The following is a 54511-nucleotide window of genomic DNA, read 5'->3' on the forward strand; positions in this document are numbered from 1 at the left end:
CTTCTGGTCCGGCTGTTGCCGGGCGACCCAGCCATCGCAATTGCGGGCGACAAAGCCTCGGACGCCGATTTGGCAGCCATCCGGGAAAAGCTTGGTTTAAATGACCCGCTGCTGGTGCAGTTCTGGCTGTTTTTCACCAACACTTTGCAGGGCGACCTTGGGCGGTCGATCATGATGCGCACCTCTGTGTCCAGTGTGATCATTGAGCGGTTGCCAACCACAGGGTTCCTTGCGCTTTTTGCGGTGTCTTTGTCGCTATTCATTGCCGGGCCGCTGGCTTTTGTTGCTGCGCTCAACCGTGGCAAATGGCCGGACACGGTGATTCGCACCGTGTTTCAGGTCGGGCTGTCGATGCCGGTGTTTTATATCGGGTTGATTTTGCTAACTTTTCTGGCGGCTCAGTTGCGCTGGTTCCCGGTGGGCGGCAGCGGCGATGGCTTCTTTGGCCAGCTCTACTATCTGTTCCTGCCGTCGATGACCGTGGCGCTCTACACCTCTGCGATCATCATGCGCAATTTGCGGGCCTCGATCATTGAGGTGCTGGATGCGGAATATGTGCAGTTTGCCCGCGCTAAAGGGCTGCCCAATCGGTTGATCCTGGGGCGGCATGTGCTGCGCAACGCGTTGATTTCCACCATTACGCTGCTGGGCCTGTCGATTGGCAACCTGATGAGCGGCACGCTGGTGACCGAGACCGTGTTTGCTGTGCCCGGATTGGGGCGGCTGATGCTGGAGGCGATTTTTGCGCGTGACTATCCGCTTATTCAGGGGCTGACGCTGACCTTTGCCATTCTGGTGTCGATTGTCTTTTTGCTGACCGATCTGTTCCAAAGCCTGCTTGATCCAAGGATGCGTCTAACATGAGCGATGCTGTTGTGACTTCTGCAAAATCCTCCGATGCGCCGCTGTCGCGGGTGCAAGTGGCGCTGCGCAAGCCGGGGTTTCTAATCGGGGCTGTGATCCTCGGGATTTCCACCCTGTTGGCGCTGTTTCCAAGCTTCTTTGCGCCTTATGATCCAAACTTCATTGATTATCTGGCGGTGCGGCAACCGCCAAGCTGGGCGCATCCGTTTGGCACCGATATGTTGGGGCGGGACGCGCTGTCGCGGGTGATCCACGCCTATACGGTGAACATGCAGATGGCGATTTTGGCGACTGTCTTTGCATTGACCATTGGCGTCACTGTTGGGGCCTTGGTGGGCTATTATCGCGGTGTGGCCGACATGATTTTTGGCCGCGTGGTGGATGCGATCATCACCTTCCCGTTTCTGGTGCTGGTCATAGCGGTGGTGGCCGTGTTGGGGCCGGGGCTGATCAACATGTATATCGCGATTACGCTGGTGGGCTGGGTCTACTATGCGCGGCTGATGCGGGCCGAGGTGATTGCGCAGATGGGCAATGATTACGCCAGTGCCGGGATTGTCATGGGCTATACCGACCGGCGTATCATTTTCCGCCATCTGCTTCCCAATGCGATCACGCCGGTGATTGTCTATTGGATGACCGATATGGCGCTGGCGATCCTGCTCGGTTCGTCGCTCGGCTATCTTGGATTGGGGGCGCAGCCGCCGCAGGCAGAGTGGGGCGTGCTGATTGCCGAGGGGCGCAACTTTATCACCACGGCGTGGTGGCTGAGCCTGATGCCGGGGATTGCGATTGTGATCACCGGACTGGGGTTCTCGTTGATTGGCGACGGTCTGGCGGACCTATTGCGGCCACGCGGGTGAGGGGAAAGACAATGACAGATCACCCGATTTTGGAAGTAGAGAACCTCTGCACCACCTTTAGCCGGGGCGGCACCGCCCTCCCTGCGGTGCGCGACGTGAGCTTTGCGCTGGGTAAAGGGCAGGTGCAGGGGCTTGTGGGCGAAAGTGGTTCCGGCAAAAGCGTGACCTTGCGTTCGATCCTGGGATTGGCGCGGCACTATGGCGAGGTGCGCGGCTCTGTGCGCTGGCAGGGGCAAGAGCTGACCACGATGTCAGAACGGCAATTGCGCAAGATCCGCGGTCGCGAGATTGCGATGATTTTTCAGGAGCCGATGACCTCGCTCAATCCGCTGCTGACCGTTGGCACGCAGTTGACGGAGACCTTGAAGGCGCACACCGACTTGGGGCGTCGGGCGCGGCGGGATCGTGCAATTGAGATGCTTGATCATGTGGGCATTCCGGCGGCGGCCTCGCGGCTTGGCGAGTACCCACACCAATTTTCCGGCGGGATGCGACAACGGGTGATGATTGCGATTGCCTTGGCGGCCAGCCCGAAGCTGTTGCTGGCAGATGAGCCAACCACCGCACTGGATGTGACCATTCAGGCGCAGATCCTGGATTTGATCCTGAAACTGGCGGATGAAATGTCGATGGGCGTTGTGCTGGTGACGCATGACCTTGGCGTTGTGGCCCAGACCTGTGACATGGTGTCGGTGATGTATGCTGGACGGGTGGTGGAGCAGGGGGCCGTGCGCCAGGTGCTGCAAACCCCGCGCCATCCGTATACCGAAGGCTTGATGCGTTCGGTGCCGCAGGATGTGCCGCCGCGCACGCAGCTGTATTCGGTGCCAGGCACGCCGCCCAGCCTGTTTTCATTGCCTGAGGGCTGTGCCTTTGCGCCGCGCTGTCAGGCAGCAGGACCGGCCTGTCAGACCGCGCGGCCCACGTTGCAGGACATTGCGCCGGGGCGGCAGACCGCCTGTTTCAACCCACTGCCCGCGACACAGGACAATGCCGCATGACCCAGACTGTGATGAAAATTGACGACCTTCATTTGTCGTTTCCGGTGTCGCGCAGCCTGCTCGATGTGGTGCAGCGCAAGCCGGGGAAATCGGTCAATGCGCTGAATGGTGTGAGCCTTGAGTTGCAGCAGGGCGAGACGCTTGGTGTCGTTGGGGAGTCCGGCTGTGGCAAGTCGACTTTGGCGCGCTGCATCGTGCGGCTGTATGAGCCGACCAGCGGGCAGATTCACTTTGATGAGGAGAACATCTTTGGCGCGGCGGCGCGCAAGGATCGCAGCTATAACCGGCGGGTTCAGATGATGTTTCAGGACCCGTATTCGTCGCTGAACCCACGGATGACAACCGGTGATATTCTGGTCGAAGCGCTGCGGGTGCATCAGATGCGGCCGGAGGCGGAGATTGCGCCGCGTGTGGCGGAGTTGTTGGACTTGGTGCGGTTGCCGCAAGATGCGGCGGAGAAACTGCCGCATGAGTTCTCGGGCGGGCAGCGGCAGCGGATTGCCATTGCGCGGGCCTTGGCGGTGGAGCCGGAAGTACTGATCGCGGATGAGCTGGTCTCGGCACTGGATGTGTCGGTGCAGGCGCAGGTGGTGAACCTCTTGCTGGAACTGCAGGAGCGGTTGCAATTGACCATCCTGTTTGTCGCGCATGATTTGAGGTTGGTGCGGCATGTGTCCAACCGTGTGGCGGTGATCTATCTGGGGCGGATTGTGGAGATTGGCGACAGCGAGACGTTGTTTTCTTCGCCGTCTCATCCCTATTCGCAGGCCCTGCTGAGCGCGGCGCCGTCGCTGGACCCGGATGACAAAGGCGCGGCGATCCAGTTGGAGGGCGAGTTGCCGTCGCCCCTAAACGTGCCGTCGGGCTGTCCGTTCCATGTGCGCTGTCGCCATGTGACAGCCCAGTGCCGGACAGTGATCCCGGAATTGCGGGCCTTGGAAGGGCGGGGCGAAGTGGCCTGTCACCATGCGGAGGAGATCAATCAACATGCCTGATTGTGGGATTGAGAGCGTGCCGCCGCAGGTGTCAGCGTTGCGCGCGGAGATGCGTGTGCGCGGGTTGGATGCGTTTATCTTGCCGCGTTATGACGCCCACCAGGGTGAGTACGTCGCGCCGCATGATGAGCGGCTGCAATATGTGACCGGGTTTTCGGGCTCAGCTGGCATGGCGATTGTGACCATGGATGGGGTCGCGATGTTTGTGGACGGGCGCTACAGCGTGCAGGTGCGGGAAGAGTGCCTGGGCGCGGTGTTTTCCTTCCACCATCTGTTTGAGAAACCGCCGGAGGATTGGCTGTCGGAGCGGGCTGGAGATTGGTGGTGCGTTGGGTTTGATCCGATGCATTTGCCGCCCAGTTGGTACGATCGTTTTGCCGGGGCGATTGCGGAGACCGGCGTGCAGCTGGCGGCGCAGAATGACAATCCGGTGGATTTCATATGGGATGCGCAGCCGCCGTCGCCGATGGGGCAGGTGAGCGCGATGCCGTTGCAGTTTGCGGGCAAAACAGCCAGCGATAAGGTGTCGGAGCTGACAGCGTTTATGGCGCAGGAGCAGGCGCAGTTTCATGTGGAGACGCAGCCGGACAACATTGCCTGGTGCCTGAATGTGCGCGGGGATGATGTGCCGTTTTTGCCAATTCCACAGTCCTTTATGCTGGTGGCGGAGAGTGGCACGGTGACCTGGTTTGTTGAGCCAGAAAAGCTTCCTGATGATTTGGTGGCCAGCCTGCCGGAGAGCATTTGTGTGGTGCCGCCGCACGGATTTTTGCCATTCATTCGCGCTTCGGTGAGAACCGGTCAGAGGGTCTTGGTGGACCCGGAGTTCTCACCTGTCGCGGTGTGTCTGGCGCTGGAGAAAATGGGCGCCAAAATTGAGCGACGGACCAGTTATCTTACGCATCTCAAAGCGTTGAAGAATGCGGTGGAGCTGGAAGGTATGCGCGCCTGCCACATTCAAGACGGTGTAGCGGTGACGGAGTTTTCGGCCTGGTTGGCAGAAATGGTGCCTGCGCGTGCGGCCAGTGGTGAACCTGTGCGGGAAAGCGAGGCAGAGGCGCAAGTGAATGCGTTTCGCCAGGCAAGTGGCAGTTACTTGAGCGAGAGCTTCAACACGATTTCGGCGGCAGGCGGCAATGCCGCGATGTGCCACTACGCCACCACAGAGACGCGTGATGCAGCGATTTTGCCGGAGGCGCCGTACCTTCTGGACAGTGGCGGGCAGTATGAGACCGGGACCACTGACATCACCCGCAGTTTTGCCTTTGGGCAGCGGCCCGAAGGGTACGATCAAGCCTACACCGCTGTGTTCAAGGCATTTTATGCGCTGGCCACTTTGAAGTTTCCGCGCGGGACGCAGGGGCATCATATCGATGCGATTTGCCGTCGTCCGTTGTGGGATTTGGGGCTGGATTATGACCACGGTACGGGACATGGGATTGGCCATCGGTTGTCAGTACATGAGCATCCGCAGCGGATTGGCAAGCCGGTCAGTGCTGTGGATTTGATGCCGGGCATGGTGATGTCGATTGAGCCGGGGCACTATGTGGCGGGGCTGTATGGCATCCGGATCGAGAACCTGTTTGAGATTGTCGAAGAGGACAACGGCTTCTTTGGGTTCCGCAATCTGACCTGGACGCCGATCATGACGGAGATGTTGGAGTTTGATGCGCTAACGGTGGCGGAAATTGCTTGGTTGGACGGCTATCACCAAGAGGTGGAGGCGAAACTGGGGCCGTTTTTGAGTGACCGTGCTTTGGCCTGGTGTCGGGCCAATGCGGTGCGAGGAGAGAGCGCAGCTATAGGTTGAGCATCGCATGAGCGTGCTGGTTGGTTAGACCGGCACGTCTGGCGTGTTCTTGATCTCGTTCAGCGCGAGGCTGGTGCGGATGGATCCAATGTGCGGCAGCTTGAGCAGCCGCTGTTTGATGGTTTCCTCATAGTCCCGCACGCTGAGCGCCAGCACTTTGAGGATATAGTCCTGATCGCCGGTGGCGGAGTAACACTCTACCACTTCCGGGAGAAACTCGATGGCGGCTTCAAACTCTTCCAGCGACTCTTGTGTGTGCTTCTGTAGTTTCACCAAGCAGAAGGCGACAATGTCAAAGCCAAGCTTCTGCGCGTCCAAAACATACCGTTTATCAGTGATATAGCCTTCTTCGCGCAGCCGTTTTAGGCGGCGCCAGCAGGGCGTGTGGCTCAATCCTGTGACCTCGCCAAGCTCACGCATTGTAAGCTCTGGTTGTTCTTGAATGGCCCGCAAGATGCGTTTGTCGGCGTCGTCCAAAGTTGTTCCCCTCCGTCGTTGTAACTGTATACAACGAAAGCAAATTTCCTTGCAGTCTAAAATTTGACCGTTTGGTCCTACAATTTATGCGGAAAATGAAACGCTGTTGCGTGTTAGCGAAATCGGGGCCTGAAAATTGTGACCCGGTTTCCGTAAACCGCCCTACGGTTGAGCATTCATAAGTACGATTTTGGGAGGACGTCATGAAACATTGGATTGCAGCCGCCGCAACAGCCGCGCTTGTCACCGTTGCACCAGTTGCCAGCTTTGCAGAGACCATCCGGGTGACTTTGCAGCTGCCGGAAACACATTCCTTGGGCAAGAACTGGCAGGACTTTGCCAGCATCGTGGAAGAAAAATCCGGCGGTGCGCTGGAAATTCAACTGTTCCCGTCTGCGCAGCTTTTTAAAGACAAAGAAGTGCCAGGCGCGGTGGGCAGCGGTGCGGTTGAGGCGGGCTCCGCGTTTATCGGCCGTTTTGCGGGCTCCGTGCCTGCAGTGGACGTGGTGTCGATCCCGTTTATCTTCAGCGACGAAGCCCACATCCGCGCCGCCGTGGCCCCGGGCTCTGATATGCGCGCGACTTTGGACGCGGCGATCCTGAAAGAGACCAACAACCGCATTCTGTGGTGGCAGGCATTTGGTCGCAATGTTTACCTGACGAACGGCGACGCGATTGTGGAACCGGCTGATATTGCGGATAAAAAGGTTCGTACCTACGGCAAGGTCCACGGTTGGACCGTTCAGGAATTGGGCGGTGCACCAACGCTGATGTCCGGTTCCAAACAGTTCCTCGCCTATCAGCAGGGCGCTGTGGATGTGGGCATGACCGGCGCGTCGGCTGTAAAATCCCGCAAGCTGTTTGAAGTGATGGATCAGATGACTCTGACCTTTGACAGCGCGATTGAGTTTGTCGCGGTGATCAACAATGACGTCTACGAAGGTCTGTCGGATGAGCACAAAGCCATCATCGACGCGGCCGCAGCGGAAGTGGAGCAGAAACTGCGCGATCAAATCTACGCGGAAGAAGCCTCTACCGTGGACGAGATGAAAGCCAACATGACCGTGACTGAGCTGTCTGATGACCAGCGGGCGGCATGGGTTGCGGCGACGGCCAGCGTTGTTGACCGCTTTGTTGAAGAAACCGGCGAGACCGGTGCGGCGGCGGTTGCGGCTGTGAAAGGCGCAATGACCAACTAAGCCTTATTGGGGGACGCTGTCGCAACGGATGGCGTCCCCTTTTTTCTTTCCCCGCGAAAATTCACAGCAAGGAGTGGCCAATGATCATCCGGATCATTGATGGCATCACTGAATTCTCAGGCAAGCTTTGTGCCTGGACCCTGTTTGCCATCGGCTTTTTCATCACGTTTGAAGTGCTTATGCGTTACGTTTTTAACGCGCCCACCATTTGGGTGGATGAGATCAGCCGGGTGCTGCAGGTCTGGGTGGTGTACCTGGGCGCGGCTTATGTGCTGAAGCACCGTGAGATGGTCACGATTGATGTGCTGTTGAGCAACCCCAATACGCTCTGGCGCCGATTGGCGGAGACTTTGGCCATAGTCGTGTTGTTCATTTTTGCGGGTACGGCTTGCTATTTCGGGTTCCAGATTTGGCTGAAAGCCGCCATGGCGGGGCATACCACGGACACCTATCTGGCGCCGCCAAAGATGATCACCCATGCGCCGGTCTGGGTCGGCAGTACCCTGTTGATGATGCAGGGCGGGGTGCAGCTTTATCGCGTTTGGGCAGAACCCTTGCCCGGCGATGACGTGATGGGGGGCGCTCACTGATGGAAGCGGTTCTCATTCTTGTGGCGCTGATGGCGCTGTTGTTGTTGCGCACGCCGGTGGCCTTTGCGCTGGGCGGTCTGGGTGTGATCCTGTTGGGTCTCAAAGGCCTGCCACTGGTGGCGGTGCCGCAGCGTTTGCATGGCTCGATGGACAGTTTTGAGCTTCTGGCCGTGCCAATGTTTTTGTTGATGTCCAATGTTCTGCTGAAAGGCGGCGTGGGGCGCGATTTGTATGCGGCGGTGCAAAGCTGGGTTGGGCATTGGCCCGGCGGGCTGGGCGTGGCGACAATCCTGTCTTGCACGTTGTTCTCCGCAATCTCCGGCTCTTCGGTGGCGACGGCAGCGACCATTGGCACCGTGGCAATTCCGGAGATGTCCAAGCGCGGCTACGACAAACCGTTTGTCTACGGCATGTTGGCGGCAGGTGGCACCTTGGGGATTTTGATCCCGCCGTCGATCCCGTTGATCATTTATGGCGTGGTGACGGAAAGCTCGATCCCGACGTTGTTCCTCGCAGGCATTGGGCCGGGGTTGTTTTTGGCATCCGCCTTTATTGTCTACGGTATGTTGTTCTCGCGCTTCTCCGGCGCCTACCAACCGATGGACAAAGCAGATTGGGGCACACGAGCGCGGAGCTCGTTGATGGCGTTGCCAACGGTGGCGCTGGCGGTGGCCATCGTAGGCTCGATCTACACAGGTATTGCGACGCCATCGGAAAGCGCCGGCTTGGGCTTTGTGATTGCTTTGGTCATGACCTTCGCCATGGGGCGCATGGATTTTGCCAAACTGCGGGAGGCGGTGGAAGGCTCTCTGCGCACGTCCGTCATGGTCTTGATCATCGTGGCGGGGGCCAAGGTGTTTTCCTATGCGATCACGCTCTATCTGATCCCGCAGTCGATCAGCGCGTTCCTGACGCAGAACATTTCCAACCCAAGCCTGTTTATTCTCGCAGTGGGGTTGGTGCTGTTGTTTATGGGGTTCTTCCTGGAGAGCCTGTCGATGCTACTCATCATGGTGCCGGTGCTGCTTCCAGCGGTGCTCAACATCGGGATTGATCCGATCTGGTTTGGCATCTTCTTTGTGGTGCTGATTGAGACCGCGTTGATCACGCCGCCAGTGGGGATGAACCTGTTTGTCATTCAGGCGGTGGCCAATGCGCGGTTGCAAGAGGTGGCCAAAGGCGCGCTGCCGTTTGCGGGGATCATGCTGGCAGTGGCGGTGCTGTTGTGGTTCTGGCCCGATTTGGCTCTGTACATCCCTTATGAATTGGCGCGCTGAGCAGAAGGACAGTGACGATGACAAATACAGTTCGCATTGCGCCCAACGAGGGGCGCAACCTGCGCGCGGCACGGCTGCGCTCTCTGCTGGAGCAGAAAGAGCTGGTGGTGGCGCCGTGTTGTTATGATGCGCTCTCCGCCAAGCTGATCGAGCAGGCGGGGTTTGACATGACATTCATGTCGGGCTTTGCCGCCTCGGCCTCACGTATTGGCATGCCGGATTTGGGGCTGATGAGCTATGGCGAGGTGGTGGATCATGTGCGCAACATATCGGAGGCGACCAGCCTGCCGTTTGTGGCCGATGGTGACACGGGGTACGGCAATGCGATGAATGTGATCCGCACCGTGAAAGGCCTGGCGCGGGCCGGGGCGGCGGCGGTGATGATTGAGGATCAGGTGGCACCAAAACGCTGTGGCCACACACCGGGCAAAGCGGTGGTGGAACGCGAGGTGGCGTTTGACCGCATCAAGGCAGCGGTGGATGCGCGCGAAGAGGAGGACGTGCTGATCCTTGCGCGCACGGATGCACGTAAGGCACATGGCATGAGCGAGGCGATTGACCGGGCGCAGCGGTTCTTTGAGCTCGGCGCGGATATCATCTTCATCGAGGCACCGCAGAGCGTGGATGAGATGCGCCAGATTTGTGAGGAAACGCCGGGGCTGTTGATGGCCAATATGCTGGAGGGCGGCGACACACCGATCCTGCCACAGGCCGAGCTGCGCGAGATGGGGTTCAACATCGCGGCCTATCCGCTGACGTTGTTGTCCGCGGTGATGCAGCAGGTGGTGGAGACCTTGGCGCAGCTGAAGGCGGATAAGGTGCAGGACAGCGCGCTGATGTCGTTTACTGAGGTGCGGGAGCGAATTGGGTTTGAGGCGTATTATGAGGCCTCGGAGGGGTATAAGGCTTAGGGGGCAGGCGCAACGACCCGCCCCAAGCGGTTTATCTTTTGAAGGCCAGACGTAAATCATCAATTGCGTGGATTTGGCCCTGCGAGAGTTCGCCTTGGATAAGCGATTTCAAAATTTCCTGAAGCGTGTCCCACGCGCTGCCTTCATCCAGCTTATATAGCCGTTTTCCGAGGCGCGGGATGGCGTAGGTTGGTCCGTCACATTGGGTCATCAACCAGCGGCCCAGAACTTCCATCTCGTGCGCTTCTTCTTCGGAACAGCGTAGTTTTTTGCGTAGCAGGACATGCAGTTGGTCGCGGGTTTCCTGCGTCGGCAGGCCGTCGAGTTCCAGAAAGGACTGCGCGATGGCGCAGATGGCGATGCGGGGGTCATCGATGCCTTCGACGGGATGTTGACCGGTCTTGCGACGGAAGGCGAGACGACGCGGCGCATTGATTGCCGTTGTGGCGAGATCAGAAGCAGTGTCGATGGCTTCGCGCGGGTTCATGCGGGCCCACCACCAGATAGCGCCCCCGACAGCGGTTAAAATTGCAATGAGAATGGGCATTAGAACTGTTCACTAAGGAAAATCATCGTCTGCAATACTAAACAACTTTTTGTCGAGATAAAGGGAGATTCTGCGCCTTTAGGGGGAGCTTTGGGTCCGGAAAAAGGCGCTTTGCGCCGCTGGGCCAGCGCCGGACCGGCTCCGTTTTGCCGGAGGCAAACCTGCGGTTTGACGGCCCGGCGCTTTTGCGAGGGACGCGAGCGCTCAATAGGGCGGAAACACTTGGCGGACATAAAGTGCCAAACTTGTGGCGTTGGGGCGCCAGCCCCCGGTCAGGCGCTGGCCCTTTTGTTGGGGATGAGGCGGTGCGCAGTGAATGCGCACCCTACGGGGTTTGCCTTGCAAAGCCTCGGATCAGGTCGGGGGTAGGGGGCTACCGCCCCCGCCGTTTCACATTTCCACCCCGTTGACCAGCACGCCCAGCCATAGACCGGCCCCGGCTTTTGGTGGCTTTCTCCTCAGCAGCCTTGATCGCGTATTGCCTGGCCATCGGGTCATCAGCCACGGCCAAATCAACAGCCTCCAGACGTTTGACTTCATCGCGCAGGCGCGCGGCTTCTTCGAACTCGAGGTTCTCGGCGGCTTTGCGCATGTCATCCCGCAATCCGTCGAGCACGGCCTCGAGATTGGCGCCGTGCAGCGGGTTGTCGATGGTGGCGGTGACGCGGGATTGATCAGTGTCGCCTTTGTAGAGGCCAGACAACACATCCTCGACGTTCTTTTTGACCGTCTGGGGCGTGATGCCGTGCTCTTCGTTGTAAGCGATCTGTTTGGCGCGGCGACGTTCGGTCTCGCCCATGGCGCGTTCCATGGAGCCGGTGATGCGGTCGGCGTACATGATCACCCGGCCTTCGGCGTTCCGCGCGGCGCGGCCGATGGTTTGCACCAAGGAAGTTTCAGAGCGCAAAAAGCCTTCTTTGTCGGCGTCCAGAATGGCGACCAGACCACATTCAGGAATATCGAGACCCTCACGCAGCAGGTTGATGCCGATCAGCACGTCAAAGGCGCCAAGACGCAGGTCGCGCAGGATTTCGATACGTTCCAACGTGTCGATGTCGGAGTGCATGTAGCGGACTTTGATGCCCTGTTCGTGCAGGTATTCGGTTAGGTCTTCGGCCATGCGTTTGGTCAATGTCGTGACCAATGTGCGGAAGCCATCAGCGGTGACTTTGCGGACCTCATCAAGCAGATCGTCGACCTGCATCTCGACAGGCCGGATTTCGATCACGGGTTCCAGCAGGCCGGTGGGGCGGATCACCTGTTCGGCAAACACGCCGCCGGATTGCTCCAGCTCCCAGGCGGAAGGTGTGGCGGAGACAAAGATCGATTGGGGCCGCATAGCGTCCCATTCCTCAAATTTGAGCGGGCGGTTGTCCATACAGGACGGCAAACGGAAGCCGTGTTCCGCTAGGGTAAATTTGCGTCGGTAGTCGCCGCGATACATGCCGCCGATCTGTGGTACGGAGACGTGGGATTCATCGGCAAAGACAATGGCGTTGTCGGGGATGAATTCAAACAGGGTGGGGGGCGGCTCGCCCGGGGCGCGGCCGGTGAGGTAGCGCGAGTAGTTTTCGATGCCGTTGCAGAAGCCCTGCGCCTCCATCATCTCCAGATCAAAGGTGCAGCGCTGCTCCAGCCGTTGGGCTTCGAGCAGTTTGCCTTCGTCGACCAGCTGGTCAAGCCGCGTACGCAGCTCTTGTTTGATGTTGATGATGGCCTGGGTCAGGGTTGGTTTGGGGGTGACGTAGTGGCTGTTGGCGTAGACACGGACCTGTTCAAAAGTGTCGGTTTTTTCGCCGGTTAGGGGGTCAAACTCGGTGATGCTTTCCAACTCTTCGCCAAAGAATGAGAGCTTCCAGGCGCGATCTTCGAGGTGGGCGGGGAAGATTTCCAGACTGTCACCGCGCACCCGGAAGGAGCCGCGTTGGAAGGCGGCGTCGTTGCGGCGGTATTGCTGGGCAACAAGATCGGCGATCACCTGGCGCTGGTCGTATTCACCGCCGGCTTTGAGATCGAGCGTCATGGCGGAGTAGGTTTCGACCGAGCCGATACCGTAGATGCAGGACACAGACGCGACGATGATCACGTCGTCCCTTTCGAGCAGGGCGCGGGTGGCGGAGTGGCGCATGCGGTCGATCTGTTCGTTGATCTGGCTTTCCTTCTCGATGAAGGTGTCCGAGCGCGCCACATAGGCTTCGGGTTGGTAGTAGTCATAGAAGCTGACGAAGTACTCCACCGAGTTCTCCGGGAAGAAACCTTTCATCTCGCCATAAAGCTGGGCGGCGAGGGTTTTGTTGGGCGCGAGAATGATGGCGGGGCGTTGGGTCTGTTCAATCACCTTGGCCATGGTGAAGGTTTTGCCGGTGCCGGTGGCGCCCAGCAGAACTTGGTTGCGCTCACCTTCGTCAATGGCGGCCGCAAGTTCGGCAATGGCCGTGGGCTGATCCCCCGCGGGTTCGAACTCGGTGTGCATGACAATGCGCTTGCCACCCTCCAGCTTGGGACGGCGTTGGGCCGCGCGGTCGGCCATCTGGGGCAGGTTACTTGCATCGCTCATGGTGCCATCCCGAATTTGAAAGAGTCGCAAGCGCGATTTTGGTCTCTTTTTGTTCTTATGCAAGGGCGAAAGCGCAGATGTGATTGGGGTTTCCTTGGTGATGATGCTGCGCCGCACCAAAAGGATCTTCGCATGTGCAGAATTTGGTGGCCGTTTGATTGACGGAAATGCGCGTGTCTCGGGCAAGGTGACCTTTGGGAAGGCGCCTATGAGCCGCTTTTGGTAAGAAATTGTGGGTGTTCTGGTAATTTTAGAACAAAATTCTACCCAACTGTGAAATTAAATATATGTTGCGCTTGCCAAATGATTGGCTTCCTCGCTATGGTCAACTCAGCAAGCAGCCCGTTAAGGTCGCCAGTCCAAACTGCACCTACACCCCTCGCTCCCCGCGGCTTGGTCCGGACCCTGGGCTGCTTGCAAGCTTTCCCCTTAGAATTACATGGAATTGCAGAGGCTTTGCGGCGGTTTGTCCATGATTGGCCCCTTGCCCGAAAGCGAAGAATCCGTGATAAAGCGGTAAGCGAAGGAGTGCCCCATGATTGCGCGTATCTATCAGCCAGCCCGCACGGCAATGTCGTCCGGAACCGCCAAAACCCACCAGTGGGTGTTGGAATATGGTCCCTCAGAAGCCAAAGACATTGACCCGCTGATGGGGTGGACCGGCTCTGGAGACACGCAAAGCCAGGTGCGTTTGAAGTTTGACAGCAAAGAAGCGGCTGTCACCTACGCGCGGGAAAACGACATTGAAGTGCAGGTGATGGAGCCACACAAGCGGAAAGCCAACATCCGGCAGGGCGGCTATGGCGAGAACTTTGCCACCAACCGCCGGGGTGTTTGGACACACTGAGGGTGTAAATCCGGGTAAAGTTCTCGTGAAATCGGGGTAAGGATTTCACGAAGTCATGCGGTGATTGACATCTTGTGGTAAAAGCATGCAATGCGGCTACATATTGATTTGGTTTGGGCGCCCTCTCGGCGCCTTTGTTTTTGAGGATCGAGGAAGCTGAGATCGCTTTTCTGAGCGATGAGGGTGGCTGGTCTACATCGACGTTTCAGTTGTCGCACGGGGCTGGCGCCACCAAGGGGACGGATTATGCAAAACGGCATTGCCAAGTTGTTGAGACGTATTGTGGAGGCTAGATGTTGAGGGATGAATGTACCACCGTCGATGCCGCGCCTGAAAGGCTTTCGTTACCCTCGCGAGATCATCGCTTATGCGGTGTGGGCGTTTCACCGTTTTGCGCTGAGCACGGCCGATGTCGAAGATCTTCTGGCTGAGCGCAGCGTCCATATCTGCCGTGAGACCGTCAGGCTCCGGGCCAATCGTTTTGGCGGACATTTCGCCGCTTGCATCCGGCGTGACCAACCTCGTCCAAACGACAAATGGCATCGGGACGAGGTCGTGATCCCGATCAACGGGGTGAAACACTGGCTTTGGCGCGCTATGGACACCAAGGGAAACGCGCTCGACATCCTTGTTCAAACGCGCCGCAATGCCAAAGCCGCTCGGCGCTTTCTGGCGAGGTTGATGGCCCGATTTGCCGCCCCGCGTGTCGTGATTGCGGACTAGCTACGCAGCTATTGCAGGCCGGTTTCCGCGCTGGTGCCCCGCGCCGATCACTGCGCTCACAAGGTCCTGAACAAATGGATTGAAGGGTCCCACAGGCCGACTCGAAAACGCGAGAAACTGATGGGGCGGTTCAAATCGCCTAAGCAGGCTCAAAGGTTTCTGGCAGCCCACGACCAGATCAACACCGTATTTCGTCCCCGCCGCTATCAACTGTCCACCATCTCGAACCGTCATGCCAGAACCGGCGCATTCGACCTCTGAAACGGCTATGCCGCCGAAATGACCGCGTGACGTGCCGAAGCTTCACCCTTCTCATTCACCCACAAACAACTTGGCAATGCGGTATGAACGGAGAACTACGCGGCATATTGACTCTCAAAAACTGAAACCTCTCCAAAACCGCGGATTAGTGCAATTGTCTCCGAAATACCGCCAAGAAATGAAAACCTACAAAACCGCGACGTTCTAAATAAGTCCGAACGTCGCGTTAGATTTGTGGAAATCGCGACTTCCTACAGCTTGCCCCCATAAGTAAACTTGCCGTCTTTCATTGTGCCCAAAATTTTGACGTCCGCGATTTCGGAGGGCAAGACAGAATGCAAATCTTTCTCCAGAATGACCAGATCAGCATATTTACCAAACTCCAGGCTGCCGATTTTGTCTTCCATTCGTGCGTCGTATGCACCCCCCATCGTTGCAGCATACAGACATTGATCAAGCGTGAGCGCTTGATAGACAGGCGGAAAATACCGATCGTCATCGGGGTTGGACGGGTCTAGGCGCGTCACAGCAGCCTCGCACAGCGTCAGAGCACCCATCAAATTCGGGTCTGTACTGGGAACGTCGGCACCAATGCTGACGGGTGCGCCAGCGTCCATCAGAGTTCGGATGCGTTGGAATTCCGACACCGTCCGCGCCAACCCCATGATGTTCAACGCACCGTCCAGACCACCACTCCAAGAGGTGCCCCAAATCGGGGTGATGTTTGACAGAATGCCATGCTGGATGATGCGCTCGATGTCATCAGGGTGCGCAAACGCGAGGTGTTGCAACGAATTGCGTGCATCTGCAAAGCCACTGTTCTTGGCTTTCACAAACGAGTCGACTGTTTCACGAACCGTCTTATCGCCGTCGACATGGACAGCAACATCTAGGCCTGCAGCATTCGCCTTCAAAACGATCTCGTCAGTCAACTCCGCCGAGACACCGCGAACAGCCGTTTTTTCGGGCTGGTCAAGCCAGGGTTCGAGCATAATTGATGCGTGGCTCGTGTGAACGCCTTCGGGGTGGATTTTGATGCCTAGTACCCGCACATCGTCGTTGTTGAACGATTTCTTGAGCTCAAGGGTATTGGCAACCGCGTCGTCTGCTGAGAAATCGTCGCCTTTTACAAGCGTCATCAACAGGGTCCGAAGTTTCAATTCACCTGCGTCGGACTGCTTTTGAAGAATTTCCAGCGCGACCTGATTGTCATCATGGTGCTTTGATTGCGATTTGATGTTTGGTGTCACGAGACCTTGGTTAATGTAAGCTGTGTAGCCAAAGCTTGCCGCGAGGTCATACAGTTCAGTTTGGCTTTCAGGGATCATGACGTCTGGCTGCCATGCTCCTGATTCGACATAAGCCCCCATCCAGGCGAACTCTTTGGCGTATCCTGTCGGAGCGCCATCGCTGTCGCGCACCCAGTATATTAAACCCGGAACGGGATCAGGTGTATCCTTGGTGACGCCCCCCATTTCCATGGCTTTGGTATTCAACCATGCGTCATGAATGGTGTAGTCCTGAAGAAACACGGGTCTATCCGGAACAACAGCATCAAGATCGGCCGCCGTGAATTCGCCCCCCATCAACGTCGCGTTCCAGCCGATGCCGCGGATAAACGCTTCATCCGGATTTGCGTCGGCATAGTCTTTAATTAACTTCAAATAGTCTTCTTTGGACTGTCCGGAACCCAACTTGACCCCCAGTTGTGTCCAGCCCGAAGCGATGAGATGTTCGTGGCCGCTGATAAAGCCGGGAAGTACCATTTTACCTTTAAGGTCAATGACTTTTGTGTCTGGTCCCACCAAGGAATCTGTGCCGTTTCGATTGCCGACATACGAAATTTGCCGGCCCGAAATGGCAATCGCCTCTGCGGTTGAGCGACTGGCATCCATCGTGTGAATCACACCGTTGATAAAGACGGTATCCGCCACCTGTGCGGCGCCCGCACCTGCCGAGAAAACGATTGCTGAAGCGCACGCTAGACTTCCAAAAAACCATGTTTTCATAATATTTGAACTTTCTTGATTGCTCGCGATCACTCCTAGACTAAATCGAAATGTTGGAGTGTCAAAATTTGTTGTGTCACCTTACCTATAGCTTGTTTGGCATGGCCATGACCTGCTCCCCTGAAATGTCCGGCGTGTAGGGTTTACCGTGTACATCCGTTTTAGGGCGTGCTCTACGGTTTACGCAGCGCTTTTGCGCAAGGACTGGTGTTGCCGGTCTTTATTTTCGCATTTGGTAGTACCGTCGACCTCTACACAGTTGTTGGTGTCAGTGTGTTGGTGTTTGTTTTCCACGTCACCGGCTCTAACCTGCGCCATTCCCATATCATCATCAGATATTGGTCTTGGATGGAACGGGTTTTGATCTCTCCGGCGCAACACCAGCTGCATCACTCCACCGCGGAACGTCATTTCGACAAGAATTTTGGCGCGGCTCTGGCGATATGGGATTGGCTATTTGGCTCTCTGTATCTGTCAGAGCAGGAAGAGGAGCTGACCTTTGGCCTGCCACCAGAAGAGGCCAGTGCTACCAATCTTCTGGACATCTATTTCCGCCCGCTCTCAGACACCTGGCGCTATTTCAAACGAAGCAGCAAAAAAGTGGTCAAGCTGCTGCGAACGCCACAGAAAAAAACGAAATAGTCTTTCGATTTTGCACGCGACTTGATTTATCGCAAGGCTACGGTGCACTGCGAGGGCTATCTCACTGACAAAGAGTGCAGGTCCGGACATGTCGTTCGCCCACACGTCTTTAGCCAGTTGCCCTTGTGACCAGCCATTTCTTTCATTCTCTGAACCCGCCTTTGCCGGCGGGAGACAAAGGACATGAACAATGGCCAACCACCTTACTTTTTCACGTCGCCTGTTTTTGAAAGCCACAGCTGCCGGTCTCGCGACGCCGGCGATCGGCACGATGGCACAGGCCTTGGCCTTGCCGGAACTGTCGATCTACGGACCTCCTGCCGGGCCTTCGATCACCTTGGTTCATGCGGTCGCGTCTGGAAAACTTGCTGAAGTTTCGGCGGCGTCTAGTTTCACCGTGTGGCGCAACCCGGATGAGTTGCGGGCGGGGCTCACCTCCGGCTCTATCCAAATCTCAGTTGTGCCGGTTCAGGCAGCAGCCAACCTCTACAATCGAGGCTTCCCGATCCGTCTGACCAACGTCATGACCAATGGCCTGCTTTATGTGATCTCCGAGGATGTCGCGATCAAAGGCATCGCTGACCTCAAGGGTCGACACATCGCGGTGCCATTCCGGGGAGATACGCCAGAAATTCTGTTTGCACAGCTGCTTGTGCATCACAATCTAGCGGCAGATACGGACCTCAAGATCACCTATACGGGCACGCCCACTGAGGCGATGCAGATGATGATGGCGGGGCGTGTGGATACCGCGCTGACCTCTGAGCCTGCGGCCACTGCTTCCATTCTCAAAGGCAAGAAAATGGCCGGCAAAACCATCCATCGGGTGATCAACTTGCAAGAGGCCTGGGGGGAGATGACCGGCGCGGCGCCAGTGTTGCCACAGGCAGGCCTGGCGGTCACGCAAAGCTTCCTGGACAGCTCCGCTGAGGCGTTGCCTGCGATCCAGGCGGCCCTTGGCGTCGCAGTGGCAGAGGTGCAAAACGATCCGATGGCCGCCGCCAAAAACGCAACCGATGCCTTGGGACTGCCTGCGCCGGTGCTGGCAAAATCGGTGCCAAGTTCCAATCTGGTCGTGCGTCCCGCGCAAGAGGCGCGTGCCGATATAGAGCGTATGCTGGGCGCGATGTCCGGGGCAGAGATGAAGAAGATTGGCGGCAAGCTGCCAGACGACGCCTTCTACATCTAAGCAGCAACGGCAAGGGCGGAGTGACGACTCTGCCATCTCAAAGGACAGCATTTTGACAGCCTGGTCTTTCCTCCTTTCCCGCGCCGGACGTGTGTTGGAGTTTCTCTGGTCCGGATGGGCTGGCATAGCGGCTTTGTGCCTGCTTGCCGCCGCGTGGCAGGCGGGTCATGAGGCCTATGGGCCCTTCATCCTGACGGCGCCTTTGGACACGCTCAGCGCCATTGGTGTTTTGGCACGGGACGCAGAAGCCTGGGCGATTGGGGGGCTGACGCTACAGCGAGCGATCACGGGGTTTGCCCTTGTCGGCATCTCCGGAACCGCGCTTGGCGTCGCAGCAGGTTACTCCCCGGCCACACTTCGGTTGGTGACGCCCTTGATTACCGTGCTGTTGGGCGTGCCGCCTATTGCCTGGATTGTGTTGGCCATGATCTGGTTTGGCGGATCGGACGCGACCGTGCGCACGGTGATCCTGATTTCCGCGCTGCCTGTTGTATTCATGGGCGCGGCGCGTGGCATCACAACAAGGGATCGCGGATTGGATCGGATGGCGGAAGCCTTTGGGGCCGGGCCTATCCGGCGCTTTTTCACCGTAGGTTTGCGACAAACCACCACCACGCTGTTTCCTGCACTGGCCTTGGCCCTTGGAACGTCATTCAAAGTGGCGGTGATGGCAGAGCTTCTAGCCAACGCGGGCGGCATTGGCGGGGCCTTGGCGGAGGCGCGCATCAACCTCGATATTGCGCAGGCGCTGGCTTGGGTCCTGGTGTCGGTCGGGTTGTTGATCATCGTTGAATACACGCTGGTGCAGCCGGTGAAATCAGAAGTCGACAGCTGGCGCCGGGCCGCGCAGCCTTGGGGGGTAAAGCGGTGAGCGTGTTGCGTTTGCAAAATATCGGTCACGCCTACCTAGGGCGGACCATCCTGTCCGGGGTCACACTGGATGTTCAGGCGGGCGAAATTGTTGCGCTTGTCGGGCCGTCCGGCTGCGGCAAGTCCACTCTGGCCCTTATTGCCGCAGGACTTGTTGAGGCAAAGGAGGGCCGGATCACACGTGGTTATCTCCGTCATGGCATGATCTTTCAGGACCCGGCTTTGCTGCCTTGGGCGACGGCACAGGGCAATATTGACTACGTGTTGCGGTTGGCGGGTTTGCCGCGCAAAGAGCGCATGCGCCGGATAGCGCAAGCTGCGGTGCAAGTGGCGCTGGAGATGGAGGATCTGGACAAGTTTCCCGTCGAGCTTTCAGGTGGCATGCGTCAACGGGTGGCCATTGCGCGGGCATTGGCCATAGAGCCGGATTTTCTGTTCTTTGATGAGCCATTTACAGCGCTGGATGTCGCGCTGCGCCGTCGTATGCAGGACGTGTTGATCGAAACTTGCACAGGCGGCCAGAGGGCGGGTTTGTTTATCACGCATGATTTGCAAGAAGCCGCGCGGATTTCGCATCGCATTGCCGTTTTGGATGCGCGTGGCGCCGGCATTCTCGGGGAGCGTGTGTTGCCGGACACCCCGGGGCGTCGGGAGGACGCGGAGGTTTTTACCTGGGTGCAAGACGCGCTTAGGTCTGATCCCATTTTCCGGCATATCCATGATGTGGACGAAAGGCAGATTGGATGAGTTGTGGACCAACTGCGCAGCGCCGGACCTTGCCATCTGGTCTTTGGGCGACACTGTCTGATGAAGGCTTTCGGCTCTTCTTTCCAGTCGCGGCACTTTACGCCGCATTTTACCCGCTGCTTTGGGTCCTTGCGCTTAGCTTTGATGCGCCGTTTGCGAAGACCGTTCCACCGTCGCTCTGGCATGCGCATGAGATGATTGTCGGGGCTTTTGGGGCTGCGCTCATTGGGTTTATCACAACAGCCGCCCCGGAGTGGACGGACACGGAGCCGCCGCGTGGTGCGTCGTTGTGGCATTTGCTGGCACTTTGGGGCGTTGGACGGGTTGTGGGGTTTCTGGGTTGGGAAGATGTTGGCCTGATTGGTGCTTTGGCCGATGTGCTTTGGCTGGCTGGCTTGGTTAGTTGGCTTGTTCACCTGTCCTTGAGCAGGAAAACAGATCGTTTGCTCCCCTTTGTGTTTTGGCTGGCACTTTTGGCAATTTGTACGGCGGCCGGGCGTTTCGGTTTTCAAATCGACAGCTTTGAATTGGCCAGCAAGGGTATCTACCTCGCGGGATTTGCGTTTCTTGGTCTGCTTGGTCTCGCGCTGTCGCGTATCACCGTGCCAGTCACCAACCTTGTTCTGGATCCCACTGAGGAAACCTCTCCTTTCCGCCCGCATCCCGGCCGTCTTCACCTGGCACCAGGATTGGTTTTTGTGGCGATGCTGGGGGAAGCGGCCGGTCTCAGCGACGGTGTGTCGGGTTTTTTGTGGTGTGCTGCGGGGGCGGCGTTTATGGACCGCGTGGCCGAAGGCTTTGTTGGTCACGAGGCGCTGCGGGAGGAAATCCTGATGCTGGCCGGAAGCAGCGCATTGGCCGGGGTGGGGCTGATCTTGTTTGGCGCGGCGCGTCTTGGCGCCTTCTGGTCCGAGGTGTCTGGTATGCATGTGGCCTTTATGGGCGGTCTGGGCTTAGGAACCTACGCCGTGTTTGCCGTTGCAGGGCTGTTACACACGGATCAACCTTTGGGCCTGTCGATCAAAACCCGTGTCGGTGCTCTGAGCCTTGTTGTTGCGGTCGCCCTTCGGGTTGCGCCTGATCTTGGTGTGGATTTGCCTGGCCCTATGTATGCCGTCGCCTCACTTTTGTGGGCGGCAGGTTTTCTCTTGTGGTTGGCGGAGTATTGGCCGGCGATCTCTGGGCGTAGCGAAAGAGTCGAAGACGTGCCTGCCTGAGGGTTTGAGCCCGTTTAACGGCCATCCCTTTATGTCTGGCTCGTCGCAATGGTTTGCTCACAGGGAGCGATTTGCCGCTGTATAAAAATCGGGTTTGTGTCTGTCCATGTAACTACTGTGCAGGCCAGTTAGTACCGCTAGTTTTAGCGAGACAAAAGCGGGGGCTCTGGAGCGGAAACTGCCTAATGATCCGCGAGAAACTCGGACTCTCGGCGCGGTAGACGAGGAAATCATCACGTAACATTTGGCTTTGAGTGCACGGAACTGAAAGCGGAAGTGGACTTTTTAAGGTTTTTTGCAAACGGAGGGGAGTGCAAAACTTCGGGCGATGAAAGGATGCAAACAGTCGCTATGCTCAACGAAGACCGAGTGAGAGAGTTAGAAGGGCATGTCGCGGTAACACTTGTATCCGGAAAAACGTCAAGTGGATCCGGTGGCGTAGAGGTCACAGAACTAGCAAAGGTAACTTACACGAGGAGCCCGATCTGGTGTCTGCAGCAGAGCGTGAAGCCATAAGCCACTTGTCGGCTTAAAGCTCACCATTGAAATAGTTGGCACACGCATTTCTAGAAACGGACGTTTTGACAAGTAAACGCATTTCTTTGTTCTTTCTGCGTAGTGAAGGCATCACTTCTTGTTTTGGCTCTGAGGTCGTGGCCATTTGGCGGAAGCCCATTTTGTGTGAGGTACGCGCGCGGCGTAATCGAAGTGCAAAAACCGCTATCGTGCGTACTTTCTGCCAAGATTTTCTGGTCAGAAAACGGGTTTCCAGATTGCCATTGAAGCGGAGGGGGCAGCGGTTTCGGCTTGTGAGGTAATCAGTACTGCAGGTACGAATATGGCAAATCAGCAGCGCCGTGTGCGTGGGAAATATTCGTAAATGTTAGCTGTTTTTATGGGTGGCGGTTCCTCCAAACCGGCGCGAATTGCGAAAAGTGATGTGATTCCTGCCAGGGCCCTAGAGTGCCTCGGGCAAGTTTCGAATCCGCCGAATTTTCTCGGGCTGTGGGAAAGCATTACCCAAGCAAACTTTCGTTAGAGACGGGAATTTCAAGTTTTCCGACAGATAAAAACTGTATCAAGTCAACGTCTTGAAGCTGAGTTAGGGAGATATTCTAAGATCGCAGAACTTTTTGTATGGCACTTTCACAGACTGGGAAGAGACGTCTGTGCTGGTGGATGCATTCCAGTCTGCGATCCCTATGCAGGATGTCCCCGACCATTTCAGCGCGACGAAACATCAATTTGAAGCACTCTATCGCTCGAGCATTGTCCGTCCATTGGTTCCAAGCAGCGATCGAAGTTCGGTTCGAAATGTGGTGTTTGACCGATCGAAACTTGATGGCCTGCTGGAAAAGGTTGCGAAACTCCCCAATACCGCTACCGCCGGTCAGGGAACCTGGCACACAATTTCTTACGCCGCTCAGCGTGGAGCTGGCCACTTTGAGCGCATTTTCCGCGATGTCTTGGAGAAAAGCGTTCCTGCATATTTACACCCGGAAAAATGCGGGAATGGGGCGGTAATTGTTGATGTCGCTTCTCTTATTAACAGTGCAATCGCCCTCAAAAATCTCCCAAATTACTTGGTCCAAAAACGCGCTTCGGCGGGTTTTTTTATGTCGTTTCAGAAAATTAGCGGGATCTTTGCGCCGATTAACACTGCCAGTTTTGGAAATTAAGGGGATGACTTTGTCATGCACTTGCATGTCACGGGGTAGCAGGCTAAGAGGCGGCACACTCAGCCAGATCTTCATGCAGTGAAACAGCCAGAGCACGACACCCAATAAGGAGAAGGGGACGCGCATGACTGTTTTTTGTTCCAGCACGCGAGCTGGGTTGATGGGCACCTGTTTGGCGGCTGTTTTGCCTGCCACCGCTGCAATGGCTCAGGACCTGGAAGACGCGTATTACACGCTTGATACAATCACCATCGAGGCTCAGGACGAGCAGGAGGGCGCCGCAGACCGTGCCACCGCTGTGTATGTCTCTGGTGCTGAACTGGAGCGGGCACGTTCTGGTGACGTGAAGGATCTGTTTGCCGGTTTGGCCAATGTGTCGGTTGGCGGCGCCATTCCGATGGCTCAGAAGATCTTTGTGAACGGTGTCGACATGTTGAACTTGACGGTTCAGATGGATGGCGTTTTGCAAAACAACCGCGCGTTCCACCACGTGTCTGCAAACGTGTTTGATCCGGGCATGTTGAAATTTGTGCGGGCCGACCCGGGAATTGCCGCCGCAGACACAGGTCCAAACGCAGTGGCGGGTGCGGTGATCATGGAAACGGTTGATGCCGGTGACATTCTCGACGACGGTCAAACGGTGGGCGGGAACGCCCGGTTGAGCTATGACAGCAATGGCAAGACCTTTGGCGGCTCGACAACGGTTGCGGCCAAGTCCGGTAATTTTGAAGCGCTTGGCTACCTGCGGGCGGCTAAGGGCGATGATTACAAAAACGGCGACGGCGATGTTGTGCCCGGAACCGCAGCCAACTTTGAGTCTGGCTTGCTGAAGTTTGCCTTTGACGATCAATCCCAGCACCGCCTGGAGGTCTCTGCCCAGCGGATCAACGATTCCGATTTGCGCCCTTATCGCGCCAACATCGGCGAAGTTGTGGGACGGCCTGCGCCGCTGCGCCTTTACGACACACAGCGCAACAATTATTCGATCCGCTACGAGGATACACGCAACACCGGCTATTGGGATCCCGAGGTCGTGCTTGGCTTTTCCGAAAGCCTTGTAAATGTGCCTGATCCCTATGCGAGTGAGGGCGATAGCTCCACTTACTCCGGGAAAATCCAGAACACTTTTCATCTGTCAGCCACCAACACGGTTGTTGCCGGTGTCGACTTCTATGACCGCCAGTCCACGTATCGCGGGGCCGGCTCTGCAACATTGAGCGAGAAAGCGGACAATGTGGGCGTGTTTGCTCAAGCGCGGCTTGATTTGGGGTCCAATTGGGAAGTCTCGACGGGCTTCCGCTACGACTGGCAGGACTTTGAAGGTTTGGACGCGGCATCCAATGCGGCGTCTCGCAAATCCGTAGATGGGGCGAGTGGCAACTTGTCCGTGCGTTACCACTTCAATGAGGCTTTCTCGCTTCGTGCAGGGGCGTCCAATGTGTTTGGCGGCATTCAACTTGAGGACAACTATCTGTTCGAGATCCCTGGTTGGGACTATTCCAGCCTGGAGGCCTCACGGGCTGAAAACTACACGGTTGGGTTTGATTGGGGCGCAGCCAACACCAAAATTGGTGGTGAGTTCTTCCTGACCCAGATCGACAATGTGCGCAGTGGCGGAGACAACTTTGACTTTGAAAGCAAAGGCTGGAACCTCGGTTTGACGCATGGCTGGGATAACGGCTCCATGCGGTTTAGCGTGTCGCGCAGCGATGTTGAGCGGGATGGCATTGGCTACGGCTCATGGTATCTGCAGGACTACGGTGCGCCTTTGGGCACTGTAGCGGCACTGCAGGTGCAACAGTATCTGCCCAACCAAAACCTGTTGATTGGCGGCAGCGTTGATATGGCCATGGAGTATGGCGATGATCTGGTGGATTCCAACGCAACGTTGCCGGGCTATGCTGTGGTCAATGTATTTGCCGAGTACACGCCAAAGCAGATACAAAACCTGACGTTGCGCGCGTCGGTCAACAATCTGTTTGATAAGCAATATGCGGATCGGGCGACCTACGGTCAGGACTATACCTCGATTGTGCCGCTGGCTGAGCAAGGCCGCAGCGTGATGATCGAGGCGATTGCGCGCTTCTAAGAGGCTAGGCAATGGAAAATGGAGGGCAGTCTCTTATCAGAGGCTGCCCTTTCTTTTGGGGGCGACTACGGCAGCAAGCGCAATAAGAAGCGCGCGAGATCGTATGCGTCATCTGTGTCAAGGAGCGGACCCATCTCCGCCTTGAGCGTGCCGAGGTACAGAGGCCAGACGCTGTCCAATCGCTCAGAGCCTAGGTCAGTTAGAAACAACACCTGTTTCCGCCGCCCGTCCGCGATGTAGTCGCGGCGGATAAGGCCCGCGCTTTCTATACGACTGACATGGCGGGAGAGGCTGTATTGCGGCAGCAGCAGTTTGCTCTCCAAATCGCCCATGAGCTTGCCATCCGGCTCTGCCAAACGGATTTCATACAAGATTTCATACCAGACGGGATCTCCCAACCCTTGCTCTTTTAAGGCTTGGGAGAATTTCAGGAAAAACTTGCGTTGGCTTTTCAGGATGTAGAACCAAACACGGCTGTAGGCGATGTTTGGATCATCGTCGTTGAAGAAGGCGGCGTTGGACGGCGTATCCTCAGGTGAGGCACAATTTTCACTCATAACGGTACTTTGGTTGTGAAGAAATCACAGAGCAAGAGCGCTCAGGCGCTCCATTCCATGTTTTTGAAATCTTCGCGGAAGGCAAAGCGCTCAAGATGTACGTCGATCACGTGTTTGACCTGTTTGAGGCCTTCCGCATCGTCGACGTTGACGTCAACGCGCAGCAGCTCGGGATTGGCCGTCATGGCAGCGGTCCCCATGGGAAAGCTGCAGTTTCCTTCGGTATCATTGTAAGTCACATCGATTTTATGGGTGAAGTGTTTGCACATCTGCACAAGGTATTTCGAAGCGTTTTCAGTGGAAAAGGTGCCAGTGGCCGTCAACATCGGGCGGGTTCCTGAGTAAAATTATTTGTTACTCTGGACTCGCGCATTTTGAGCGGATAATCAAGCTGCAATCGCGTTCAGCCAGATAAATAGCCAGACGCCGTAAACTGGAGAATTCCATTGTTTAAGCGTATTTTTTGCGCGCTGGCTCTGAGCGCAACATCTCTGCATGCTGCAGAGGTCGACACCTATGCAGGCAAGGCAAATGTAGATGGCATCCCGGCAAAGGTGGCGGTGCTTGACATTGCGGCCATCGACACGCTGTCGGCTTTGCAAGTGCCTTTGGCCGGTGTCCCGGAAAACGTCTACGTAGACTATCTGGTGGATGCGACCAAAGGCGCGGCAACAGTAGGGAACCTCTTTGAGCCGGATTTTGAGGCGATCAATGCGCTGGCACCGGATCTGGTTGTGGTGGGCGGACGCTCCTCCAAGCAGGCTAAGGCTATGGCGGAAATGGCGCCAACCATCGACATGACCATCTGGGAAGACACCGTTGGTCAGGGGCTTGAGCGCCTTGACGCCTATGGTGCGATCTTTGGCAAAGAGGCGGAAGCGGCGACGCTAAAGGCAGCCTTCACGGACAAGCTGGCACACACTAAGGCCGCGCTGGACGGCAAAGGCACCGCACTGATCGTGATGACCAATGGGCCAAAAATCTCGGCCTATGGCGCCGGGGGCCGGTTTGACTGGCTGCATACCAAACTGGGTCTGGAAGAGGCCGTGGATGGCGTGGAGCAGTCGTCACATGGCGAGGCGATTTCTTTTGAATTCATCAAAGAGGCCAACCCGGACATTCTGATCGTGATCGACCGTCTGGCGGCCATTGGCCGTCCGGGTGAAAGCGCCGAAACCACGCTCGACAACCCGCTGGTGGCCGAGACCACGGCCTGGAAAAACGGTGATGTTGTCTATCTGAATGCGGCAGACATCTATATTGCCGGTGGCGGTATCCAGTCCATGTCCCGCACTCTGGACGCGTTCCTGAGCGCCTTTACCTCGGGCTAACGCTGAATGCGACGGCACTCCGCAGCACTCTTTCTGGCGGCTGGAACATTGGTTCTGGCCGCCATTTCCTTGTTTGTCGGGGTGATTTCCCTACACCCAAGTGAGGTTTTATTCGACAGCGAGGCCTTTGGCCTCATGTTGGACAGCCGATTGCCTAGAACTTTGGCCGCGTTGATTGCTGGCGCCGTTTTGGCCGTGTGCGGGATGATCATGCAGATGTTGGTGCGCAACCGATTTGTCGAACCGATGACGGCAGGCACAGGGCAGGGGGCAGCGCTTGGTATTTTGATAGTGGTTCTGCTGTTCCCGAGCGCGTCTATTCTTGTGAAGATGAGTTTTGCCACCGCAACTGCGCTGCTCTCAAGTATTGGGTTCCTACTGATTGTGCGGCGCTTGCCGCCTGCGCAGCCACTTTTGGTGCCTTTGGTGGCGATGATTTACGGCGGGATCATTGGCGCCGGGGTGACTTTTGTCGCCTACCAGTGGGACATGCTGCAGTATATTGACACCTGGCTGAATGGCGACTTCAGCGGCGTCATGCGCGGGCGCTACGAGCTTTTGTGGATTGCTGCGCTGATGGCGGGGTTGAGCTATGTGATTGCCGATCAGTTTGCGATTGCCGGGCTGGGGCGGGACGCGAGTATCAACCTCGGTCTCAACTACGATCAGGTTATGATCTTGGGCCTGTTGGCGATTTCGGTGGTGGCGGCGCTGACCGTGATCACGGTTGGCGCTATCCCGTTTGTTGGCCTGATTGTGCCCAATATCATCAGCCGGCGGTTTGGCGACAACTTGCGCGCCACGCTGCCGCTGACCGCGCTTTGTGGCGCTTCGTTGGTTTTGCTGTCTGACATCATCGGCCGGGTGATCCGCGCGCCTTATGAAATTCCGGTGGGCACAGTTCTCGGCGTGTTAGGCGCGGTTGTGTTCTTGTGGCTGCTTTATGCGAGGCCGAAACATGCGCGCTAGGTCAATGCTGATTTGCGGCGTGTTGCTGGCGTTGTGCTGCGCGCTTTTCATGACGTTGGAGACCCGTGGGAACTGGGATTTTGTGCTGTGGTTCCGCGGGCGGAAAGTGGCGGCGCTGCTGCTGGTTGGGGCGGCAGTGTCCACGGCGACCTTGTTGTTTCAAACGATCTCCCGAAACCACATTTTGACGCCGTCTATCATGGGGTTTGATGCGCTGTTCACGCTGGTCGTCACGCTGGCGGTGTTCACAATTGGGGCGGCGGGCTACAACCATTTGCCGCCTGAGCTGGTGTTCTTTGTGAACCTTATCCTGCTGATTGGCGCTGCGCTTCTGCTGTTTGGCACGTTGTTGGGGCAGCACCGGGTGGACCTGATGCGCATGGTGCTGACCGGGATCATTTTTGGCGTCCTGTTTCGCTCTTTGACGTCATTTGTGTTCCGGATGATCGACCCCAGCGAGTTTGCAACCATTCAGGTGAGTTCCTATGCGCGGTTCAATTACATTGAGCTCAACCTGCTTTGGCTGGCGGCGGGGCTGACCTTGGTGACGCTGCTGCTGTGCTGGCGTATGCGGCGGCAGCTGGATGTTTTGAGTCTTGGTTTTGAGATTGCCACGAACCTTGGCGAGCCGGTGGCGAAGCGGCAGAAACAGGCTTTGGTGCTTGTGGCGGTGCTGGTGGCTGTGAGTACTGCGTTGGTCGGGCCTGTGGCGTTCCTAGGCCTTTTGGTGGTGTCGATTGCCCGATTGTTTGCACCCAACGAAACCCATGCTGTGCTGATCCCGCTTTCCGCGCTGATTGCAGGCATTGTGCTGGTGGGCGGGCAGACCATTTTGGAGCGGGTATTGGGCATGTCGACGCCTTTGGCCGTGGTCATCGATTTTGTCGGTGGTTTTGTATTTTTGGCACTTTTGCTGCGGAGAGGATGGACATGATCGTTGTTGAGAACCTGAACTACTCGGTGGCGAGTGCCAAAATTTTGCAGGACGTGTCTGTGACCTTGCCAAAAGGCGGCATCACGGCCCTTATCGGCCCTAACGGGGCTGGCAAGTCGTCGCTGTTTTCCCACATTGCGCGATTGCTGCCGATGCAGTCTGGCCGCATCACCGTAGATGGAATGGATGTAGCGCCTGCCAATCGACAGGAGTTGGCCCGTAAGCTGGCGATTTTGCCCCAGCAGGTGCATTTTGCCACGCGGCTGACGGTGAAGGAGTTGGTTCAATTCGGGCGATACCCGCACTGCCAAGGGCGGCTGCAGGCAGAAGACCATGAGATGGTAGAGGTGTCGCTCAACGCCTTTGGATTGATGCCTCTGGCGGATCGGTTTCTGGACACATTGTCTGGTGGACAGCGTCATAAGGCGCATGTGGCGATGACCTATGCGCAGGACACGGACTACCTTTTACTTGATGAGCCGCTGAACAATCTTGATATTGCCGCTTCGCGCGCGCTGATGGCGCTTTTGCGTCGGTTGGCGGATGAGGAAGGCAAGACCGTTGTGATCGTATTGCATGATATCAATTTTGCCGCGCAATACGCGGATCATCTGGTAGTGCTCAAAGATGGGCGCATTGAGCGGGAAGGCACACCGGTGGACATGGTCACAGGGGCGCTGTTGGCCGATGTGTTTGGTACAAACGCGCAGGTGGCTGTGGTGGGTGGTACACCGTTTGTGATGCCTTAAGGCGCGTTACTTGACCCGCACAGGCAGGGTGAAGCCGTAACTGCTTTTGGTCAGCTGCTTAGGCGCCTTGGCAAATCTTCCGATGCGGCGCACAGAGGTCAGGACCGCCTGATCCACTTTTGCGGAGCCGGAGGATTTGGCGACGGATGCGCTTTGCAACCGTCCATTTGGAGCAACTTTCAGGCGGATGACCACGCGATTTGATGCGCCTTTGACTTTGCCGATGCGCACGCCCCGTTGCAGGCGGGATTGAATTTTCCCGGCCCAAGCAGACATCAGGCTGGCCTCTTTGCCTTTGCCTAGCGCGTTTGATTTTTTGGAGCTGCCCGCCTGATTGCTTTTGCCAGCGCCCGCTGCTTTTTGGGTCGCGGCGCCCGCTGAGGCCGCAGAAGCCTTGTCCGCAACTTTTTTGTTTGGATCCGGTTTCTTCTCAGGTGTCTTTTTCGGAGCGGGTTTTGGCTTTGGTTTTTTGACAGGCTCGGGCGGCAGCTCCGGCGCGGGTTCTGGCGTGTCGATGGCCTGATCCATGCTCGGCTCTGGTGGCTGCAAAGTGGGGCGTTTGGGCGGTGTGACGGGCGCTGGGGCTGTTTCGCGAAGCTTCGGCGCTGGAGCGGTTTTTGGAACCTGGAGAGCAGGCGTTGTGGGCGCGGTGAGTGTTGGTTGTGCTGGCAGCGGCGTACGTGCCAGGTCCACATCTGGTTGATTGGGCAGGTCTTTGGGTTGCAGTGCCGCAATCTTGATGGCCGCGTTGGGCGCATCGTGCAAAGCCATTGCCGGAGCGTTGATCGCATCGGTGATGTCGAGCTCAGGCTGTTCGATTTCCACGACCTGGGCTTGGTGCGTCGGGGCGGCTGTCCAATCCGCCAGGACCGTTTCGATGGACGCTGGCGCCCCCGTAATGGACACAAATGCGTCGCCGCCAGCCCCATCTGCATCACCGCCATCCTCAGCGCTGCGCATGGCCATCAGGACGTGGATGCCAAGCGCGAGGCTGAGGAAGACAAGGAGTTCAGTGATCTTTTTCATGGCGCTTGCACCACCACTTCAACACGGGAAAATCCGACAGCGGACAGGCGTTGCATAACCTGCGCGAGGCGGTCGCCATCCAATGAGGCATCAATGCGCAGTTGCAGGACTTTGCCGTCTCCGGCTGCTGCGGAAATGGCAGGATAGGCGGCATCTCCCTCCGTGTCCTGGAACTGCAAAGCGGCATCCTTGCCCACGTAGAGGACAAGCTCTCCATCCGGCTCGGCGGCGTTATCTGCGGTGGGTGGGGAGACCTCGAAAGGTTCCGGGGGGGCGATTTGGGCGGTCATCAGGAAGAAGATCAGCAGCAAGAACACCACGTTGATCATCGGTACGATGCTTTCAGCGCGCGGTTTGCGTGGGGCATTGTCAAAGTCCATGGCTATTCCACCAGCACAATTGAGGTGAAGCCCGCCGCGCGCAGGTGTTCGGAAATGGCGACCACCCGTTGCACGGTCGCACCGTCAGTACTGCGCAACACGATGGTGTCCGTGGGTTTTCCCATCACTTCTGTGAGGGCGGGGATCAGGCCAACGGCGGTGCGCGTGATGCCGTTGAGGCGTAGCTCTTCGGGCAAGATGTCCACGAGTTTTGGGTTGCCGGTGAAATCTCCGCCGGAGGAGGCCAGCGGGATCGGCAACACCTGATCCATGCCAAAGCGGGAGGCCAGCATGAAGAACACCAGCAGCAGGAACACCACATCAATCATGGGGGTCAGGCTGGGTTTGCGTCGAAACCGGCGTGTGTCGGTGAACTGCATGGGGTCACTCGGCCGCCAAGGCTTGCACCGGGATCGCGTCCACTTCTTTGCGGGTTACAAAAATCCGCATCGCGGCGTCTTCGATATCGCGGCGCATGCGGTCGATGACGGCTTCAAACCAGGTTAGAGCCGCGGAGGCGGGAATGGCCACGGCCATACCTGCGGCGGTGGTCAGCAGCGCTTCCCAGATGCCCCCGGCCAACAGGGAAGGATCGGCGCGGCTGCCACTTTCTTGCAGTGCTTGGAACGCTGCGATCATGCCTAAAACGGTGCCCAAAAGGCCCAGCAAAGGGGCGATGGTAGCGATCAATTCCAGTGCGCGGAGGCCGACGGCCGCTTCACCGAGTTCGCGCTTGGCCACACGGGCGGTTTCCTCGCGCGCGGCGTCTTCGGTCAGGGTTTCGCGGGCGGTGATGGCCGCGCCAACCACTTTGGAGCGCAGACCTCTACGGCGGGATATCAGGGTTTGTGCGGCGTCGGTGTTGCCATCCTCATAGAGGCTAACAGCTTTCTGCGCTTTGCTGCGTGCCCAGGCGCCAATGAGCGCAAGACGCCAGATTTTCCAGAGGATGAGCGCAACCGTGATGACGGAGAGTGCCGCAATGGCCCAGATCGAGGGGCCACCGTCCTGAAGGAAAGAGGTGGCGCGTTTTGCGGCGGCTCCGACCTGCTCTGTTGTGGTTTGAAACGGGGCAATGTCTTGCTCGGTCGCTGTTACTGTGCCCTCGGTGGCGGCCAATCCGGTTTCGCTTTCGGTGCTTAGATCCTCGGCCTCAGCGGCGGTTGCGCTCTCTGTTTCCACTGTTGGCTGAAGTGTCGACGTCGTGTCGCTGGACAATTGCGTTTCAGAGCTTGGGATGTTCAGGCTCTCCGGTTGGTTTACGACATCTAGTGAAAAGCCGCCCTCTTGCTGTGTTTGCAGGGACGGCGGAGACATTTCTGTGGTCGGAGACGAAGGCAGTTGCGGTGCGGCGGGCTCCGTCTGCGCCAGAGCCCAGGAAAAGCCCGCAAGCAAAACGACGCCTGATAGCGATGCTGCTTTCAGGAGGGAAGCGGACAAATGGCGGGACATGGCGACTCCAGTGAACTCATAGGCCAAAAGGTAGACGGAAGGCGCGCGCGTTTTGTCGTCCGACCACAGGCATTGCGGTGATGACTTCTTGGCGAGCCGCGTGGCGGAGCTGTGAGCATGGCTGGAAGCGTTGCCATGGGATAAAAATGTTGATTGTTTTTGTCAAGTAGGGCGGTTGGCCGCTTTCGCTGGTTCAGCGGCGTTTTGCGGTAGATGGGGAGATGCCAAAAGCACGCCGAAACGCGGTGGAAAAATTCTCTGGCGTGGAGAATCCTGCCACTTCGGCAGCTTGCGAAACGGAGAGTGTGTTTGCCTCCAGGTGGTCTTTGGCCATGGCGAGACGGATCGCGCGGGCGTGTGCTAATGGCGCGCATCCGTGGGCCTTTTGTATCAGTCGACGCAGGGAGGACAGGCTCAGACCTCCGACTTTTGCCAAAGCTGCCAGGTCAGGCAATGGGCCAGGGGTCTGGATAAGGTCTTCGACACGTTTGAGTTGGGAAGATTCGCGCGGCGTGAGGCTAGCGGAGGTGCCCGTGTCAGACAGGCATTCAAAGGTGGAGGCGACCAGTTCAAGCACCATGGCCTCCCCGTGAAGGCGCGAAATCGGGGTGTGAAAACCATCCATAGATGCGAGGGTTTCTAGTATTTGAATGTCTCCGGGGCTGGCGTTCCAGTCCGCACGGTATTGTCTTTTGTTTTTAAGAATAGCTGGTTGGGGGAGCTCAAGACTCTGTTCTCCGAGCCAGCCATGTGACATTTGAATGCTGACTTTTCGCACGTATTCACCGGGGCCACTCCGGCGTTGAAAGCTGAGGGTTTCATCAATTGCGGACAGAGAGAACTTCACTGGCGCGTGGTTTGGGCGACCCAGACCCATCGGCTGGTCGTCCAGCCAGGCCTCGGTGGAGCCTTCGAGAAAGCAGTTCAGGATCACGCCTGGGATCCGTTGCGTTTTGGTTTCAAAGCTGCGTCTGGCGCGCGCATTTAGCGTGTGCACGCCCAAGCCTTCGCGAAACTCGGTAGCGGTGACTAGACCTTCAAACACATTGTCTTCCGGCAGGTCCGCGCGGCGAAACCAGTTGATTTTGTCCGAGGGAGTCGCGCCTCTGTAGAAGGCGGTGCGGGGCTGCGCCATTGACAGACTTTCATATCAAAACGGTCCCAAAAGCTTGGCGGTTTTGAATTTGCACAGCCTGCAAAGGTTTTTGAACAGGCGGCAAAGGTCGTCGTCTGGCGTGGGTTTGAGGGGCAGTTTACTTACCTGACAATAATAGTCAATAAATCGAAGGGACAAAGAATGACCCATCCGCTCCCGCGCCTGAAGCTGTTGGCCACAACAGCGCTGTGTGCGCCTTTCCTCGCACTGCCGGCCTATGCCCAGGATCTGGCAGATGATTACGAACTTGATGAAATCCGCATTGAGGCTGATGACGCGCAAACTGTGCTGGGCAACCACACAATTTCGCAGGAAGACATTGAGCAGCGCAATCCTGCGACAATCAGTGATGTGTTTGACGGCGAGTCCGCAGTGAACGCCAGCGGTGGCGCCGCCATCGCAAAGAAGGTTTACGTCAACGGTATCGAAGAAACTCTGTTGAACGTGACCATTGACGGTGCGCGTCAGAACAAATCTGCGTTCCACCACACCGGCAACGTGTTGATTGACCCTGGCTTGTTGAAGGCGGTTGAGGTCACTTCCGGTCTGGCCCCGGCTGATGGCGGTCCCGGTGGTCTGGGCGGCTCGATTGCCTACACCACCAAAGACGCGTCGGACATGCTGGACGAAGGGGACACCTTTGGTGGTCGACTAACTTTGGGCGGCGGCAGCAACGGCTTTGGTTTGCGCTCGACCTTGTCGCTTTATGGCCAGTCTGGCGGTTTTGACTATGTCTTGCACGGCGCGCGTCACAAAGGCGAAGACTACAAAGATGGTGACGGTGCCACGGTGCAAGGGACACAGGCGGATCTGACCGACTATGTGGCCAAGTTCTCCTATACCTCGGACGAGGGACACCTGGTGGCGTTCTCTGCGTCTGACACGCGCGACACCGGCGACCGCGTAGCACAGATGGGACCGGGGCCGTTTGTGTTCATTCGTCCTGACTTCAGCGGGTTGAGTACTGGTCCAAATATGATCGTTGACGCCTTGGCGCGGCGGACGTCTTACTCTTTGACCTACACCAAAGAAGATGCGCAGGGCTGGTTCGATCCATTTTTCCAAATTGCCTATAACGAACAGGAAATTGACGCAGGCGATGGTTGGGGCGAAAACACCAGCCTGAGCGGGACGTTTAAAAACACCTTCCAACTCAACAATGGCACAGTCTCTGCCGGTTTGGACTTCTTTGACGAAAAAGCGGAAGGTCGGACCGCCAGCTCTGTTGCCCCCTTGGCTTTTGCTGGCACAGAAAAGACGCAAAACATCGGTGTGTTTGCGCAGGTTCGTCAGGACCTCTCAAGCCGCGCGTCCGTCTCCTACGGCGCCCGGTTTGATTTTCAGAACTTCACCGGTGCAGATGGATCGAAGTTTGATGACAGCGGCCTGAGCGCCAATGCGGCCATTGAATATGTCCTGTCTGATTTCTGGACTGTGAACGCCGGTATTGCATCGACCTTTGGCGGCTACCAGTTGGGCGAAGCGACGATTATCAACTTCTTTGCGCCCTGGGATTACACCGGATTGGACACTTCGCGCAGCAATAGTGCGCGTCTTGGGCTCCGGTTTGATAATGGACCTTGGGTTGCAAATGGGGCGCTGTTCTATACTGAGATCAACAACTATGTGTCTGGCTTCCCGCCACGCGGCGGCACACGTGCGACGGCATCCGATATCACAACACGCGGCTTTGACGGGTCGTTGGCGTATAACTGGGGCGAAGGGTTTGCCCGGTTGAACTATACTTACGCCGACGTCGAGGAGGATGGCGCAACCATCGGGTCCACAGCGTATTACCGTGGTCGTCCAATGGGGCACATTGTGGCGCTAGAGAGTGCCTGGCAGCCGGGTGGCGGATGGACCCTTGGTGGTACAGCGGAAATTGCACCTGAATACAAAGACGCCAATATGGAGGCCTACTCGGTTTGGAACGCTTATGCGGAGTATGTGCCACCAAACATGGACAACCTGCGCGTCCGTCTCGATCTGCGTAACCTGTTTGATGAAACCTATGTGGCGCGGGCCAACGACTCGGCCGGGGATACCTCTGGTCGCCCCATCCCGATGAACGAGCCGGGGCGGACCATCGCTCTGACCGCGACGTTGACTTTCTAAGCCACTTTGGCGCCCTGTCCTCCCTCGGGGCAGGGCGTCAAATTTCAGCCCCTTGTCAATACCTGATTCTTTTTGTATGAAATCAGTGTTGCAACTTTGAGGCTAGTTATGCGCAGCGTGCAAAACGACTCTAGAGACAGAGAAGACCGCGACCGGATGAGCTTGGCTGATCTGGTGGGGGAGATCCCCTGGCCGGACACCTGGTGCTCTGAAAGCTTCATTGATCGGATTGCTCAGACCCAAAACCCACAGCGACGCAGCTAAGGCGCACTGGAAGAATACAATGACAACCAAAGAAGACATGGGAGGCTCGGTGGCCTCCATTGAAGGCGTGGAAAGCGGCACCCCGGTTTACAGTGCCGAAGACCTGACGGCTGGTGGCAATCTGGCGCAGATACGCCTTTCCGAAGCTGTCTACACCCTGCGGATCACCCGTCAGGGAAAGTTGATTTTGACCAAGTAGGTCTGACCTATTTGGCCACAAGGTTTTTCGAAACAGCTATGAAAAAGGCCCCTCGCGGGGCCTTTTATTTGTTTGGTGCCTTGGCCTCAGAATTTTGCGGTCAGGAAAACACTCGCATTTCGGCCAGCGCCGGGAATTTGGTCCACGGCTTGGTAAGAACGGTCAAAGATGTTGCCAACTTCAAAGCTCATGCCGAGATTGTCGGTCAGGTCCACGGTGCCACGTAGGTTCAACGTGCCGTAGCCACCGTAGCGTGTGCCGTCGGTGTCGGTATTGCCGCTTTCACCGCGTACGAAAACGTCCCATGTGCCGGAGGTGGATTGCAGACCCCAGTCGCCGCGCAAACCGATGTCTCCTGACCAGGTTGGCGTGCCGGTGTTTTTTGTGGACGTGCCGTCGGAGTATTCATAGGTGCGGTTTACGTTGGACAGGTTCACATAGGGACGCACACCGCCCCACCAGCCTGGGTCAAACTCTGCCGCCACTTCAAAACCCCAGGTTTGCGCGGCGTCTACGTTCTCATAGCGCGACTGCCTTGGGATGCCTGTGGCTATCGACGCGATGTAGTCTTTAGAATCCGTGTAAAACAGCGCCGTGTCCAGCACGAGGTTGCCGTTGTCGATCCGAGCGCCAATCTCATAGTTGATGGAGGTTTCCGGTTTCAGATTTGGGTTGCCGATCACCGTGCCGCCCGCGCCAACCGAGGTCAGGAACAGCTGGCTCAGCGAGGGATAGTTGTAGCCTTGCGAGATGTTGGCCCGCAGTACGGAGGTCTCGTTCAGCTGATGCACCAATCCAAGAGAGCCAAGCAGGCGGCTGTCTGAATTGGATTGGGTTGGCTGGGCCACGCCGTTGACCAAGTACCGGTTCAGTTTGCTGTCGACATTGTAGTAGCGCAGGCCAAAGGTTGCGGCCGTCGCGCTGCCCAGTTCGGCCTCATGTTGGGCAAAAACCGAGGCGGTTTTGATGGTGGCATCGGAGTACCGAGTGGTGACCGAAGGTGGCCCGCCAAAGCTGCTGGTGGCGACCTTATCAGAAATCAGATTGTCGTCTTCGTACTCAAAGCCCACCACAGTGCGGTGACCCGGGGCAAATTCGAAGTTCGCGGTCGCCTTGAAACCTGAGGTTTTTTGATCGTCGTCAGAGGTTGAGTTGCTGAACATGCCCGGCCCAAACACACCGTTGCTTTCAAAGGCGCGATCGACTGTCTGGGTGTAGGCGTCAATTTTGAGAAGGGACATCCAAGGTGTCAGGCCTTCACCTTCGTAGAACGCACCATATTTGCGCAGATCCCGCTTTGGCAGATCAATGGTGAAAGTCGGTGAGCCGGTGTAAACATCTGCGGACAAGTCATAATCCTGTGCCCGTACCCCAAAATAGTGATTGCCTGCGCGATAACCGGCAAAGGCGTGAATGTCTCGGTCTTCGCTTCCCGAGGGAACAACTTCGCCATCGGCTGATTGACGGTTGTCTAGATCCGACTTGGAGTACGACAGGCGATAATCAAAATTGCCCACGGTGCCCGCGAGGCTGGTGTTTGCACGATAGCCTTCATTTGCGCCCAAATACCCGGCTGAGACAGTTGCTTCAATTGGCTTGTCCGCGCCGCGTTTGGTGATGATATTCACCACACCGCCAATGGCTGCATTGCCCGATGTTACTGAGGACGGGCCGCGCACAACTTCGATGCGTTCGATTTCGGTTGGCGAAATCAGGATTGGCGTGCCGTAGTTGGTGTGGTCGGTGATTTTCTGACCGTCGATCATGATGGCGACACGCTGGGCGCTTTCGCCTCGGATCTTGATGCGTTCGATGCCGGATTCTGTCACTCGGACGCCGGGCACGCCCTTAAGCAGATTAGCCACCGAGCTTGGCGGAATGCTCTTGATTTGCTCTTCATCTACCACAGTCACCGAAGACGGGCTGTTCATGACTTCGGTGGGAAGCCCGCTCCCGGTGATGGTGATGGCGTCCAAGGCATAGTCCGTTTTGTCTTGGGCGAAGGCGGGGCTGGCAAATACCGCGCCCAACAAGGCGGCGGAGGCCATCGATAAACAGCTCACACTATATTTCACAGGCATTTTCCTTCCTTCCGGGGCACAAAGCCCCATGGCAAACCGCGAGAGGCCTTATGGGGCCCTGCAGTGTGTGTATTCCTGGCTGGAAGCTGGGTGGTTGCTCGCAAGCAGACGTCAGAACGCGTCCGTGTTTCGAGTCGAAAGCGGCCTAAATGATCCGAATGGCAAATACTATATTAATTTTGTCAGAAAGGCCGCGGCAGGTCTTGCAGTGCGACTTTTTTGCACTTAGTGCAGGAGGTACACATCAGCAAAGCACAGCCACTGCTTCCGATTCCCTCGGTCACAGCCACTGCTTCTTCCAAGCTCATCGGGGGATGCACATGGCACGATCTACTTCTTTTATAGTTACAGAAATACAGCAAGCCCGTCTGGACAACCCCAAAATGCGGGAACGCGATCTGGCAGACAAACTGGGGATCTCGGAGGCGCAGCTTCTTGCGGCGCATTTGGGGCAGCGGGTGACACGCATCACGCCGGAGATGGATGTGTTGATGCCTGCGATTATGCGGTTGGGTGAAGTGATGGCGCTCACCCGCAATGAGAGCTGCGTGATTGAAAAGACCGGCGTTTATGCCGACTATCGTGGCGGTCCACATGCAGCATTGGTGGTGAATGATGAGATTGACCTGCGCATGTTTCCTGGACATTGGAAGTATGCCTTTGCGGTCGTGAAGCCACTGGGCGATGGCGGCGAGCGTCGCTCTCTGCAGGTGTTTGATGCCGCAGGGGATGCGGTGCATAAGGTGTTCCTGAAGGACAGCTCTGTGCATGAGGCATGGCCAGGCGTGGTTGCAGAGTTGAGGCTTCCAGAGCAGTCCGATGACCTTCCCATCCTTCCTCGGCAGAAGACAGAAGAAGCGGTTGGTGACCCTGCAAAAGCAGAGCGGTTGCGCGAAGAGTGGGACAAGATCACCGACACGCACCAGTTCTTGCAGATGGTGAAAAAGCTCAAGATGAATCGGCTAGGGGCTTACCGCTTGGCCGGTGCGCCATATGTGCGTCCCTTGCAGACCTCTGCGGTTTCAGTCTTGCTTGAAAAAGCCCGCGATTTGGCGCTGTCAATCATGGTGTTTGTTGGCAATCGCGGGTGCATTGAAATCCACACCGGGCCAATTGAGTCTGTGAAGCCGATGGGGCCTTGGATCAACGTGTTGGACCCGCGGTTCAATCTGCATTTGCGCAATGATCATATCGCCGAAGTCTGGCAGGCGACCAAAGCCACCCGCCGTGGAGACGCCGTTTCCGTGGAGGCGTTTGACGCCGAAGGCGGTCTGATTTTGCAGGTCTTTGGCGTTTTGGCTGAACCCGAAGCATCTGCAAAATGGAATGATCTGGTGGCGGCTTTACCAAGCCTGAAAGAGGAGGCTGTGGCATGACCAAACTGTCTCCACTTAGCATATTGCAGGCGAGTATGGGGGCCGCGTTGCTCGCTCTCTTTACGATTGTGCTGGCACGTGATGCCATGGCGGATACCGTGCCAACACGGATTGTCTCTGTAGGGGGATCGGTGACGGAGATTGTGTATGCGCTGGGCCAAGAGCATCGGTTGGTTGCGCGGGACACAACCTCAAATTTCCCGGCGGAAGCACGCAAGCTTCCGGACGTTGGCTACGTGCGTCGGTTGTCGCCGGAGGGCTTGCTGTCGGTGGCGCCCGATATGATCTTGGCGGAAGAGGGGGCAGGTCCACCGGAAACCTTTGAGGTTCTGGCCGATACCGGGTTGCCGATTGTGACCGTTCCCATGGGATTTGACCTTCCTGCGATCCAAAACAAGATCCGTACAGTGGCCGAAGCCCTGGATGTGGCGGATGCGGGTGAAGATCTGGCAGCGCACGTGACCACTGATGTGGAAGAGGCCAGTCAGACCGCCGGATTGCGGGATCAAAAGGTGTTGTTTGTGTTGTCGATGCAAGGTGGCCGGATCATGGCAGCCGGAGGGAATACCGCCGCGCAAGGCGTCTTGACGCTCTCTGGCGCCCAGAACGCAATTGCAGGCTTTGACGGGTATAAGCTGGTATCTGATGAGGCCGTTTTAACCGCCGAGCCAGATGTGATTTTGATGATGCAATCGCACCGGCCGGGCGCTGTGACTGCTGCGGATGTGTTGGCGCATCCCGCCATCGCGGCGACACCTGCCGGACGGGCGCAGGCCGTATTACAAATGGATGGAATGTTGCTTCTCGGCTTCTCCGTGCGGACCGGGCAAGCTGTGTCTGAACTGGCCGCGGGCTTGGCCGCCGCGGGCAGCTGATCCATGGTTGCCGCGACAACAGATTATGTGCCGCACCAAGACGGAGACCGCACTTCGGGCGCGCAAAAAGTGACAGCGGTTTTATGTCTGCTGGTTTTGGGCGTGTCGATTGCAGGCCTGGCTGTTGGGGCTGCCGATACCTCTCTTTGGTCGGGGCTGTTTGCGGTGGTGCAAGGGGAGGAGCTGTCGTTGCGGGATGAAATTGTGCTGCTGCACATTCGGTTGCCGCGTTTGTTGACCGGTCTGCTTGTTGGCGCCGCTTTGGCGTCATCCGGCGCGCTTTTGCAGGGGCTCTTTCGCAACCCGCTGGCGGACCCGGGGATCATTGGTGTGAGTGCTGGCGCGAGTTTCGGAGCGGTCTGCGCCATTGTGCTGGGCGCCTCTTTGCCGTTTGCAAGCCTTTTGGGGGCCGCTCTCTTGCCGATGTTTTCTTTTGCAGGCGCATGGGGTGCGACTCTTTTACTATATGGCATCGCCACGCGTCAGGGGCGCACGTCGGTGGCCACCATGTTGTTGGCGGGGATCGCGTTGTCAGCGCTGACAATGGCGTTCACTGGGGTGCTGATATACATGGCGGATGACGCTCAGATGCGGGATTTCACGTTCTGGAATATGGGGTCCCTTTCCGGCGCCAACTGGAACAAGCTTGCGATTGCCGCACCTGTTGTTTTGTTCGCGCTGGGGACAGCTCAGTTCTTGGCAAATGGCCTGAATGCCATGGCGCTGGGAGAGGACGCCGCGCGCCATATGGGGGTGTCCGTGCAGGTGGTCAAACGGTTGACCATCTTATGTGTGGCCGCTGCGACGGGCGTGTCTGTGGCAATCAGCGGTGGCATTGGTTTTGTTGGCATCGTTGTACCACATGTGTTGCGGCTTGTGTCCGGGCCGGATCACAAACATCTCGTGTTAAACTCCGCGCTTTTGGGCGCATGTGTGCTTGTGTCGGCGGATGTTGTGGCCCGGGTGATCATAGCACCGGCGGAGCTGCCGATTGGCATCATCACAGCGATTATTGGCGGGCCGGTCTTTCTGTGGATATTGCTGCGCCAACGGGGCGTGGTGGATCTGTGAGGCCGTAAACGATGGCGTTGATTGCCAAAAATATCGGGGTTCGTGTTGGAAAGAAGGTATTGCTGCAGGGCGTGACTTTTGATGCGCAGCCTGGCGCGGTGACCGCCATTGTAGGCCCGTCGGGCGCGGGCAAGTCCACGTTGCTGTCTGCCGTGTCCGGGGATGTGCCCTACAGCGGCCGTGTGAGTTTGAATGGGCAGGATATCAAACCCCTCCGGGCCTCAGAGTTGGCGCAGCATCGGGCGGTTCTGGCGCAGGCCACGCCTTTGGCCTTTCCATTCACCGTGTTTGAAATTGTGCGTCTTGGATTGCAAGGGCACGCGGATACAGAAATCGCGGCGTGCGCGTTGCAAAAAGTCGGGATGGCGGGATTTGAGGGGCAATATTACCAGTCCCTGTCCGGCGGAGAGAAACAGCGGGTCCAATTGGCGCGCGTGTTGTGTCAGGTTTGGCAGCCGGTTGAGGATGGGGTGCCGCGCTGGTTGTTTCTGGATGAACCTGTGTCCAGCCTAGATATTGGACAACAGTTGAGGGTGATGCAGACGGCGCGGGATTTTGCCGATCAGGGCGGTGGTGTTGTGGTTGTCATGCACGATCTCAATTTGACGGCGATGTTTGCGGATCAGGTGGCCTTGATTGTGGATGGTACATCAGTTGTTCAGGACAGCGTTGCGAAGGCGCTGACAGCGGAGCGGTTAACAGCAGCCTATGGGTGCGATTTGAAGGTCAGCGAGGCACCGATGTCGGGGTTCTTCACGTTGCCTCAATTGGCGCGCGTTTGTCCAACTCGGGAATTGCTATAGGTAACCATTTTTGTTTGCGTGGTCAGAGGCACGGTCTCCCCGCTTTAATAGAGGCGCATAGCTGGAACCCAAGCCGTTTTCAATTTTTGTATCGGGGTAATACCGCCAATCCCGTCTGTTCCGGTTTCGGCTTACGTCACCGATCTGGTTAGCGACACTTTTGTATTTATGTTGACGACAGCGGAACCGTTGGGTCCGTCATCAGTAGCGGCGGTGGTACGTATACCTTTTCGGGTGACGGCATGTTTGAACATCTGAACAGCGGCGAAACGGCCACCGACGGCTTTGCAAATACAGCCGATGACCGTGCCGGAGGGCTGGACACCGAAATCGTGACCGTCACAATCTCTGGCTCAGAAGATTTCCTGTTTGCCTAAATAACCTGAGCACCGGTAGGAGCGTGCGTCACATCCGGACGCTTGCTTTTTGTTTTTTGAAGTCAGAAAGTGACTTGTGACAGGTGGCCACACGCGCCAGGCGCAATCGCTCTACCTTGAGCTATACAAAAACGACAACTGCCGGCGTTTGCCATTTGGCGGTAGCGGAAAAGGCTCGGCGCTTTGGATTTGCGTGCGTGCTGCTCGATTGACTGCGTCGTTGCCGGAGCTGTCGATGATTTCCACCCAGTTTATAGAGCCATCCGGGGCAATTTCAAAATACACACGGGCGAAGCCTGTGGCTTTGACGTGAACCGGGCGGGTGCGGTTGAGATGAACCAGCACACGCCCAGCGTAGTTGGTGGTGTCAGCATTGCCGGGGCCGCGAGAGTTGGCAGCAGAGCCCGACGGGATGCCAAAGCCTCCCACCGAGGCGTGAGCGCCTTCGCGTTTGAAGGTTTCCAGCGGAGACTCAAGCGTTTGCGTTGGGTTGCGCAGATCATCAAACCCGTTGCGCAGGCCTGGAAACAAGGGTAGCGGTTTGCTTTCGGAGCTGTCCTGCGGCTGCTCCGCGTCCTGATTTTCGGTGGGAGTGGTGTCTGCTTTATCTTCAGTTTCCGGAACGGAGAGCGGCTGGATGGGCTCCACCGGCTCCACCGGCACCACGGTTTCCGGTAGAGCTGCGATGACGTCCTCTGTTGGCGGTGCGACTTCCAGCGCAGTGGTCGTGGAAGGTGGCTGTACAGCCACTGGTTCAGTGATCTCCAAGGTGTCGGTCTCGCTGCCAAGCGGAGCGGCCTGGTCGGTTTGTGGCGGCACCGGAGCGGTTGCGTCCGGTTGAGCGGTTGGTTCGGTTACATCAGGTTCCGCGACAAAATCGCTTTGCGTTCCGGCAAGGGGGACCGGCGCGACAGTTTGGGCTGTGCCAGTATCGGGCGCATAGGTGTCTTGTGGGTTTTCAGAAGCCACCAGAACTTCAGTATCTGGCACGTCGGTGTCGGTGGTTGGCGCCACTGGCTTTACAGGTTGCGGGGGCTCTGGTTCCTGAGTTGGTTCGGGCTGTTCAGGCGCCTCGAGTTCCTCGGCTAGGTCGTCAAAGGCGTTGCCGAGGGCGATAGGCTCAGAAGAGGCTTGTGACCTCTGAGGGCTGTGCTCAATCCGAATGGCATAGCCTAGGCCAAGCAGGTGCACGGCTAGGGAGACCAGCAGCGCAACAGAGGCAATGAGGAGCGAGCGACGGATCACTGCAGCGCTCGCTCAGTGACCAGAATTACGGAGGAGGCGCCTGCGCGTCGCAATGCACTTGTCACCTCCATCAGGCGCTGGGCGGGGACGTCCCGGTCGGGCACGATCCGGCTTGGGCCGGTGCCATTCTCCAGGATGTGTTGGTCAGGTGAGGTCGTGCGGCCTCTAAAGCTCAAGCGGCCGTCCGCGTGCAACACCAATGCGTCGGGCGGTTCTCGGCCTTCGAGGTCTTTGGTTTGCACCAGATTCAAATTGGGGTCGAGTGGAGGCGCAACGGTGCCCGCAATCAAGAAAAAAACCAACATCAGAAAGACAACATTGATCAACGGAATGGTCGAATCCCGTTTCTTGCGCAGAGGTGTGTGTCGGATCATCTGTTTACTCCAGCACCAAAACGTCGAGCCCATCGCGCGCGCGCATTAGGCGGAGCAAGTCCACAAGCCGTTGCGCCGTGGTATCCGCGTCCAGACTGACCAAAACCTGTCCCGTTTCAATGTTTGCGGCGATGTCTTCGAGCGTTGTTGGCTGGCCGTTTAGAGTCAGACGCTCTGCGCCCAGTTGCACAAAGAAACGCTCGACGTCCGCCGCCGCTGTGCCGCTGCCTTTGTGCGCGTTGCTGAGTTCGATCTCGCCAAATGTGGAAAACGTCGACGTCAGCATAAAGAACAGCAGCAACAAAAAGATCACGTCGATCAACGGCGTGAGCGCAAGCGGGCGACGGACAAAGGGCGCTTGGTTACGCATGATGTGCTTTTGCTTGTGAGGCCCGATGTCTGTCTGCATCTTGCTGCATCAAGGCCGTGCGCAACGCTTTGTCGGCAAACACACGCTCCCGTGCGGTGCGGCTCTCCAACCATGACAAAATCATCGAGGTTGGCATGGCTACCGCCAGGCCGACAGCTGTGGTGACAAGCGCCACCCAGATGCCGCCGGCAAGCAGGGAAGGATCAACGGAAGCGCCGGCCGTTTGCAGGCTTTGGAAGGCCTCGATCATGCCCAACACGGTCCCAAACAGACCCAGAAGAGGCGCGAGCTGCGCAATGGTATCCAGCAGGCGAAAGCCGCGTTCCAGCCCGGCCAATGCCAAACCTGCTTCGGCATCAAGCCGCTCGCTCAGCGCTTGCGATGTCGGCGTTTGAATGGCGGCCTCAATAAATGGCGCCAAATAACTGCGGCTTTGGGACAGCCGCGCTTGTGCTTGAGCTGCGTCCCCCGCGTCCCAGGCCGCCAAAGCCTCGGACAGCACTTTGTGACGCCCAACGCCGGACGCTGCAAACTGCCACAGCTTGTAGATGGTTACAGACATCGCCAAAACAGACATCACCAAAAGGATGACCACCACTGGTCCGCCCAAGGCGACCACATCGCGCAATCCACTCATTTTTGTTATCCTAGTAGTTTCATGGTGATACGGCTGGTGAGCGTCAGTCCGTCGCTGCACGCGCCGCTTTCTGCACCATTTACGATGCAGCTGTTTGTGCCATTGATGAGAGCTTGGCCAATGGTGTCGCAGGCCATTCCCGGCACATCAAATTGGCGCACCCGAGGCCGACCTTCCGGCAATGCGCGAAAGTCAAACAAAGACAGACGCATTACGGCGCCTTCCGTGTCGAAGATCACAGTCTCAAACACAGCTTTTTCAATGGAGGTGCCCGTGCTGTTGTCCGCCAAAAAAGTAAACCGGCAGGCACCTTCCACATCTTGCACAGAATTAAGCTCAAGAGACACGCCGGGCTTGGTTATGCCCTCCGATTGAGACTGAACCAAACTAGGCGCAAACAGCAAAACAAACGCAAGGGTGCGGGTAAAAACAGACATGCCAATTCCTTTACAACAGGATGGCAGTCCGCAACGGACTGTCGACACCCACTGAAACTTGATTGTGGTAACTTAGACAATGATCAGACGGAAGGAAGAGGCGATCACAATCTGGTGGCTATCATTTGCCTGCCGGAGGCAAGATTTTTGAAAGACGGTGTGCATAAACGCGGATGAGAGCCTAAACAGGCCGCCGCGTCACAGGACTGGATCTGCTGGCGAGCCGCCTGTACCGCGGTTTGCGCCTGGCTTTTGTTTTTGATCGGCGGCCGTCGGCATTTTGTCGGCATTTTCGACGGCCCACCCATGCATGGCTTTAAGCAGAGGCATCAGGCTTTGGCCCAGGGGCGTGAGACTGTATTCCACATGCGGCGGGATGGTTTGAAAATCCTCGCGATGCACAAACCCAGCCTCCTGTAATTCACCCAGCTGCCGCGTGAGGGTGCGATGCGTGACTTTCCCGAGATGTCGCTGTAGCTGATTGAACCGGCACGGTCCCTGCCCAAGCCAGAACAAGATCAACAGCTTCCACCGGCCGGACACGGCTGAGATAAGCCGTTCTACACGGCAGTTTTCGTCAGGTATCTGCAAATTCATGGGCAGTATCCTAGATGACCGTACTTGTCGTAGTGATCTTGCCTTTCTACCTACGTTCGGCAGCACACACAACGCAATGGATGTCCCATGACCACGACCCAAAAGAAAATCATCATCGTAGGCGGCGGCTACGCCGGGTTCGAAATTGCCAAAGGGCTGGACGGTGTGGCTGACGTCACTGTGGTGGAACCCCGCGAAGCCTTTGTGCAGCCCCCCGCCACCATCCGCGCGCTTCTGGAGCCTGCGCTGCTTGACCAAACCATCCTGCCTTACGGGAAACTCTTAAAAAACGGGCGTGTGGTGCAAGACCGTGTGGCGCAAATTGCTGCGGATCAGGTGACACTGGAAAGCGGCGCTGTCCTGCCTGCGGACTACATTGTTGTAGCCACTGGATCTTCTTACGCGGCACCTTTCAAGCCTGCTGGCGACAGCATAGAAGCGTTCAAAGCGGCCCACGCGGCGGCCAGCACAGATATTATGAATGCCAAGTCGATCGCCATCGTCGGTGCTGGGGCTGTGGGTTCTGAATTGGCTGGAGAAATTGCCGCAGCACAGCCTGACAAGCAGGTCACGCTGATCTCCTCTGAGGAGCGCCTGTTCCCGATGTATCCCGCCAAATTGGGGGCGCAGTTGGCCCAAAAACTGGAACGTATGGGGGTGACGATTGTTTTGGGTCAGCGCGCAGAGACCCTACAGCGGCTGGATGCGCCTTACGCAGGCTCCGTTACCTTGTCTAACGGGCAAACCATTGCAGCAGATTTGGTGGTGCCGGTGATTGGCTCTCGTCCCAATACGACGCTGCTTGAGGCACTGCCTGGAGCGGAAATTACCCAATCCAAACGGGTCAAAACCGACGGCTGGATGCGCCCGTCGGACTTGCCCAATGTCTTTGTCGCTGGCGACATTGCGGACGTGGGCGACGGCATGACCATCGTTGCGATTACCCGTCAGGCGCCGTGGCTGATCAAGACTTTGAAAGCCGTTGTGAAAGGCGCTGTCGTTGAAGATCAGAAGCCCTACCACCCATGGAAACAGGCGCCAATTCTGGTGCCGCTTGGCCCGCACATCGGCAATAGCTGGCTCTTTGCCACTGTAGGCAATTGGGTGACGCGGATGATGAAGGGCCGAGATCTGTTCATACCCAAGTACCGCAAGGCCTTTGGCTTGTCTGGCGACGCAAAATAAGCTGAGCGACGGTCAAAGGCCCGCACTGACACCGTGAATACTCCAAAGTATATGTGCCGTGCTTTTTAACCGTGGGGCGCCCTAGCGGCAGGTAGAAAAGGCCGGTTGGCGCGAAGCGGCGCTGAGGTGGCGGCGGGTTTCCTCAAAGACAGCGCAGGCGGCGTCGATCAGGCGTTGCTCCTGTGGGCTGCGGTAGGTGCGGCGTTTTGGGAGCGGGGCGTTTGGCGCGGTTTGAGAGGACTTTGCTTCGTGTGTGGCACTATTGGCTGTGCGGGTTTGCCCCGTGCGGGCCCGTTGGGCTTCAGAACGTGCGTTTTTGGTCGCTTGAGCAGCCTGCTGGCGGGCAGGGCGGCGACTCTTGGGGCTTGGCTGCTCGGTTTTTTGCAGACGGTGGTGCGCAACAGCGTCATAGGCCGCATTGATTTCGCCCATGCGCCGCGACGCCTCCTCCGGGTCGGAGCGTGCCAGATCAGGATGGTAGCTGCGCACCAGTTTGCGCCACGCGGTCCGCATCTCTTTGTCGCTGACTTCCGGTGTCACGCCCAAGATTTGGTAGGCTTGTGCAATCTCGTTTTTCATACTCAGGCCTCGTTCCGCGCAGTGCAGTCGTTAATCATTTGGTAATAATTTGAACTACCTTTTCTGCGAGATGTCCGGAAGCGGTGTCGGGCCCGTTGGTTAACACTTTCAAAGGTTAACCTTGATCGGGCTTATTAAAACACTCTGTATCGTAAGACGCTGCTGCAAAAGCAAAAAGCCCCGGCGCAGGGGGCGTCGGGGCTTGCGGTCTTTTGAGGTGTTGGTGATCAGTTCGATTTGATCAGGTGCTGAGCGACCATGTCGTGATCGAGCCAAAGAACTGGACCGTCTGGGTTGCCTGCGGACCCAAAGATCAGCGCACCGGTGGCGTTCACCACGTGCTGGCTGAGCACGTCACTGACCAGCTCTTTACGGTTGCTGTGCAGGGCCACGATGTCTTGGGAGGTGCCGACGGTCATGTCGACCTGATCTGCGGAGTTGTTCATTGGCCATGCGGTGAAGTTGTAGAACGGCTGCATCGCGTCGCTCTGCTGGTAGTCCTGTACGGTCTTCAGCACGCTTTCGAGGGTCACATCGTCTTTCAGCAGGCCTTGGCATTCCGCCCAAAGTGCATCGACCCATGCCCCACCACCTTCGTGGCGCAGCGCTTCCAGCAGTGGCAACAAGGACAGCTCAATCCCAGCAAAGACGTCCGAGGAGTTGGTTCGGATTTCCGGGCAGTTGAAGACAGTGGCTTTGACGCCATTGTCCCAAGCTTTTTGCGCATACTGCTCCAGGTTCATTTTGGCGAAGCCTTGGGTGTAGCTGGTATAGGTCTGCCAGCGGTACTCGCCACCGATCAGCACGCGGGTGCCGTGGTAACCGTAGGCCGAATAGCGCACCTGACCACCGTCGGCTTCGATCTTGCCACGCAGTTCGGCGCTGTGCTCAAGCAAATGGCCAAAGCTGTTGGCGGTGACTTCGTCAAAGTTCTGCAGGATCAGCTTGCCAAGGTCGGCGTCGAGCAGGGCCTGAGAAGACATGTGGCGCGCGCCGCGGCCTTTGTAGATACGATTGGCAATGGCGAGGAAGGCCTTGGCACGTGGAATGCCGCCCGCCATGGTGTGGGCAAAGTGTACGTTTTTGCCAGCAGGAATGTGATCCGCAAGGACGTCCATGACCTCTTTTAGTGCGCCGATGAAGCGGGCAGTGCCAGTCTCGCGGCAGGCGTCAACCTTGTCCCAGTCGAGTTTGAATTCTTGCCAGTTGTCCAGCGTCATCTCTTTGAGCATATCGGTTGGGGTGTCACCACCTTCTGGCGCGTCCATGTCAAAGCCGGCCATCAGCGGAAAGTTGATGATCTTGCCGCCAAGGTTGTCTTCGGCTTGGGCCAATTCCTCGTCCGTGAGGGCGCGCAGGGTGCCGTTGTCTTCTCGGCGGCCCACGGTGATGCCAACAATGGTCATGCCGGCCGCTTTGGCGGCGTCGATCAGGCCTGTGGCGTAGCCGCGTCCAAACAGCTCACCAAAGAGGACAAACACGTCACCCTCACCATAGAGCGTGTTGTTGGGGAGATGTGTCAGAGGGATAGACTGTTCCATTGTGTCTTTCTGTCTTCTGTAGGTGGTGCGGCGGTCGTCAGCCTGCACAAAAATGCGATTTATGTTTAATTGCCTGAGTGGCGCGTAATGGTCAAATCCAGAAACCATTTGAGGGGCGATTGCAACGGGATGTGGGGTTGTCCGAGCACGGTTTTCGACGGGATTTGAGATCCAGCCCGCTAGTTTTGGTTCAGGGTTGCACGGTATTCCCGCGGGGATTGGCCCGTTTGCGAGCGAAAAAAACGGGAGAAATGGGACTGATCTGAATATCCTAGTGCCTGTGCCACGATGGCGACCGAGTATGTCGCGTCCATAAACATTTCTTTGGCAACATCAATGCGGAGACGTTTCAGTTCCCGAGGCAAGGTTGTGTTTTGCAGCCGCAGTGATGCCTTGAGGCGGGGCAGGGACAAACCCAATGCCTCTGCAAAATCCTTTTCGGTGAGGGTGCGGTCATCCAATAGGGGGCGTGCGGCAGTGCGCAAGGTGCTGATGATGGAGACATCTTGTAGGGCTGATGCCACAGAGGTGCTGGGGCGATTGGGCCGATCGTCTTGGGGGTGAACGGGCAGGGTAAGCCAGCTGCTTGGGAACGTGAGTGAGAGACCTGATACATTGGAATGTTTGATGTTGACGCCTGTTGACACTTTGGGAAGCGCCTCCGGGAATGGGGTTTCCAAATGCACCAATTCGGCTTGCCAATGCGCGTGAGACAAATGGCGCAAGGTGCGGATGTGCAACCCCATACCAAACCCTTCTACCTGAACAGGCCTTTGGTGTGTCTGCACCGTGCGTGTAACCGCGTATGTTGCGTGTGGGGCGGTGACCGTCAATTTGTGGCGAACCGAACTCGCTTGTCGCGGGACGTTTAGTAGAAATCGGGTGTAGTAGTCGCCAATAGTGCGTGCATTTTCAAAGGCATCCTGGGTGGGTAGCCATGTTTTCATGTCAAAGGTGTCCGCAACATTGTAACCAAGGTGTGGATCCTTGGCCTTTTCTGCAAGCGTGTTGGTGAGGCCATAGATGATTTCGGCGTGCACGGCTTTTTCAGGATCTCGCAAGTCAGTTCTGGTCAACCCATAGCGCTTTAAGGCTGCGTTGACAGCGCAACCTCGCGCCATGGCGAGGTCCACAAAAGGGCGCAGCAGCTGCACTTTGATAAAGCCGTCGTGTTTGGTAGGCATTGGCCGATGTCCAGGTTGTTGCAACATTACTTTTAGGCCAGTTTTGATGCAATTGTCGGCCAGTTTTTTTGGCGGCTTGGCAAAAAGGGATCGAAAGTGGCCTGTTTTTTGCAACACGTAGAAGTAGAATTGAGGAAATTTCTTCTAGGGAGCGCGAATATGTCCAACCGGTTGTTATCAGGTCTTATGTCTGCCGTCTTCGGCGTGTTTGGCACCTCTCTTGGGGCGCAAGACGCTGTGTCACAAACACTTTTTACAAATGTGCATGTGTTTGACGGTGTGAACGAGGCCCGAATTGAGAATGCCTCGGTGTTGGTGGAAGGCAACCTGATCAAAGCTGTGAGCACGGAGGCAATTGATGCGCCGGATGCCACAGTGATTGACGGCGGCGGACGTACGCTAACGCCGGGATTCATTGAGGCGCACGCCCACCTTATGTTGATGGGGCCGAGCATTCCATTGATGGAAGCAAACGTGACTTGGGAGGATTTTGCAATTCACGGCACTAAGATGGCCGAGATGTATTTGATGCAGGGATTTACCACCGTGCGCGATGCGGGCGGAGGTAATGGCGGGTTGCGGCGCGCCATTGATGGCGGGCAGATCCTTGGGCCGCGGTATTACCCGTCTGCAGCCTTTATTGGCACACGGGGCGGGCACGCCGACTTTGCGAATTTCACCTCTCCTCCAGGCGCGTCCACCAATTTTGGCCGTCTGAACATGGCACAAGAGGCCGACAATGTCGCGGATGTGCAGAAGTTTGGACGTAACAACTTCCGTATGGGTGCAACGCAACTCAAATATATGCAATCCGGCGGCGTGGTGTCTGCTTTCGACCCCTGGCAATTGCTGGCTGGGTCAACCGAAGAGATTAAAGCGGCAGTTCAGGTGGCTGAAGAATACGGCAGCTATGTCATGGCGCATTCCTATCGCAAGGAGGCGATCCTGAGCGCATTGGAAGCCGGTGTTATGTCGATAGAGCATGGGTTCTCATTTGATTGTGAGATTGCCGAAGTGATGAATGCCAAAGGCGCGTTTATCACCACCAACCTGACGGCCTTTGATCCGGGCTTGTTGGAAATCCCGGCCGTGGCCAGCGTGCCAAGCAGCTTGGCCAAGGCCAAATCGGCCTCGGCGACTTTTGCCAATTACATTCCAAACATGCAGGAGTGCCCCGTTAAACGCGCATTCCAGACCGATTGCGTTGGTTCCGTGGCCGCCTGTAACATTCAAATTGCTTATGAGAAGAAGCTGAACAACGACTTCTTTGGACCTTATGCGTCACTGGTAACGCTGACTTCGGTTGGTGGCGAATTGGTTGGACTGTCTGGTGATTTCACCAACCCTTACACTGCCGGCAAGCTCGGCGTGATCGAGGAGGGAGCCTATGCAGATATCCTGCTGGTTGACGGTAATCCTTTGGAAGATTTCTCAGTAGTAGGCACGGGTGACAAGTGGTTTGGAGCGGACCCGCGACCCGCCAGCCCCGAAACATTGCGTCTCATCATGAAAGATGGCGTAATCTACAAGAACACGTTGAATTAATAAAAATATTGCGTCTGCTGATGCACGGTGAGCGCAATCAGATGTCATCAGCGGAGCTGGCTCGTGATTTACAAAACCCTTTGTATGGCAATCGGTGTGGCCGTTGCGACTGCTGAAGGTGCAGCGGCGCAGGAAGGTGGCTTGTCTGGTCCGTCCTCGGTTGCGGCAGATTTGCAGCCGGGTGACGGGCTGACTGATCCACAGCTGCGGTCAGACTTTCCTCGCAATGTGGCGCCAGGCTGGTTTGCCTGGAAAGACGGGCTTGCGGAGAGCGGCTTCAAGTTCAACTTTGACTATCTCGCGCTGGGCCAGTGGAGCAACATGGATGTCGTCGAGGACAGCGCCGCCGGTGGCATGTTCCGGTTTTACGGCAATTGGGCGGCGACCGAGAATGGCAGCCTGACGTTTAAGCTGGAGCACCGGCACGCCTATACTGATGTGGCGCCGCAGAACCTTGGCTTTGCGGCCGGGGCGACGTTTATGCCGGGCACGGCGTTTAACGACAATGGCACTTTGCTAACCAACCTTTTCTGGACGCAGCGGGCGGTCGAAGGCGGATGGAGTTTTCAGGCTGGTCAGATTGATGTGACAGACTTCCTGGATATCTACGGTGCGGTGAGCCCCTATTCGGCGTTCCAGAACCTGTCGTTTAACACCAATCCCACCATCAACGCGCCAAACCCGGGATTGGGCTTGGCGGGCGGTGTGTGGCTTGGGGATACGGTTTACGCGGTGGGCAGTGTGGCCGATGCCAATGCGGCCCCATCTGATCCGGGTTTTGATGTGTTTGATCATGGCAAGTTGTTCAAAAGCTTGGAATTGGGAGTCACCAGTGCGCGCGACCGGATCTATTTTGACAACGTGCATTTGACGCTCTGGCACATTGATGGAGATGCCAGCAAGAGCCGGGCGGAGGACTATGGCGCCAGCTTCTCTGCGGCTTGGTTCGTCGACAATAAATGGCTGCCATTCCTGCGCGCCGGTGTCGCAGATCAAGGCACGGGGCTGTACAAACGCTCTCTGTCTACTGGCCTGGCCTATTACGGTCGCAATACCGACGCGGCTGGCGTGGGGTTGAACTGGGCGGAGAGCGCCACTTCCACGCAGACGCAATTTACAGCGGAGCTGTTTTACCGCTTCTCGCTGTCGTCCGGCCTGCAGATTACACCTTCCATTCAAGTGATCGACTCCCCCTTGGGCAATCCGGGGCTGGGCACTGTGACCGTGCTCGGCTTGCGGACGCGGTTGGTTTTCTAAAGACCGTCTGCGTATGTGTGAGTCGGCGCTGTCAGCGCGCGACCTGTTTCCGGGATTATTTGACCGGTACGAAATGTCACACCTTCAAATAGGCCGATGTTAGCGCCGCCATTTTTGCCAGTGTGCTAATTTGTCGTGTTTCAATAAGTTAACAAAATCTAACCAAGCCCTTAAAAATAGGGGTTTTCTGGTTGGTGCTTGAAAGAATTTTACAAAATTGACGCTGTGAAGGGAAAAAAATTTACAGATTTTTTGTTTTATTTCCGTGCTTTGTTTCCTTGTTTTCACAAATCCCTATTCTGGCCTCGGGGTCTTGAGCCACATGGCTTGAGTGAGGAGTTTTTTGAGATATTGACCGAGGGAGGAGCCTTCATGTCGTTGGACACCAATGCATCCACCAGCTCGTTGCCATCCGCAGAGCTAACCAAAGACGCACATATTGATACCGCCAAATACGATGAGATGTACGCTGCATCGATGT

Annotated in this window: 52 protein-coding genes and 1 pseudogene (1 of these 53 only partly in view); 32 read left to right on the plus strand and 21 right to left on the minus strand. The window is 57.0% G+C overall.

Features of this window, described 5'->3' with window-relative positions; translation table 11 throughout:
- The 5 genes in view from JXR15_RS18515 to JXR15_RS18535 are tightly spaced (at most 11 nt apart) and all read left to right on the plus strand, a layout consistent with a single transcriptional unit that may run on beyond the window.
- A protein-coding gene (locus JXR15_RS18515) for an ABC transporter permease (protein WP_422054663.1) crosses the window boundary here: on the plus strand, positions 1-864 show its 3' portion. 78 nt of this gene lie to the left of the window's left edge; the window shows 864 of its 942 coding nt (coding positions 79-942); its start codon lies beyond the left edge, outside the window; it ends in the stop codon at positions 862-864.
- Positions 861-1727, plus strand: coding sequence for an ABC transporter permease (locus JXR15_RS18520; RefSeq protein WP_422054664.1), 867 nt, complete (start codon positions 861-863; stop codon positions 1725-1727). The genes JXR15_RS18515 and JXR15_RS18520 overlap by 4 nt, the downstream gene beginning before the upstream one ends.
- Before the next feature lie 11 nt (positions 1728-1738).
- On the plus strand, positions 1739-2728 hold the full coding sequence (locus tag JXR15_RS18525; protein WP_422054665.1) for an ABC transporter ATP-binding protein: 990 nt from the start codon (positions 1739-1741) through the stop codon (positions 2726-2728).
- Positions 2725-3723 carry an ABC transporter ATP-binding protein gene (locus tag JXR15_RS18530; protein WP_422054666.1) on the plus strand — a complete coding sequence of 333 codons (999 nt, stop codon included), beginning with the start codon at positions 2725-2727 and terminating at the stop codon, positions 3721-3723. The genes JXR15_RS18525 and JXR15_RS18530 overlap by 4 nt, the downstream gene beginning before the upstream one ends.
- On the plus strand, positions 3716-5533 hold the full coding sequence (locus JXR15_RS18535) for an aminopeptidase P family protein (protein WP_422054667.1): 1818 nt from the start codon (positions 3716-3718) through the stop codon (positions 5531-5533). Before JXR15_RS18530 ends, JXR15_RS18535 begins: the two co-directional genes overlap by 8 nt.
- 24 nt (positions 5534-5557) lie before the next feature.
- Here the strand turns inward: JXR15_RS18535 and JXR15_RS18540 are convergent, their stop codons facing one another.
- On the minus strand, positions 5558-6010 hold the full coding sequence (locus tag JXR15_RS18540; protein WP_299426614.1) for an Lrp/AsnC family transcriptional regulator: 453 nt from the start codon (positions 6008-6010) through the stop codon (positions 5558-5560).
- Between the two features lie 203 nt (positions 6011-6213).
- Between JXR15_RS18540 and dctP the strand changes: the two genes are divergently transcribed.
- The 4 genes from dctP to JXR15_RS18560 all read left to right on the plus strand — a co-directional run bounded on the left by dctP (position 6214) and on the right by JXR15_RS18560 (position 9987).
- Positions 6214-7209 (plus strand): TRAP transporter substrate-binding protein DctP, encoded by a 996-nt coding sequence (gene dctP, locus JXR15_RS18545; protein WP_422054668.1) that lies wholly within the window; start codon positions 6214-6216, stop codon positions 7207-7209.
- An 80-nt stretch (positions 7210-7289) separates the two neighbouring features.
- Positions 7290-7799, plus strand: a complete 510-nt coding sequence (locus tag JXR15_RS18550) for a TRAP transporter small permease (protein ID WP_422054669.1) — start codon at positions 7290-7292, stop codon at positions 7797-7799.
- A complete protein-coding gene (locus tag JXR15_RS18555) occupies positions 7799-9076 on the plus strand; it encodes a TRAP transporter large permease (RefSeq protein ID WP_422054670.1) in 1278 nt (425 codons plus the stop codon). The genes JXR15_RS18550 and JXR15_RS18555 overlap by 1 nt, the downstream gene beginning before the upstream one ends.
- A 17-nt stretch (positions 9077-9093) precedes the next feature.
- On the plus strand, positions 9094-9987 hold the full coding sequence (locus JXR15_RS18560) for an isocitrate lyase/PEP mutase family protein (RefSeq protein ID WP_422054671.1): 894 nt from the start codon (positions 9094-9096) through the stop codon (positions 9985-9987).
- A 31-nt stretch (positions 9988-10018) separates the two neighbouring features.
- Here the strand turns inward: JXR15_RS18560 and JXR15_RS18565 are convergent, their stop codons facing one another.
- Together JXR15_RS18565 and uvrB are read right to left on the minus strand one after the other, a co-directional pair.
- Positions 10019-10534 carry a hypothetical protein gene (locus JXR15_RS18565; protein ID WP_422054672.1) on the minus strand — a complete coding sequence of 172 codons (516 nt, stop codon included), beginning with the start codon at positions 10532-10534 and terminating at the stop codon, positions 10019-10021.
- Positions 10535-10907: 373 nt separating this feature from the next.
- On the minus strand, positions 10908-13091 hold the full coding sequence (gene uvrB / locus JXR15_RS18570; RefSeq protein ID WP_422054673.1) for an excinuclease ABC subunit UvrB: 2184 nt from the start codon (positions 13089-13091) through the stop codon (positions 10908-10910).
- Positions 13092-13626: 535 nt separating this feature from the next.
- On the opposite strand from uvrB, the gene JXR15_RS18575 reads away from it, so the two are divergent.
- Positions 13627-13938 (plus strand): ETC complex I subunit, encoded by a 312-nt coding sequence (locus tag JXR15_RS18575; protein WP_422054674.1) that lies wholly within the window; start codon positions 13627-13629, stop codon positions 13936-13938.
- Positions 13939-14241: 303 nt separating this feature from the next.
- A pseudogene (locus JXR15_RS18580) lies at positions 14242-14922 on the plus strand (IS6 family transposase).
- A gap of 251 nt (positions 14923-15173) precedes the next feature.
- On the opposite strand, the gene JXR15_RS18585 reads toward JXR15_RS18580, so the two are convergent.
- On the minus strand, positions 15174-16931 hold the full coding sequence (locus tag JXR15_RS18585) for an amidohydrolase (RefSeq protein ID WP_422054675.1): 1758 nt from the start codon (positions 16929-16931) through the stop codon (positions 15174-15176).
- A 210-nt stretch (positions 16932-17141) separates the two neighbouring features.
- Here JXR15_RS18585 and JXR15_RS18590 point away from each other — a divergent pair, with 210 nt between their 5' ends.
- From JXR15_RS18590 to JXR15_RS18620, 7 genes are all read left to right on the plus strand, one after another.
- On the plus strand, positions 17142-17573 hold the full coding sequence (locus tag JXR15_RS18590) for a sterol desaturase family protein (RefSeq protein WP_422054676.1): 432 nt from the start codon (positions 17142-17144) through the stop codon (positions 17571-17573).
- A gap of 190 nt (positions 17574-17763) precedes the next feature.
- Complete coding sequence (locus JXR15_RS18595; protein ID WP_422054677.1) at positions 17764-18762, plus strand: ABC transporter substrate-binding protein; 999 nt, start codon at positions 17764-17766, stop codon at positions 18760-18762.
- A gap of 52 nt (positions 18763-18814) precedes the next feature.
- Positions 18815-19633 (plus strand): ABC transporter permease, encoded by an 819-nt coding sequence (locus tag JXR15_RS18600; RefSeq protein WP_422054678.1) that lies wholly within the window; start codon positions 18815-18817, stop codon positions 19631-19633.
- The gene (locus JXR15_RS18605; RefSeq protein ID WP_422054679.1) at positions 19630-20379 is read left to right on the plus strand and encodes an ABC transporter ATP-binding protein; all 750 of its coding nucleotides are present in this window, start codon (positions 19630-19632) and stop codon (positions 20377-20379) included. Before JXR15_RS18600 ends, JXR15_RS18605 begins: the two co-directional genes overlap by 4 nt.
- On the plus strand, positions 20376-21596 hold the full coding sequence (locus JXR15_RS18610) for an NnrS family protein (protein ID WP_422054680.1): 1221 nt from the start codon (positions 20376-20378) through the stop codon (positions 21594-21596). The genes JXR15_RS18605 and JXR15_RS18610 overlap by 4 nt, the downstream gene beginning before the upstream one ends.
- 1169 nt (positions 21597-22765) lie before the next feature.
- Positions 22766-23275, plus strand: a complete 510-nt coding sequence (locus JXR15_RS18615) for a hypothetical protein (RefSeq protein ID WP_422054681.1) — start codon at positions 22766-22768, stop codon at positions 23273-23275.
- Positions 23276-23399: 124 nt separating this feature from the next.
- Complete coding sequence (locus tag JXR15_RS18620) at positions 23400-25364, plus strand: TonB-dependent receptor plug domain-containing protein (protein WP_422054682.1); 1965 nt, start codon at positions 23400-23402, stop codon at positions 25362-25364.
- 65 nt (positions 25365-25429) lie between these two features.
- Here the strand turns inward: JXR15_RS18620 and JXR15_RS18625 are convergent, their stop codons facing one another.
- Both JXR15_RS18625 and JXR15_RS18630 read right to left on the minus strand, forming a co-directional pair.
- Entirely contained in the window at positions 25430-25921 is a 492-nt protein-coding gene (locus JXR15_RS18625) for a MarR family winged helix-turn-helix transcriptional regulator (RefSeq protein ID WP_422054683.1), read from the minus strand.
- 41 nt (positions 25922-25962) lie between these two features.
- Complete coding sequence (locus tag JXR15_RS18630; protein WP_422054684.1) at positions 25963-26247, minus strand: DUF2218 domain-containing protein; 285 nt, start codon at positions 26245-26247, stop codon at positions 25963-25965.
- Between the two features lie 120 nt (positions 26248-26367).
- Between JXR15_RS18630 and JXR15_RS18635 the strand changes: the two genes are divergently transcribed.
- From JXR15_RS18635 to JXR15_RS18650, 4 genes are read left to right on the plus strand one after another with little or no spacing between them, the layout of a single operon-like run.
- Positions 26368-27252 carry a siderophore ABC transporter substrate-binding protein gene (locus JXR15_RS18635; RefSeq protein ID WP_422054685.1) on the plus strand — a complete coding sequence of 295 codons (885 nt, stop codon included), beginning with the start codon at positions 26368-26370 and terminating at the stop codon, positions 27250-27252.
- Between the two features lie 6 nt (positions 27253-27258).
- Positions 27259-28221: an ABC transporter permease gene (locus tag JXR15_RS18640; protein ID WP_422054686.1), complete on the plus strand. Its 963-nt coding sequence runs from the start codon at positions 27259-27261 to the stop codon at positions 28219-28221.
- The gene (locus JXR15_RS18645; RefSeq protein ID WP_422054687.1) at positions 28211-29155 is read left to right on the plus strand and encodes an iron chelate uptake ABC transporter family permease subunit; all 945 of its coding nucleotides are present in this window, start codon (positions 28211-28213) and stop codon (positions 29153-29155) included. The genes JXR15_RS18640 and JXR15_RS18645 overlap by 11 nt, the downstream gene beginning before the upstream one ends.
- Positions 29152-29904: an ABC transporter ATP-binding protein gene (locus tag JXR15_RS18650; RefSeq protein ID WP_422054688.1), complete on the plus strand. Its 753-nt coding sequence runs from the start codon at positions 29152-29154 to the stop codon at positions 29902-29904. Before JXR15_RS18645 ends, JXR15_RS18650 begins: the two co-directional genes overlap by 4 nt.
- A 6-nt stretch (positions 29905-29910) precedes the next feature.
- Here JXR15_RS18650 and JXR15_RS18655 read toward each other — a convergent pair whose 3' ends face one another.
- From JXR15_RS18655 to JXR15_RS18675, 5 genes are all read right to left on the minus strand, one after another.
- Complete coding sequence (locus tag JXR15_RS18655) at positions 29911-30930, minus strand: TonB family protein (RefSeq protein WP_422054689.1); 1020 nt, start codon at positions 30928-30930, stop codon at positions 29911-29913.
- Positions 30927-31310 (minus strand): ExbD/TolR family protein, encoded by a 384-nt coding sequence (locus JXR15_RS18660; protein WP_422054690.1) that lies wholly within the window; start codon positions 31308-31310, stop codon positions 30927-30929. The genes JXR15_RS18655 and JXR15_RS18660 overlap by 4 nt, the downstream gene beginning before the upstream one ends.
- A gap of 2 nt (positions 31311-31312) precedes the next feature.
- Positions 31313-31690, minus strand: a complete 378-nt coding sequence (locus tag JXR15_RS18665; protein WP_422054691.1) for an ExbD/TolR family protein — start codon at positions 31688-31690, stop codon at positions 31313-31315.
- A gap of 4 nt (positions 31691-31694) precedes the next feature.
- On the minus strand, positions 31695-32762 hold the full coding sequence (locus JXR15_RS18670) for a MotA/TolQ/ExbB proton channel family protein (RefSeq protein ID WP_422054692.1): 1068 nt from the start codon (positions 32760-32762) through the stop codon (positions 31695-31697).
- A 193-nt stretch (positions 32763-32955) separates the two neighbouring features.
- Entirely contained in the window at positions 32956-33897 is a 942-nt protein-coding gene (locus JXR15_RS18675; RefSeq protein ID WP_422054693.1) for a helix-turn-helix domain-containing protein, read from the minus strand.
- A 162-nt stretch (positions 33898-34059) separates the two neighbouring features.
- Here JXR15_RS18675 and JXR15_RS18680 point away from each other — a divergent pair, with 162 nt between their 5' ends.
- Positions 34060-36033, plus strand: coding sequence for a TonB-dependent receptor plug domain-containing protein (locus JXR15_RS18680; protein ID WP_422054694.1), 1974 nt, complete (start codon positions 34060-34062; stop codon positions 36031-36033).
- Positions 36034-36316: 283 nt separating this feature from the next.
- Complete coding sequence (hemP, locus tag JXR15_RS18685) at positions 36317-36496, plus strand: hemin uptake protein HemP (RefSeq protein WP_422054695.1); 180 nt, start codon at positions 36317-36319, stop codon at positions 36494-36496.
- Between the two features lie 86 nt (positions 36497-36582).
- On the opposite strand, the gene JXR15_RS18690 is transcribed toward hemP, so the two are convergent.
- Positions 36583-38577: a TonB-dependent receptor gene (locus JXR15_RS18690; protein ID WP_422054696.1), complete on the minus strand. Its 1995-nt coding sequence runs from the start codon at positions 38575-38577 to the stop codon at positions 36583-36585.
- Between the two features lie 320 nt (positions 38578-38897).
- Between JXR15_RS18690 and JXR15_RS18695 the strand changes: the two genes are divergently transcribed.
- The 5 genes from JXR15_RS18695 (at position 38898) to JXR15_RS18715 (ending at position 43079) form a co-directional block, all read left to right on the plus strand.
- Positions 38898-39953, plus strand: coding sequence for a hemin-degrading factor (locus JXR15_RS18695; RefSeq protein WP_422054697.1), 1056 nt, complete (start codon positions 38898-38900; stop codon positions 39951-39953).
- Positions 39950-40828, plus strand: coding sequence for a heme/hemin ABC transporter substrate-binding protein (locus JXR15_RS18700; protein ID WP_422054698.1), 879 nt, complete (start codon positions 39950-39952; stop codon positions 40826-40828). The genes JXR15_RS18695 and JXR15_RS18700 overlap by 4 nt, the downstream gene beginning before the upstream one ends.
- Positions 40829-40831: 3 nt before the next feature.
- Entirely contained in the window at positions 40832-41899 is a 1068-nt protein-coding gene (locus JXR15_RS18705) for a FecCD family ABC transporter permease (RefSeq protein WP_422054699.1), read from the plus strand.
- Between the two features lie 11 nt (positions 41900-41910).
- Positions 41911-42702 (plus strand): heme ABC transporter ATP-binding protein, encoded by a 792-nt coding sequence (locus JXR15_RS18710; protein ID WP_422054700.1) that lies wholly within the window; start codon positions 41911-41913, stop codon positions 42700-42702.
- A gap of 164 nt (positions 42703-42866) precedes the next feature.
- On the plus strand, positions 42867-43079 hold the full coding sequence (locus JXR15_RS18715) for a VCBS domain-containing protein (RefSeq protein WP_422054729.1): 213 nt from the start codon (positions 42867-42869) through the stop codon (positions 43077-43079).
- Between the two features lie 111 nt (positions 43080-43190).
- Here the strand turns inward: JXR15_RS18715 and JXR15_RS18720 are convergent, their stop codons facing one another.
- The 6 genes from JXR15_RS18720 to JXR15_RS18745 all read right to left on the minus strand — a co-directional run bounded on the left by JXR15_RS18720 (position 43191) and on the right by JXR15_RS18745 (position 46739).
- Positions 43191-44324, minus strand: coding sequence for a TonB family protein (locus tag JXR15_RS18720; protein WP_422054701.1), 1134 nt, complete (start codon positions 44322-44324; stop codon positions 43191-43193).
- Positions 44321-44698, minus strand: a complete 378-nt coding sequence (locus tag JXR15_RS18725) for an ExbD/TolR family protein (RefSeq protein WP_422054702.1) — start codon at positions 44696-44698, stop codon at positions 44321-44323. The genes JXR15_RS18720 and JXR15_RS18725 overlap by 4 nt, the downstream gene beginning before the upstream one ends.
- Positions 44699-44702: 4 nt before the next feature.
- Entirely contained in the window at positions 44703-45068 is a 366-nt protein-coding gene (locus JXR15_RS18730; RefSeq protein WP_422054703.1) for an ExbD/TolR family protein, read from the minus strand.
- Positions 45061-45705 (minus strand): MotA/TolQ/ExbB proton channel family protein, encoded by a 645-nt coding sequence (locus JXR15_RS18735; protein ID WP_422054704.1) that lies wholly within the window; start codon positions 45703-45705, stop codon positions 45061-45063. Before JXR15_RS18735 ends, JXR15_RS18730 begins: the two co-directional genes overlap by 8 nt.
- A 5-nt stretch (positions 45706-45710) precedes the next feature.
- The gene (locus JXR15_RS18740; protein ID WP_422054705.1) at positions 45711-46142 is read right to left on the minus strand and encodes a hypothetical protein; all 432 of its coding nucleotides are present in this window, start codon (positions 46140-46142) and stop codon (positions 45711-45713) included.
- A 198-nt stretch (positions 46143-46340) separates the two neighbouring features.
- Complete coding sequence (locus JXR15_RS18745) at positions 46341-46739, minus strand: winged helix-turn-helix transcriptional regulator (protein WP_422054706.1); 399 nt, start codon at positions 46737-46739, stop codon at positions 46341-46343.
- Between the two features lie 87 nt (positions 46740-46826).
- Between JXR15_RS18745 and JXR15_RS18750 the strand changes: the two genes are divergently transcribed.
- Positions 46827-47924, plus strand: coding sequence for an NAD(P)/FAD-dependent oxidoreductase (locus JXR15_RS18750; RefSeq protein ID WP_422054707.1), 1098 nt, complete (start codon positions 46827-46829; stop codon positions 47922-47924).
- Between the two features lie 81 nt (positions 47925-48005).
- On the opposite strand, the gene JXR15_RS18755 is transcribed toward JXR15_RS18750, so the two are convergent.
- The 3 genes from JXR15_RS18755 to JXR15_RS18765 form a co-directional block, all read right to left on the minus strand.
- Complete coding sequence (locus JXR15_RS18755; RefSeq protein WP_422054708.1) at positions 48006-48503, minus strand: J domain-containing protein; 498 nt, start codon at positions 48501-48503, stop codon at positions 48006-48008.
- Between the two features lie 227 nt (positions 48504-48730).
- Positions 48731-50044, minus strand: coding sequence for an enoyl ACP reductase FabMG family protein (locus JXR15_RS18760; RefSeq protein ID WP_422054709.1), 1314 nt, complete (start codon positions 50042-50044; stop codon positions 48731-48733).
- Between the two features lie 179 nt (positions 50045-50223).
- Positions 50224-51228, minus strand: a complete 1005-nt coding sequence (locus JXR15_RS18765) for a helix-turn-helix domain-containing protein (protein WP_422054710.1) — start codon at positions 51226-51228, stop codon at positions 50224-50226.
- Positions 51229-51387: 159 nt separating this feature from the next.
- On the opposite strand from JXR15_RS18765, the gene JXR15_RS18770 reads away from it, so the two are divergent.
- Both JXR15_RS18770 and JXR15_RS18775 read left to right on the plus strand, forming a co-directional pair.
- A complete protein-coding gene (locus tag JXR15_RS18770) occupies positions 51388-52773 on the plus strand; it encodes an amidohydrolase family protein (protein WP_422054711.1) in 1386 nt (461 codons plus the stop codon).
- Between the two features lie 63 nt (positions 52774-52836).
- A complete protein-coding gene (locus tag JXR15_RS18775) occupies positions 52837-54030 on the plus strand; it encodes a carbohydrate porin (RefSeq protein WP_422054712.1) in 1194 nt (397 codons plus the stop codon).
- Positions 54031-54511: the final 481 nt, after the last annotated feature.

The organism is Shimia sp. (assembly GCF_049116215.1).
GTDB lineage: Bacteria > Pseudomonadota > Alphaproteobacteria > Rhodobacterales > Rhodobacteraceae > Shimia.

Excerpts from the sequence above, each read along its gene's own strand:
- JXR15_RS18520 (WP_422054664.1), top strand. The coding sequence starts at position 861 with ATGAGCGATGCTGTTGTGACTTCTGCAAAATCCTCCGATGCGCCGCTG.
- JXR15_RS18525 (WP_422054665.1), top strand. The coding sequence starts at position 1,739 with ATGACAGATCACCCGATTTTGGAAGTAGAGAACCTCTGCACCACCTTT.
- JXR15_RS18530 (WP_422054666.1), top strand. The coding sequence starts at position 2,725 with ATGACCCAGACTGTGATGAAAATTGACGACCTTCATTTGTCGTTTCCG.
- JXR15_RS18535 (WP_422054667.1), top strand. The coding sequence starts at position 3,716 with ATGCCTGATTGTGGGATTGAGAGCGTGCCGCCGCAGGTGTCAGCGTTG.
- dctP (WP_422054668.1), top strand. The coding sequence starts at position 6,214 with ATGAAACATTGGATTGCAGCCGCCGCAACAGCCGCGCTTGTCACCGTT.
- JXR15_RS18550 (WP_422054669.1), top strand. The coding sequence starts at position 7,290 with ATGATCATCCGGATCATTGATGGCATCACTGAATTCTCAGGCAAGCTT.
- JXR15_RS18555 (WP_422054670.1), top strand. The coding sequence starts at position 7,799 with ATGGAAGCGGTTCTCATTCTTGTGGCGCTGATGGCGCTGTTGTTGTTG.
- JXR15_RS18560 (WP_422054671.1), top strand. The coding sequence starts at position 9,094 with ATGACAAATACAGTTCGCATTGCGCCCAACGAGGGGCGCAACCTGCGC.
- JXR15_RS18565 (WP_422054672.1), bottom strand. The coding sequence starts at position 10,534 with ATGCCCATTCTCATTGCAATTTTAACCGCTGTCGGGGGCGCTATCTGG.
- uvrB (WP_422054673.1), bottom strand. The coding sequence starts at position 13,091 with ATGAGCGATGCAAGTAACCTGCCCCAGATGGCCGACCGCGCGGCCCAA.
- JXR15_RS18575 (WP_422054674.1), top strand. The coding sequence starts at position 13,627 with ATGATTGCGCGTATCTATCAGCCAGCCCGCACGGCAATGTCGTCCGGA.
- JXR15_RS18585 (WP_422054675.1), bottom strand. The coding sequence starts at position 16,931 with ATGAAAACATGGTTTTTTGGAAGTCTAGCGTGCGCTTCAGCAATCGTT.
- JXR15_RS18595 (WP_422054677.1), top strand. The coding sequence starts at position 17,764 with ATGGCCAACCACCTTACTTTTTCACGTCGCCTGTTTTTGAAAGCCACA.
- JXR15_RS18610 (WP_422054680.1), top strand. The coding sequence starts at position 20,376 with ATGAGTTGTGGACCAACTGCGCAGCGCCGGACCTTGCCATCTGGTCTT.
- JXR15_RS18620 (WP_422054682.1), top strand. The coding sequence starts at position 23,400 with ATGACTGTTTTTTGTTCCAGCACGCGAGCTGGGTTGATGGGCACCTGT.
- JXR15_RS18625 (WP_422054683.1), bottom strand. The coding sequence starts at position 25,921 with ATGAGTGAAAATTGTGCCTCACCTGAGGATACGCCGTCCAACGCCGCC.
- JXR15_RS18630 (WP_422054684.1), bottom strand. The coding sequence starts at position 26,247 with ATGTTGACGGCCACTGGCACCTTTTCCACTGAAAACGCTTCGAAATAC.
- JXR15_RS18640 (WP_422054686.1), top strand. The coding sequence starts at position 27,259 with ATGCGACGGCACTCCGCAGCACTCTTTCTGGCGGCTGGAACATTGGTT.
- JXR15_RS18645 (WP_422054687.1), top strand. The coding sequence starts at position 28,211 with ATGCGCGCTAGGTCAATGCTGATTTGCGGCGTGTTGCTGGCGTTGTGC.
- JXR15_RS18650 (WP_422054688.1), top strand. The coding sequence starts at position 29,152 with ATGATCGTTGTTGAGAACCTGAACTACTCGGTGGCGAGTGCCAAAATT.
- JXR15_RS18655 (WP_422054689.1), bottom strand. The coding sequence starts at position 30,930 with ATGAAAAAGATCACTGAACTCCTTGTCTTCCTCAGCCTCGCGCTTGGC.
- JXR15_RS18660 (WP_422054690.1), bottom strand. The coding sequence starts at position 31,310 with ATGGACTTTGACAATGCCCCACGCAAACCGCGCGCTGAAAGCATCGTA.
- JXR15_RS18665 (WP_422054691.1), bottom strand. The coding sequence starts at position 31,690 with ATGCAGTTCACCGACACACGCCGGTTTCGACGCAAACCCAGCCTGACC.
- JXR15_RS18670 (WP_422054692.1), bottom strand. The coding sequence starts at position 32,762 with ATGTCCCGCCATTTGTCCGCTTCCCTCCTGAAAGCAGCATCGCTATCA.
- JXR15_RS18675 (WP_422054693.1), bottom strand. The coding sequence starts at position 33,897 with ATGGCGCAGCCCCGCACCGCCTTCTACAGAGGCGCGACTCCCTCGGAC.
- JXR15_RS18680 (WP_422054694.1), top strand. The coding sequence starts at position 34,060 with ATGACCCATCCGCTCCCGCGCCTGAAGCTGTTGGCCACAACAGCGCTG.
- hemP (WP_422054695.1), top strand. The coding sequence starts at position 36,317 with ATGACAACCAAAGAAGACATGGGAGGCTCGGTGGCCTCCATTGAAGGC.
- JXR15_RS18690 (WP_422054696.1), bottom strand. The coding sequence starts at position 38,577 with ATGCCTGTGAAATATAGTGTGAGCTGTTTATCGATGGCCTCCGCCGCC.
- JXR15_RS18695 (WP_422054697.1), top strand. The coding sequence starts at position 38,898 with ATGGCACGATCTACTTCTTTTATAGTTACAGAAATACAGCAAGCCCGT.
- JXR15_RS18700 (WP_422054698.1), top strand. The coding sequence starts at position 39,950 with ATGACCAAACTGTCTCCACTTAGCATATTGCAGGCGAGTATGGGGGCC.
- JXR15_RS18705 (WP_422054699.1), top strand. The coding sequence starts at position 40,832 with ATGGTTGCCGCGACAACAGATTATGTGCCGCACCAAGACGGAGACCGC.
- JXR15_RS18710 (WP_422054700.1), top strand. The coding sequence starts at position 41,911 with ATGGCGTTGATTGCCAAAAATATCGGGGTTCGTGTTGGAAAGAAGGTA.
- JXR15_RS18725 (WP_422054702.1), bottom strand. The coding sequence starts at position 44,698 with ATGATCCGACACACACCTCTGCGCAAGAAACGGGATTCGACCATTCCG.
- JXR15_RS18730 (WP_422054703.1), bottom strand. The coding sequence starts at position 45,068 with ATGCGTAACCAAGCGCCCTTTGTCCGTCGCCCGCTTGCGCTCACGCCG.
- JXR15_RS18735 (WP_422054704.1), bottom strand. The coding sequence starts at position 45,705 with ATGAGTGGATTGCGCGATGTGGTCGCCTTGGGCGGACCAGTGGTGGTC.
- JXR15_RS18740 (WP_422054705.1), bottom strand. The coding sequence starts at position 46,142 with ATGTCTGTTTTTACCCGCACCCTTGCGTTTGTTTTGCTGTTTGCGCCT.
- JXR15_RS18745 (WP_422054706.1), bottom strand. The coding sequence starts at position 46,739 with ATGAATTTGCAGATACCTGACGAAAACTGCCGTGTAGAACGGCTTATC.
- JXR15_RS18750 (WP_422054707.1), top strand. The coding sequence starts at position 46,827 with ATGACCACGACCCAAAAGAAAATCATCATCGTAGGCGGCGGCTACGCC.
- JXR15_RS18755 (WP_422054708.1), bottom strand. The coding sequence starts at position 48,503 with ATGAAAAACGAGATTGCACAAGCCTACCAAATCTTGGGCGTGACACCG.
- JXR15_RS18760 (WP_422054709.1), bottom strand. The coding sequence starts at position 50,044 with ATGGAACAGTCTATCCCTCTGACACATCTCCCCAACAACACGCTCTAT.
- JXR15_RS18765 (WP_422054710.1), bottom strand. The coding sequence starts at position 51,228 with ATGCCTACCAAACACGACGGCTTTATCAAAGTGCAGCTGCTGCGCCCT.
- JXR15_RS18770 (WP_422054711.1), top strand. The coding sequence starts at position 51,388 with ATGTCCAACCGGTTGTTATCAGGTCTTATGTCTGCCGTCTTCGGCGTG.